We start from the raw sequence: 45,315 nt of genomic DNA on the forward strand, positions 1-45,315 counted from the left end.
TATGCGTGGGAAGGCATCAATCTGGCGACAGGCTTATTCCCCAAAAAACAAGCCTTTAACCTGATCATCTCCAATGTACCCGGCTCAACCAAGCCCTTATACTGGAATGGCGCAAAGCTACAATCGCTATACCCTGCCTCTATCGTCTTTGATGGTCAAGCGATGAACATCACGCTCGCCAGCTACCTCGATAGGATTGAGTTTGGTATCACTGCCTGTAGTAAGGCGCTACCGCATATACAAGACATGCTGATACTGATCGAAGAAGAGCTGGATTTGCTAGAGGCGACCAGCAAAGAGCTTGAGTTTCAAGGCATCACGGTCAAGGACAAGTGTGATGACCAAAACCCTAAGCACATAAAAAAGCTGGCACCATAATGGTACCAGCTTTTAAGATTTGATCGTTGACGGCGGCTTAAAACACATCACCCCAAGTCGGTACCACCACTTGCATCAATGGCTTGAGCAGCTTGACGTTACAAGCAAAGATAGAGCCTGAGGTCATCGAGTTGTGCGCGCCAGTATGATCGACGACCACGCCGCGTGCTTCGGTGACAATCAGCTCACCTGCTGCGATGTCCCACGGTTTGATAGACATCTCAAAATAACCATCAAAACGACCTGCCGCCACATAGCACAGATCCAGCGCGGCTGAGCCTAAACGGCGAACTTGTCCGCCCGCCTCAGAGATTTTTTGTAGGCTTTCAAAGTGCTGCTTGGCATAAGAGATGACTTCGCCATTGCGTTTGCGCTCAAGCGGATGACCGGTGGTAAATAGCCCACCGTCGATAACTTTACGCTCACTGACATTGATACGGCGTTGGTTGAGACGCGCGCCTTTGCCGCGGCTGGCAGAAAACATCTCGTCACGCACAGGATCATAAATCACGCCGTGCTCGGTCACACCTTTATACTGTACGGCAATAGAGACACAAAACTGCGGCACGCCATGGACGAAGTTTTTGGTGCCGTCTAGTGGATCGATAATCCAGCACCAGTCGGCATCTTCGCCGCGGCCTTCTTGCATACCAAACTCTTCACCCAAAAACGAATGGTTTGGGTAGCTGGCTTTTAGTGTCTCAATCGTCAGCTCTTCGCTAAAACGATCAATACGGGTGACCAGTCCATCAAGCCCTTTTGACTCGATGTCTAGCTCGATTTTGTGACGGTTTTGATGCGCGTATAAAATCTCTTTACCAACTTTTTCAGCAGCACGTGCTGCGATGACGACCATGGGTTCCATAGATAACCTATTTGCTTGATGAATGAATATACTTAAGAGATAACACTGATAAAATGTACAAAAAATAAAGCCGACTTAAAACTAAATCCTATCAACCTAACAAAAACCCTAGCCGCCAAGCAAACCAAATAGATGATTGCTAGTCGTTGCACCGCCCAAGTTGTCAAATAATTCACACCTACGGCAAGTAGGCGAGGTTTAAGCAAAAAACCTATAAGCTTTATTTTTTACTCTGCTATTTTAGCAATTTTTTATGAATGATAGGGTTTTATTTTAGCAGTTGCTTGAGCTGACTGACCACACCTGCAACATCCAGACCACAGTCGGCCATTTGCTCTGCGGGTGCGCCGTGCGCGATAAAACGATCAGGAATACCGATATTGCAAATGGCTGGGCGATGATGCTTAAAGGCCGCCGACTCATTGAGCAAGTATTCATTGACTGCACTGCCCGCGCCGCCCATCAGCATGTGCTCCTCTAGGGTGGCGATATGGGTTATGCCATTTGCCAGTATCTCTTCTAACAATACGGTATCTAGTGGCTTCACCCAGCGCATATTGACCACATGTACCTGACAGTGCAACTGCTGAGCGATATCTTGAGCAGCCGAATCAGCGGCGGCGACCATGCTACCAAACGCCAGTAGCGCCAGTTTGAGAGGGGCCTCATCTTGTCCTACTACCGACTCAATCACCGCCTTGCCGATGTCATAGGTCTGCGCGGGGCGCTCGATGGCAGCACCTGTACCGACGCCGCGCGGATAACGAACAGCCGTACAGCCTTGATACTCATAGCAAGTATTTAATAAATGATAACACTCGTTTTCATCTTTTGGCGCCGCGATTAGCATGTTGGGTACGCAGCGCAAAAAAGCAAAATCAAACACTCCTGCATGGGTCGCGCCGTCCTCGCCCACCAATCCTGCGCGGTCAATGGCAAACGTGACATCAAGATCTTGCAAAGCCACATCATGAATCAGCTGATCGTAGCCGCGCTGCAAAAATGTCGAATAAATCGCCACGATGGGTTTGACGCCTTGCGTTGCCATACCAGCAGCCAGTGTGACGGCATGCTGCTCAGCAATCGCCACATCAAAAAACCGCTCTGGGAACTGACGGGCAAAGTCGGTCATGCCTGAGCCTTCTTCCATCGCTGGCGTAATAGCGAGCAATTTGTCATCTTCATGCGCTTTGTCACACAAAAACTGGCCAAATACTTGCGAGTACTTTAGCGCAGGCTGCGATTTTTTAGCAGCAGGCGGCGTATCATGCGGCTGCTCATCTGGTAGCTTACTAATGGCATGATAGCCAACTGGGTCTAGCTCTGCAGGCGCAAAGCCTTTGCCTTTCGTAGTATAGACATGTACCAGCACGGGGCCTTTGACTTGTTTTGCTAATGACAAGACGCGCAGTAGCTCAGGTATATTGTGGCCATCAAAGGGGCCAAAGTAGGTAAAGCCAATGGCTTTGAATAAATTGTCCTCGAGCTGCGGCACATCGCGCATCTCTTTGTGGCGTTTGCGCCGATCAAACCCCTGCATATCAGGGCGCTGGCAAACGATAGGCTGGCCGCTATCAGAGATATCTACTTGATACCCCGACTCCCATAGCATGGCCAAATGCCGCGAAAACCCGCCAATCGAGCAAGATATCGACATGTCATTATCATTTAAAATCACCAACAAATCAGCATCTTGCTGCACCGCGTCGTTCATGGCTTCAAACGCCATGCCGCCTGTCATCGCCCCATCGCCGATGATACAAGCGACCGTCTGCGGCAGCCCCTGATACCGCAGTGCCAGACTCATGCCGAGACCCGCTGAGATGGAGGTCGATGAATGACCAACACCAAAGGTGTCGTACACAGACTCGGCGCGCTCAGGAAACGCCGTCAACCCGTCTTTTGCACGGATACTGCCCAGCTGATCGCGGCGACCCGTCAGCACTTTATGAGCGTAGGCTTGGTGCCCCACATCCCAAACGATCTGATCGTGCGGCGCATCTAGCAAGTAATGCAGGACAATGGTCAGCTCGACCACGCCTAGATTGGCACCAAAGTGTCCGCCACTTTGACCGGCCGAATACAACAAAAAAAGGCGCAGCTCATCGGCTAACGCAATCAGCTGAGCGCTACTAAAGGCATTTAAATCAGCAGGCGTATCGATACTATCGAGCAGCGGCGTCTGCGGGCGCACACGTGGGATTGCCGTATAAATCTGCTGCAAACTGGGCAGCTGAACCGCAGACGTAGTGGCTGACGCAGATACGGACTGAGACTGTGGGGAATAAGGTGACTGCTGCATAAACCGTACGATACCTACCAATCTGCTGACAAAACGTGCTTTAGGGTATAAAAAAAAGATAGCCAAGCGACGTCAATAATATCTACATCATTATTGATGTAACAAGCCATATAGTTATTTATGTAACACCGGCATAAAGTCTATCATGCGGCGTCTCACAGCAAGCACGCGAGCATAATATATAGCGCGGCGCGGCTTGGGATGAGTATTATGCCTTATTATCAGACATCAATACCGAATGTTCGTGACGACATAGTAATGTAAGGGTAAAGACTTGTCACTGTATCCGTCAAAATAGTATGGCATAATAGCATTTTTTTTTAATTGTCGCTTTAATCATCGTGCGCCGTCTGTGAACTTTGTGTGTTTTTACCATAAAGCGCAAAACCATGCTATCGTCATGAGCAGGTGATCGCGTTTTTACAGACTCTACTGCCACCACCACCGGCTTATGTAGGACAGTAATGTCATATCAATTTATTACCAGTGCCAAACTACCGACTCGTCATGGCGAGTTTGATATTCATGTTTTTGAAAACGACGACGGCCAAGAGCATGTGATGCTGACCGTTGGGCTGTCTGCGTGTGAGCAAGTAGCGGCCGATGAGACGGCAGACAACACCCGCGTGCCGAGCACAGCGCATGTAGCATCAGAGCCGCCGGTGCCCTTGGTACGTATTCATTCTGAATGCCTTACTGGCGATGCCTTTAGCTCACTAAAATGTGACTGTGGCCCGCAGCTCAATACCGCCATGCAAGCCATCCAAGAAGCAGGCTGCGGCGCTATTTTGTACTTGCGCCAAGAAGGCCGCGGTATTGGCTTGACCAACAAAATCCGCGCCTATGCCCTACAAGATCAGGGCCATGATACGCTAGATGCCAATTTAATGTTAGGCTTACCTGCTGATGCGCGCATTTATGACATGTGCGGCCCCATGCTCGCCCATGTCGGCGTTGATGCGGTACGGCTCATCACCAACAACCCAGATAAAGTTGCCTACTTAACCGAACACGGTATCAACGTGGTGGAGCGCGTGCCTCTGCTGGTGGGTGTCAATGATATGAATGCGGATTACCTCGCCACCAAACGCGACCGCATGGGACATTTGCTCGACAAAGACTTTAATACTGCCATACACCTAAACAAATAGATATGTTATGAGTACTCCAGATACAGCTAATACCAATATAGACCAAAACGTCGCTCAGTCACAAGCAGATGCGGCAAACCCTGCCATACCAAACGATAACGATATCGCTCGCGTCCGCGCGTTTTTGGTCGATTTGCAAGCACGTATTTGCCAAGCGCTCGAAGCACAAGAGCGTGACGGCGGCGGTAATGCCACCTTTGTCCCTGATGATTGGCAGCGCCCAGAAGGCGGCGGCGGCCGCTCTTGTGTCTTAGCAGACGGTGAGGTGATCGAAAAAGCCGGCGTGATGTTTAGCCACATTCACGTGCACAACCTGCCCGCGTCGGCGACCGCGCGCCACCCCAATATCGCAGGGCGCAAAGCACAAGCCATGGGCGTGTCCCTCGTCGTCCATCCCAAAAACCCAAACGTCCCGACCAGCCATGCCAACGTGCGCTTATTCGTCGCCGAAGCAGAAGGCGAAGCGCCGATTTGGTGGTTTGGCGGCGGATTTGATTTGACACCGTTTTATCCTGTGCTAGCGGACTGCGTCCACTGGCATCAGGTCTGTCATGATTTGTGCGCGCCGTTTGGCGACAGCGTTTATCCTGATTTCAAACAGTGGTGCGATGAGTATTTTCATCTGCGTCATCGCAATGAGCAGCGCGGCATTGGCGGGTTGTTTTATGACGATGTCAATACCGAGAGCCGCGGCTGGGACTTTGAGAGGTGTTTTGACTTTATGAAAGCAGTAGGCAACGGCTATCTTGATGGTATTTTGCCTATTTTTGAGCAGCGCAAAGCCGCCCCTTATACCGACGAGCAGCGTCAGTTTCAGCTGTATCGGCGCGGCCGCTATGTCGAGTACAACCTCGTCTATGATCGCGGCACTCTCTTTGGGCTACAAAGTAATGGCCGCATCGAGTCTATCTTAGTCAGTATGCCGCCGCTTGCCAGCTGGCATTACCGCTTTGAGCCAGAGCCTGGCTCGCCTGAGTTTGAGCTGACAGATTTTTACTTAAAACCGCGCGACTGGTTGACTCTATAGCAGGTCTGCCTATAATAAAGACCAAGGTGTTTTTTCTATTGTTTTTATTGCTTAAGTTTTTGTCTCATTTACCAAGTGCACATAAGGTCAGCTGTCATGGCTGACCTTATTTATATAAGGCAGATATCAAACAGCAAAACCATCCGCCAAGACACGTCGACGATACCTGATAAGCCACGTGACAAACGCGCTTACGATGGATATTACGATGAGATAACAACTATTTTAACTGAGCTTACTTAGTTCGCCGTTATAATAGAATGTATTTTTAGCAAAAGTCATTTAGAAGCACTGATGTTTCTAAACATTATGCGTTCATTTTTATAATAAAACGTTATTTGTGGCGCGTTTTTCTCAGCACGCCGACGATTAGCCAAATTTAAAGGAGTAATTTATATGGCCCAAGTTATCAAATCCTCACTTACCTCGGTCTTTGGTATCACATTGATGGCGGCCGCTTTAGGCCTTAGCGCTTGTAGCACCTCTGTGGACCCTGATGTCAAAGCGCGTCAAGACAGCATGAAAAGCTGGGGCGATGCGATGGGCGTCATGGGCGATATGGCCGAAGCCCCTGACACTTTTGATGCAGAAGTATTTAAAGAGCAGGCTGCGTTTTTGGCAGAAGATGCCGCCACGCCTTGGAGCCATTTTGAAAACCAAGAAGCCGCGGGTAACGCGACTGAAGCGGTATGGTCAAATGCCGACGGCTTTCGCGCAGAAGCAGAAAACTTCCAACAAGCGACAGCTGAGCTAAATGCTGCCGCCCAAACCGCCACTAGCATGGATGATGTCATGCCAGCGTTTGGTCAAGTGGGCCAAAGCTGCAAATCTTGCCACACTGACTTTAAAGTCAAAAACGACTAAGTCCAGAGCAACATCTGTCAAAACCACCTGACACAAAAAACCGCCTTATCTGCTGATTTGGCGGTTTTTTTTGCTATAGGTTTTTTGGTTGCTATAAAAGTATCTATCGGCTTACTTTGCCGCTTGCGGATCGGTAGCAGGAGATTGCTGCGTCTGCATTTTATCCACAATAGCACTGACAGACGGATCGCTTAAATCTATGGTACGTATTGGGAACGGGATATTGACCCCTGCCGCATCCAGCGCTTTTTTGATCTCGACGATGACTTGATGAATGGAAGCGACTTTATTGGCCTGCGTGCCATCTTCGATAAACCAGCGTACCGTCAGATCGATAGACGAGCCGCCAAATCCAGTCGCAATCACGCTAGGCTGAGCTTTCGTCGAGACGCTATCGGCCTTATCTAACGCACGTAAAATCTCCGCTCTTGCCGCTTCGATATTATCTTCGTAGCCGATACCGACTGCCACCTGCAAACGGCGCTGCTTATAGGCCGTATTGACCGTCAACGCCGAGGTGTAAAGGTCTGAGTTGGGAATGACCACTTGCCGACCGTCATAAGTCTTGATGGTGGTGGCGCGGATTTTGATGTCCTCCACCGTCCCTTCATAGTCGCCTGAGACAATCTGATCACCGATACGAAACGGCTCTGAGAGCAGCAGCAAAATACCTGATAGCAGGTTTTGGAAAATATCTTTAAACGCAAAACCAATCGCCACCGAACCAATACCAAGGGCACCAATCAGCTTGGCAGGCGTAAACCCTGGCACCGCAATCACCATCGCAATCATAAAGCCGATAAAGATAATCAGTGCCCCGCCTACCCGCTGAAACACTTTGACCAAGTTTTGATGGCGACTACGGCTACCTAAGAGTTTATGAACGATTTTTTTGAAAAGTATCGACAAAAACCAAAAAATCAGGATAACAATGAGCGATGCGACAAAATAAGGAATTCGCTCCAAAAACCCCACCATGATATCATTGGCCGAATCAAAGATGCTGTGATACGTCAGCGTATCAGTCGTCGACTCAGGGGCACGGTCAGCGTTTACTGTGGTTCCTGCCTCAGGGGTAGGCATGGGCGGTTCACTCCTTTGATTGATTGGGTAACGCAGCGGCTCATTATGTTTTGTGGCGCATCATGCGCCTTAGCACTCTACGCCATCAAGTCTGCTTGCACAATCTCGATCCAGTAGCCATCGACGTCTTTGATAAAGGCGATGTGTTTCATGCTGCCATCTTCTGGACGTTTTTTAAATTCGACATTATTTTTGTCAAACCAAGCCACCGCGTCTGTTAAATTGGGCACACTAAAGCAAATATGACCAAAGCCTTGCGGCCCACTATTGCCATCATGGTAGCTAAAATCGGCCTGACTCTCTGTGCCATAGTTATGGGTTAGCTCCAAGATACCGCGCTGACGAAAGGCAAAGATCTCTAGATCGGCACCTGACGGCAGATTCTCACGCTCACTATCGGTCAGCTTGGCCAAAAAGTACAAATCAAACTCCATCTCAGGGAATTTTTTGACCGCCAATAGGGTCATACCCAGCACCCCAGTATAAAACTCAAGCGACTTGGCAGGGTCTTTTACGCGTAGCATGGTGTGGTTAAAGGTAAAGCCTGAGGTTTGCGCTGAGATCGGCTGAATACCTGCACGCGCGACGCTGCTGGCAGGCTGCGCGATAGTCGCTGCATCATCAAGAGAGGTTGAGCTAGACGCTGAATGAGACATAACAATCCTAATATACCTAATATAAAATTAATATAAAAAACAAATGAATCAGCAAGCGAATCACAGCATGGCAATGCGCTTGCTACTTTTATGATAATCAAAAATGCACCAATCAATGATAGGGTTTTGTAAGCAAAAAGCGCACCGCTCTGGTGTGAGGGCCGCTTTCGTCAAGTGAGTACAAAACCCCAAGCACAGATCAGTCTTCTAAAAACCGTACCTTACCGGTTTCTAAGTCGTACTCTGCCCCAACGATGAGCAACTTACCACTCGTCGTCAAGTCCTCTAGAGCTCGGGAGCCATGTTTGAGCTGACTGACAGACATACGCACGTTGGCACTGATAGAGCGATCTAACAGCTCATCGGCATCGACGTCTTGACCATTGGCAGTCGCCAGCTCGTGCAAATTGTAAACACTTGGACGAATACGATCGACGATAGACTGTAGGTTTGGCGTGTAGTTTTGTTCAGGGTTGATGAGTGCTTCTACGCAAGCGGTCACCGCACCGCAGTGTGAGTGACCGAGCACCACCACCAGCTTGGTGCCGAATTTTTCGGCAGCAAACTCAACCGAGCCAATCTGTGACGGTGCGACGACATTTCCTGCCACCCGAATCACAAACAAATCCCCTAACCCTTGGTCAAAGACAATCTCAACCGGTACGCGTGCATCTGAGCAGCCCAAGATAATCGCCAACGGGTCTTGATCACTGATAAGCTCTGGACGCCTCTGCATCGCAGGATCTGGGTTGGTAAGGCTGTCGACGTAACGGGCGTTACCTTGTTTTAAAAGCTCAAGCGCTTCTTGACCAGTTTTGGGGCGTGTGTCGTTAGGCATGAGAAATCCTTTTTTTTCGAATGTTAAATGATAGATGGCTGCTCATATATCGCGGATGAAGAAGATGCTGGATATATAGACCAAAAGACGGCAAATGACGATGAGATCATGCCGCACACTTTGGTGTCAGCCATGACATGATTGTATAGGAACACCGACAAAAAAATGCTAAAAACTTTTGTTTTAATGTCGTTAACATCGCTATAAACGCCTCTGCCACTATCCCCAAGACCCTCATGCTCATGATGAAATGCAACCCATTCGACATAAAATTGGCACACTGTATGTCAACACACTTTATGCCAATAGGACGGCACCTATTTTAAGTAGATTAACCATACAAAAGCCGCGCTTAGGATAATACAGTCTGCCCAAAAGAAAAATGCCCAAGCACATAAACGCCTGACTATTATACTACCGTAAAAACCATATAACGAGCGCTATCGCCATCCGCGCCATCCGCTTTGGCTTGCGGGTATGACTCGCGTAACTGATAACGAAGTTGCACTGATTTATAGTAAGGGTTTGTTATAATACGCAATAACCAGACCATGCTCATGCCAGCCCTTGTCGTGCCCTACGCTAAAAAAGTACGGACAGGCAAGAGGCTTAGGAACCAGATTTATGACCCAATCTTTAGCAAACACGCATACCAACCCTGCGTCATCAGACACTGTACTGCTACAACTGACTGGCCTACAAAAAACCTACGATCAAACTGAGGTATTAAAAGACATCAATCTTGATATCCAGCATGGTGAGTTTTTGACCCTGCTTGGCCCTTCAGGCTGCGGCAAGACCACGCTGCTACGTTTAATCGCGGGGTTTGAGCAGCCGACGGCAGGGGCGATTTATCTAGACGGCGTGCAGATGGCAGGGCTGCCCGCGGATAAGCGTCCGGTCAACACCGTGTTTCAGCAGTATGCGCTGTTTCCGCATATGAGCGTCGCGCAAAACGTCGCCTATGGCCTCAAGCTCAAAAAAGTCCCCAAAGACGAGATTCGGTCGCGGGTACGTGAGATGCTGGCAATGGTGCAGCTAGAGCACCTTGCCAATCGCAAACCACAAGATTTATCCGGCGGTCAGCAGCAGCGCGTGGCCATTGCGCGCGCGGTCATCAATCGCCCCAAACTACTGTTGCTCGATGAGCCTTTATCGGCGCTCGATCACAAGCTGCGTCTGCAGATGCAGTCAGAGCTCAAACGCTTGCAGCGCGAGCTTGGCATCACCTTTGTCTTTGTCACTCATGATCAAGAAGAAGCACTGTCGATGTCCGACCGTATCGCGGTGATGAAAGACGGCAAGTTTCAGCAAATCGGTACGCCAATCGAGATTTATGAAACCCCTGCCAATCTATTTACCGCCAAATTTATCGGTGAGACCAATCTGTTTAAGGCAGAGGTCAAAGGCGTGTACCCCGATCAGCCAGATCGTGATGGGCGCGTGACCAATGGCCGCATCGAGGTGGAAGTCTGTGAAGCGCAGGTGCAAGAAGGTAAAGCCACATTGCGTAATCTACGCCGTCCTGCTTTTGCCAACGATGTACAAGTAGGCGACATCGTCAACCTACTGCTGCGCCCTGAAGACTTACGCATTTATGATCCCAAAGACGACAGTCATGCAGGCTTGCTGGGCCGTGTCATCGAGAGTAACTATAAAGGCAGTACCTTAGACTCGATTATCGAGCTGGCCAATGGTCATATTATCAAAGCCTCTGAGTTTTTTGATGAAGACGATCCTAGCTTTGATTATAAGCTTAATGAAGCGGTCAAGGTGGCGTGGGTCGATGGCTGGGAGTGGGTATTGCCCGAAGACCATTTAACAGAACCACAAGCACCTGAGCAAAGCGTGGCTATACAAAAAACAGCCATACAAAAGGATGTCAGCTAATGGCGCGTACTAGCCGTTTTAACTTGGGCAATAAAAGCCCGTTTCGTACAGCAACGCTATGGCTCATCTGGGGTTGGCTGCTGATATTTGCTTTGTTGCCAAATATCTTGGTCATCGCGGTCAGTTTTTTGACCCGTGATAGCAGCGCCTTTATCAGTCTGCCTGTCAATATCGACAGCTATATACGTATGGTGGATCCGCTGTATTTTGAGGTGTTTGTCCACTCCCTCTGGATGGCTGGTATCACCACGGTGATTTGTTTATTACTCGGCTATCCGTTTGCTTGGCTAGTCTCCAAAGCCCAGACGCGCTGGCAGCCACTGCTGATGATGCTTTTAATTTTGCCATTTTGGACCAACTCTTTGGTGCGAACTTATGCGCTCAAATTATTGTTTGCCAATAATGGTTTGATCAATAAATCCCTACTGACGCTGGGTATCATCGACGCGCCTATCGATATTTTGTACACGCAAGGCGCGGTGATAGCAGGCCTGACGTATTTGCTGTTTCCGTTTATGGTGCTGCCGCTCTATGCGGTCTTTACCGATCTGCGCAATGACATGCTGCTGGCTTCGCAAGATTTGGGTGCGTCGAAAACCCAGACCTTTTGGCACGTGGTGCTGCCACTGACCACGCCTGGGATTATCTCAGGGGTGCTCTTGGTACTGCTGCCTGCGATGGGGATGTTTTATGTGGCAGACGTACTGGGCGGCTCGCGTAACCTGCTCGTTGGCAATATCATCAAAAACCAGTTTTTGGACGCGCGTGATTGGCCCTTTGGGGCAGCGGCAAGCGTGCTGTTGACACTGGCGATGGCCGTGCTATTGCTGGCTTATCGTGCCAGTAGCCGCCGCATTGGTAAGACTGATTTTAATGAGGTGGCCTAATGTCTGATAACCAACGCCACATCAAACCGCCGAGCATTGGCAGTATCGCGGCCAAAGGCTATCTTGGCCTGATTTATGCTTTGCTATATCTGCCCATTATCGTCTTGGTGGTGATGTCATTTAATAAATCAAAAATCGGCTACAACTGGGGCGGCTTTAGCCTCAAATGGTACGAGTCGCTATTCAACAACCAAGCGATGCTCGATGCATTTTGGCATTCTATCGTCTTGGGTTTGGTTGCCGCCACCGTCTCAACCCTAATCGGCACGCTCACCGCCCTTGCCCTACATCGTTACGACTTTCGCGGCAAAGGCTTATTGAACGGGCTGCTATTTGTGCTGATGATGTCGCCTGAGATTGTCCTTGCGATTTCACTGTTGGCTTTATTTTTATTAATTGGTCTGCAGTTAGGCTTTGTTTCGCTACTGCTTGCCCATATTACCTTTTGCTTGCCCTTTGTGGTCATCACCGTGTTTGCGCGCCTAAGCAGCTTGGATGAGCGCTTGATGGAAGCGGCGCGCGACTTGGGCGCTAGTGAATCGACCATGGTACGCACCGTCCTGGTTCCTGTCATCTTGCCAGCGGTGATGGCAGGTTGGTTGCTCGCCTTTACCTTATCACTCGATGATGTGGTGGTATCGACCTTTGTCACAGGGCCTAGCTATGAGATTTTGCCGCTGCGGATTTATTCGATGGTACGCGTCGGCCTCAAACCTGAGGTCAACGCCATCGGTACATTACTACTGGTAGCCTCTTTGGTACTGGTCGTCATCTCACAGCTATTATTACGGCGACGCTAGACGTTGAAGGCTGGCTAATAGCAAGCACTTGATAGAAATATTTGAGTGGAATTCACTGATAGATTGTTTATAATGAATTTTTCTCACCCAAGTGCTTAGGTTATCTTATGTTAGAGCTTCGTCATCTCAATACATTGACGGCACTGCGCGCGCATGGCTCGCTGGCTGCGGCCGCCGATGAGCTGCATGTCACCGCCTCTGCCGTCTCGCATCAGCTAAAAGAGCTGGAAAACTATTATGATGTCAGCCTCGTCAATCGCCGCACGCGCCCGCTGAGCTTTACCCCAGCAGGCAAGATAGTGCTGGCATTGGCCGACAGCATCCTACCGCAAGTCACCCGCACCAAATCCAACCTAAAACGCCTCGCCCATGGGCAAGCAGGTCGTTTGCGTCTGGCCTCTGAGTGCCATAGCTGCTTTGATTGGCTGATGCCGATACTCAACCAGTATCGCCGTGAGTGGTCGGATGTAGAGCTGGACTTTGCCACAGGGTTTGAGCCGGAGCCGCATCATCTATTGATGGAGGGCGATATTGATCTGCTAATCACCACCAGTGATTTGCCGATAGAGGGTATCAGCTATCAGCCGCTATTTGAGTATGAGAGCCGTTTGGTACTGTCGCCCACGCATGACTTGGCGGCGCAAGACTTTATCGCGCCCCATGACTTAATCGATGAAACCTTGATCGCTTATCCCGTCGAAGCCAAACGCCTCGATATCATCGCAGGCTTTATGACGCCAAGCGATGTGAGTTTCAAAAATGTCCGTACCACAGAGCTGACGGCGATGCTGATACAGCTAGTCGCCAGTGAGCGCGGAGTTGCAGCTCTCCCTGATTGGGTGGTGGCGGAATACGAGAAAAAAGGCTGGGTGGTATCGCGTCCATTGGGGGACGGCGTGCATTGTCAGCTATATGCCGCAACGCGTACAGCGAGTCAAGATATGGCTTATATGCAGGGATTTGCAGGTTTGCTTGATGGGATTGTAAAGCCGGTTTAAAGTTTTATTTACCATAATCACTCTTTATGGGTAAAGGTTCGGTACCCTAGTGAGGACTTGAATATTTGGCTATAAGTTGTTTTTATCAAGGATTTAAGTTATTCATAAAATTACGATGTACATAGCTGTGTACTTTTAAAAATGAAATGGGTACGCTAATCCAACTAACTAATGAAACGATATATTTATTTAAGGACATAGAATGCAACTCGAAATAAACATCGTTGACGCTTTCACCGATACTGTTTTTAAGGGAAATTCAGCAGCAGTTATTATCACGGACAGTTGGCTGAGCGAAGAATTAATGCAATCTATTGCAATGGAAAACAATTTATCCGAAACTGCTTTTTTAGTACCAGATGAGTCAAATAAAAAAACAAACTATCATATTCGCTGGTTCTCCCCAATGACTGAAATTGCTTTTTGTGGTCATGCAACCTTAGCATCCGCCTTTGTACTATTTAGTAAAAACCCTACTTTAGAAACTATTAAGCTTTCAGCAAAAGCAGTTGGATTCTTAACAATCGTACAAACACGCACTGGCAAAATACAAATGGACTTCCCTAATACTAAGCCCCAGAAAGTAGACAATATTCCCAATAGCTTATTAGCGGGTCTATCTATTACTCCTGTTGAAGTCTATCGCAATTCACAAGCGTATTTTGTTATTTACAATACTAAGTCCGATGTTCTAAACGTAATACGAGATAATGAGGTTTTGAAGCAACTTGCACCTTTAGATGTAGTCGTTACTTGTCAGTCTCAATCAGAAGATCTTAAATCATATGACTTTATTTCCCGATACTTTTGGCCTGCTAATGGTGGTGATGAAGACCCAGTAACCGGATCGATCCATACTGGGCTTGCACCGTTTTGGGCAGAGCGTTTGGGTAAAGATGAATTGGTAGCCTATCAGGCATCAAGTCGAGGCGGAATACTTGGATGTGTAGTAGCAAATGATAGAGTGCTTATTTCTGGCAATGCAGTTCAGTATTTGACAGGATTTATCAATGTTTAGTGTATACCCTAGAGGAACCAATTAAAAACGCCTTATAAAGTATTATCAGCTCACTTAAAACAGCCTGATATAAAGAAAGGGACCACTTATATCAGACCATCAAGCAAGTAATATCTACCAAAGCTCACAAAACCAGCTTAAAAAAATAAAACCCAAGCGCGGTCGCCAGCAGTGTCAGCCCAACGTGCAGACCGATCAATGCCAGTCCTGCCAGCAGCCGCCCATCATAGATAAAGCCAAACACCTCAGCGCTAAAGGTGCTAAAGGTCGTCAGCCCGCCCAAAAACCCAGTTATCACAAATACCCGCACATGATCAGGCAAACTACTTCCCATACGCTCAAACCATACTAGCGCCAGACCGATCAGCAGACCGCCCAACACATTCGCGCCAAGCGTACCAAGCGGTATCCAGCTATGTACGGGATTAAAACGCGACAGCCACGCCCGCAGGCAAGCGCCAAGTGCTGCTCCCAAACCGATGGCAAGCCACTGCATAGATTATCCTTCCTTTGTATGGCTTTTAAACTGTATATGGCTGCTAAACATTACACCGCAGGCAGTTCCGTCATCGGCCAACGCGGTACGCAGCTGACGGCTAGATCATCGGCCTGCCCTGCTTGCAGGCGCTCAAAGCCAGCATAAGCAATCATTGCGCCATTGTCAGTACATAACGCCGGCGGCGCATAATGCACGGTAGCATTGATCTTGGCCAGCTCACGCTCCAAGGTCTCCCGCAAGTGCTTATTGGCACTGACCCCGCCCGCGATCACTAGGCGACTCATCTCTACTTGTTTTAACGCCTTCACGCATTTTTTTACTAGCGTATCGACCATGGCATGTTGGAAGCTGGCGGCAATATCGGCGCGCACTTGTGGGTCGCTGTCAGAGCCAGCAGTGTCTTTGATAAGATTATGCACCGCTGTTTTCATACCGCTAAAAGAAAAGTCTAAACCACGATGCAGCATCGGACGCGGCAGCTCATAAGCACTGGGGTCGCCATTTTCGGCTAATTTAGCGATATTAGGGCCACCAGGATACGGCAGGCCGAGCATTTTGGCCGCTTTATCAAAGCACTCACCCGCGGCATCGTCGATCGACTCACCTAGGATTTCATATTGTCCAATACCCTGTGCGGCGATCAGCTGCGTGTGCCCGCCAGATACCAGTAGCGAGACAAACGGAAACGCTGGTGGATTGGCACCCATCAGCGGCGCCAGCAGATGCCCTTCCATATGATGGACCCCTATCGCAGGGATATCCAAGCCATATGCCAAGCTGCGCCCAAATAGCGCGCCCGTCATCAGCGCGCCGATTAGGCCTGGGCCTTTGGTATACGCGACGGCATCGAGCTCGCTTTTTTTGACATCGCACTGCTCGAGCAGCTCATTGAGCAATGGCACCAGTTTGCGAATATGATCGCGGCTGGCAAGCTCGGGTACCACGCCGCCATAAAGAGCGTGCAGCTCTATTTGTGAATACAGCACCTGCCCGACCAAACCTTGATTGTCGCTATCCATTTGCTCACTGTCAAAGATCGCCAGCCCCGTCTCATCACAAGACGTCTCTAAACCCAATACCTTCATATTTTTGCCTTTATCATACCTTGGTCTGCGTGTTGGTTTTGACCACGCCTTTATCTGCGACTCTCTATCTAAGCACTTGCACAAAAAAACCGCCATTGTCTATCACAATGACGGCCAGTTTAGCAAATTTCAATGGCTCATATCGCCTAAATCAGCTCACGGCAGCTATCATATAATCAACCGCTGCATAGACCTCCGCTTCGCTTACTTTGTCAGTCGCCTGCGCGGGCATCTTGTTAAAGCCCTGCGCTGAGTGCATATGTAGCGTATCTATACCCTTAGCAAGGCGAGGCGTCCATGCTGCTTTATCACCGTATTTTGGTGCATCGAGCAGACCTGCTTCGTGGCAGACTTTACAGTTGGACTCGTATAGCTTCGCCCCTGCATCAGCTGCCAACACTTCAGGCTCATCTGGGGCTGGTGGCTCGACTGCTTCGGCCGGTTCAGCTGTCGTCGTTGCTGGCGCTTCTGCCGGCACGGCTGGCTCAGACGTCTGCGGTTTAGGCGCTTCAGGCGCGGCGGCAGGTGCCTCCTCTACTGCCCTGCTCGTTTCGGCAGGCGCATCAGCGGGCGGCTCGGCAGTGTTATTATCACTACAAGCGCTTAGCATCAACAATGCACCGATACTGATGGCCGATACGGTCAATGTATTTATACGCTGTGGTTTGTTCATCATGATCACACCTCTATTTGCTATTGTATGTCGATGGCTGCCGACGACAGCGCATACACTGATAGATCGCCAAAAGAGCGTTATTCGTCGGTCGCAGGCTCAGCATCGGCGTCTGCTTCCGCATCACTAGCTGCCATGTCAGCTGCGCTATCGGTAGCAGCAGCCTCAGCGGTGCCAGCATCTGTCGCCTCATCTTGGGCGTCTGTGCTTTCGGCATCGGTACTTTCAGCATCAGTGCTTTCTGTCGCCATCGGCGCTGTCTCGGGGAAATCCATCTGTTCAGCGGCAGGAGCGTTGCTACGCGCAAGCTCAGAGGCCTCATCGACACGGTCTTTGGCCAACACTTGATGCGACTCGCCTTCTTTGTCGCCACTACACGCGCTGATACCAAAGCCTAAAGCGACGACAAATGCGGTGCTTAGCGCCGTATTTAGTACTGATTTTTTCATTGCAACATCCTCAATAAAGTGCACATAAAACGATTGATATGATGCAAATAATCATAGCATAAACTCTACCCAAACCGTTATAGACAGTAGGGTTTTTTCTTGATGGCCACACCTGCCAAAAGCAGCTCTACTGATGCATATAGTCCATCTCACCTTATCACGACATGAGTCGCCTTTGTTTGGCATTCATGACGCCGCTGCACTGTACCAGTGGACAAAAAGGGCGCAACATAATGATAATTATGGATTAATCAGCAAAAACCATTGACTTTACTACTATTTTTTATTAAAATACTCGCCCTTGTGCTCTAGCACAAAATTGTCCTAGTTTGAGCTGATGCCGGTAATCTTGAGATATTACGGCTAAATACTACTATACAGCCAAACTAATGCCCTTATATCTCATCCTAATCAAGGAGTCTTCATGCCTGCAGTTAAGGTTAAAGAAAACGAACCAGTTGACATCGCTATCCGTCGTTTCAAACGTGCTTGTGAAAAAGCCGGCGTACTATCAGACGTACGTAAGCGTGAGTTTTATGAAAAACCAACGCAAGTACGCAAGCGCAAAAAAGCCGCTGCTGTAAAGCGTTATAAGAAAAAATTGCAACGCGAAACCATTCGTACCACTCGTATGTACTAATCACTTATTTGATTAGCTAAATACCAGCGCTACAGGAACGCCACTGCTATCGATTGATATCAGTGGCGTTTTTTGTGCTACAATTTTTGTTATTGTTACTGATATAGTCGATCCGATATAAAAACGATACAGTGAGATGAAAAGTTGTTTTTCGCAGCATCTGTCTGCGTAGGCACAGCAAGCAAGAAAAACAACTTTTCATTGAGCGGCTTGATAGCCATGTATCTGATTTATTTGGATTCAAACATATATTGTTATCAGCTCATACGGTATTCATAAAACTATACTCATAAACCATACCCATAAAAAACACCAACGCAGGCTGTTTTTATGGCACGCCTCCCTAGTCTCTAACTCATAAGGATAATAACAATGAGCCAACTCAAACAAACACTATCAGACAGCATCAAAACTTCTATGAAAGCGCGTGAGCTTGAGCGCGTCAAGGTGCTACGCAACGTGCAGTCAGTCGTCAAACAAATCGAGATCGACCGCCAGATCGAGCTAGACGATGCCGCCGTCTTAGAGGTACTACAAAAGCAGCTAAAACAGCGCCAAGAGTCACTCGGTATCTTTACCGAAAATGGCCGTGATGATTTGGCAGCCAAAGAGCAGTTTGAAATCGATGTCATTAATGAGTTTATGCCTGCCCAGATGGACGATGACGAGCTTGCCGCTTTGGTCAATGCAGAGATTCAAGCGCAAGGCGCAACATCGATGCGCGATATGGGCAGTGTCATGGGCGCGCTAAAGAGCAAAACGGCAGGCCGCGCCGACCCTGCCACCATCTCAAAGCTGGTCAAAAACGCGCTACAAGGCTAAGCGCTGCAAAGCTAAACACTGCAAAGCTAGGCATTACAAATCTAAGTATAACGGTTTCGCGCGAGCAGCTGTATCTCAGTGAGTATTTACATCAGTAACCGCCCAAATCAATAATCGCCTAAGGCTCAAAGTCTTGGGCGGTTTTTACGTTTTTGATCTCAGCATTGATATTGGCCAATAGTGGGCGCGCGCTACCAGCTTGCGCAGTGTTTTGGAGATTGTCTGCCAGCTGCTTGGCTTGTGTCAATGAGGTAAGCGCGGCATCATAACGCCCACTCCACAGCTGGTCATGACTGCGATAGCGCAGCGCATTGATGGTGGCGATATTGGCCAGCTTTGGTGTGGTGGTGGTTTTGGCCAGTTTTTCGTTGGCCAATTGCAGGCTTTGCCACGCATAGCGGTCACTTGGCTGCTGCTGGGTCAAAGGCTTGAGTAATGCTTGCGCTTGGAGCGGCTGATTACTATTGGTCAGCGCCTCTGCCAAATAGAGTCGCAAATCACGGCGCTCAGGATATAGACGCTGCTGACTGGCCAAAATGTCCGCCGCTTTTGCCCAATTGCCTTGCTCAGCTAACAACTGGCTATGAGTAATCGATAAAAGTGGCTCAAGCCCTTGACGCTGAGCTGCGGGCAGTTTGCTTAGCGCTGTAAGTATCTCATCGGCATCATCAAAGCGCTGCTGTTCACCATACCACTGCATCAATGCCAGCTTGGCCCCAGCGCTGTTTTTGGCCGCTGTCGTTAGCACCGTTTCTGACGCATGCTTACCTGTACTCTGTACGCGCCAATAGAGCAGATCAAACAGTGCTTGGTGGCGCTGCTGCTCAGCCAATGATAAAGGTGGATAGTGCTGGGCTCGGCTTTGCGATTCGCTCAAACGCTCGTTGCTTAGTGGATGCGAGCGCACAAAGCTTGGTAAAAATCGATTTTCAACTTGATTGAGCTGGCTTTGCTGGTTCATGGTGGCAAAAAACCTTGGCATCGCCCTTGGATCATAACCCGCTTGGGTCATAATTTGCATGCCCACACGGTCGGCCTCGCGCTCGTTATTGCGGCTAAACGCCATGCTACTGTTCATCGTCGCAGTCTGGCTCCCCATCATAACGGCCGCGGCAGCATCTCCATCGACCGCCGACGCCGCAATGGCTGCCAGCATACCGCCTATCTGCATCAGTAGCGCTTTTTTGCGCTCGTCTGCCCCGCTCTCATAGTGGCGCTGACTAATATGAGCAACTTCGTGAGCAACGACGCTTGCCAGCTCATCCATACTACTGGCGGCGAGTATCGTCCCTGTATTAATACCGATGACGCCCCCTGGCGCAGCAAAAGCGTTGATACTTGGATTATCAATAATGACCAAGCCCATCGGTGCCTGCTGTCTTGCTTGCGCATTGAGCCGCCATGTCATGTCTTTGACGGTCTCGTGTATCCACGGGTCATGCTCCATCTTGATGCTTTTATTGATATTGCGTAGTGACCACTCACCGAGCAGCTTATTTTGATACTGCTCAGCAAAGCTCAGTCCTTGCCCGCGCAAGCTTGGCAAACTTAGCTCTTGGGTATCGGTGGACTGCCACGAATCATAAGGCGCTAACGACGCTTGACGCAGATCATTGCCGGCGGCGTGACTACTCTTAGGGGTCACAGCGGTCATCGCCGATATGGTCAATATCGCCGCTGATAGGATAGATAAGGACAGCCTGTGAGCCACGCTGCGCCTGCGCCTATGGATAGAGACAGTATCAGGCGTCAGCAAAGTCGGCGACGATGCTACTTCAGGGGCGACTGTACGGCCTGTGAGCGATTGATAAAAATAAAACAAATGCGCATCCTATACAAATAAATCCTAACGTCGTTTTGACTATACGAGCTTGTTTGGGCAAAATCAATTGTCCCGCGCCTGTGACTACCAATCACCACGCAGACCGTCACGATTGTGCAACATGACTGTGCAATCGTTATATCATTATCGTTATCATTCTAACGAACCGAACATGACGTTGACTATATTCAACTGCAATCGCCCTTGCGCTATTTGTTATAATGACAAGCCATCACCCCTCTCTTAAGTTAAAACCCTCGCATATGATAAGGTTTGTTTATGTCTGCCGATAGTCAGCCCATCACCCGCCCCGCCTCTGACGTTATTTACTTCGCGGCGGATTTGTCTGCAACTGAGCAACAGCAAAGCTGCGAGCTCCTACGCTTGCTGGGTGACGCAGTACTCATCAGCGATACGCCGCTGGATATGACACCGCCGCGCCTGACAATAAAAAAACTGGTCGACGGCCGCGGACTGGCCTGCCCGATGCCTTTATTAAAGACCAAAGTGGCTCTGCGTGAGGTGGCGGCAGGTGAGTCGCTATACGTGGTGGCGACTGATCCCAACTCACAGGCAGATATTGCCGCGTTTTGTCGCCAAAGCCAGCAAACGGGCAGCACAGCACCCTTGTCTTTAAGCGTCCATGAAGTGACCCATCAACCTGCCAATGATGATAAATCTGTCGCGCATTTCGATACAATATATCACTTCATCATTACCAAAACCGATAGCAACTAACGATGGCTATCCTTTACAATTACAACTATAAAGATTTTTATCTGACTATTTGCTTAACTATTTAACCAAGGTCAAAAATATGGCTAATCCTTCTAATAATGCTGCAAAAACGAGTAAAAAAGACGAGGCAGCGCCGATAAAAAATGAAGCACGCGATGCGGCGCTAAAAGCCGCTGCCGAGCGGCCACCCTATGACGCCAGTACCCTTGGCGACACCAGCACCCGTGACTTGGTGCCTGCGATGCCGACCCACTTGTCCGCGCCAGGCGTCAACCTAGGTGCCTATATCAATACCGTTCATCAAATCCCCATCTTGACACCGACCCAAGAGCAGGAGCTGGCTCATCGCTACTATGACGAAGGCGATGTAGAAGCGGCGCGCTTATTGGTCATGTCACATCTGCGTTTTGTCATTCATATTGCTCGTAGCTACTCAGGCTACGGATTGCCGCAGGCGGACTTGATTCAAGAAGGCAACTTAGGGCTGATGAAGGCGGTCAAACGCTTTGATCCCAATAAAGGCGTACGTCTGGTATCCTTTGCCGTTCATTGGATCAAGGCAGAGATTCATGAGTTTGTGATTCGTAACTGGCGTATCGTCAAAGTCGCCACCACCAAGGCGCACCGTAAGCTGTTTTTTAATTTACGCAGCTTAAAAAAAACCAATAACCAGCTGACGCTAGAAGAAGCGGATGCTATTGCCAAGGACTTAAACGTCACGCGTAAGCAAGTACTAGAGATGGAATCGCGTCTGACCTCTTACGACGCCTCATTTGAAGCACAATCTAGTGATGATGACGACGGCCGCTATGCGCCGCAGTTGTTTTTAGAAGATGGCATCGACCCCGCCGAGCAGCTCGAAGAAGAAGACTGGGAAGAAAACAACTCCTCAGCACTGCTTGCTGCGATGGGCACATTGGATGATCGCTCACGTGACATCGTCGAGCAGCGCTGGCTTTCTGAGCAAAAATCCACCTTGCATGAGCTGGCAGCAGTCTACTCTATCTCAGCGGAGCGCGTACGCCAGATCGAAAAAAACGCCATGGACAAGATTCGCGATGCCATGACCATCGATAGCGTTATCTTACCCGATGACATTCAATAGACAGTACAAAGTACATGGCAGCAAATGGTACAGAGAAATAGATAGTGCAGAGCATGATGCAGTACATAACACGAGTTTTGCTATGGTAAATTGGATAGGAATTGCGGCGATTAATATGGCCATTGCCGTGGCTCTAGGGGCATTTGGCGCGCATGGTCTAAAAAACCTCGTCAGCCTGCAGCAGTTAGAGTGGTGGCATACCGCAACGCTGTATTTATTTGTCCATGCGCTCGGTCTGCTGATCGTCGGCGTGTTGATACGTCTAAGGTACGCCGCGCAACCCCCTGCATGGCTGCTACAAGTCGGTATAATCATATTTGCTGGTAGCCTATATGCGATGACGCTGGGCGCGCCGCGCTGGTTTGGCGCTATCACGCCTATCGGCGGCGTACTGATGATAGCAGGCTGGCTATGGCTGGCGATATCCGCGTTTACCATCAAGCCGGCAGCCGAAAAATAGCTTATCAGGGCTGATAGCCATGATAAAAAACGATAAAGAGTAAGGCGGCTGATAGTATGACCCATATGTCAGTGCCGATAAAAGGAACAAGACTGCATTAGGGAGCATCTGTTATGAGTACTATTAGTGTCAATGGTAAACATCTACAAACCACACACCAGACGGTGCAGCTGGTCATCAATGAGCTTGGCCTGAGTAAAGGTCGCTATGCGGTAGAAGTCGACGGCGAGCTGATACCAAAAAGTGAGCTTGCTGGCATGCGTGTCAAAGAAGGCATGAGCATCGAAGTGGTACAAGCCGTCGGCGGTGGCTAGGTCTTAGCGACCGTATAGCTATTTACCCTGCCGTTACGTATCGTCAGTTCGACATAAAATCGCTATGCTGATAATAAGCGGCTCTGATTAAATAGCTCTGATATAGTAAATGGCACAAAAGAAAAAGACCTTAGCACTTATGAGCTAAGGTCTTTTCTTTTATGCCGTTTATTTTTTTATAAGAAATTAAGGCCTAATAAGGTAATGACATTATAATAGTAGTTGTATTGTCCTACACCCTATTAGACCTTAATAGGATCATACCGCTGGCGCTATCTCGGCTGGCGTCACATCTTGATAACGTCCATCACGCCCTGCCCCTTGTGTTTTCTTACGCTCTTGACGAGTTTTGTACTTACGGACTTGTCTATCGAGCTTGTCTGCCATGTCGTTGATGGCTTTGTACATATCATCTTCAGACGCTTGGACAAACATCTCTTGACCCGCCACTCGCATAATGGCTTCTGCCTTATGGCTCTTCATGCCGCCGTCACTGGCGCCGCTATTATCGAGCGATAGTATCACTTTAATACTCTGTATCTGATCAAAATGTCGCTCTACTTTTTCTAGCTTTTCGCGAACTGCCTTGTCCATGGCTTCGGTAACACTGATATGATGACCACTGATAGAAACATTCATATTATTGTCCTTTTGTTTATAACTCACAATCAACAGATGACATAGCCGTCCTGCCTGTATCACCCTGCCTTACCAACAACTCATTAATCAAATCTAAGACCCTTGTTAGCTATGTCTCTGATAGATAGACCGTTAGCCACCAGTATCTTTAGCAAAAATCAACGTATCCTTATATCGTCTCTTTGGTTGCTAATGAAGATAAATACCGTCAAGGTAAATACATTCTATAAATACGTACTGAGGTTAAACACTTAGATTTGTACTTGGGTTTCGTTGTTGGTATGACTCTAATTTGTCATGAAAGCGGCGTAGTAGCAAGCCATTAAATTGTAATTAAATGTAATAAATACTGTTGTTTCTATCAAGTTTCTATATAATCAAAAAATTTTATTTTTTATATCTATAGGTAGGGTGCAGCAACACAGTAGCATGGTCTATGGCTGATATCGACGCAAAAAAATAACGCCGCTCATATCGTGTTACTAGCGGCGCTATTTTAGGGCGTGTTGAACACGAGTGCTTGATGATAAAAAGATGCGTTAATATTTTTGTTTACGCTGGGTGGACGAGCCGATATTCATCGCTTCACGGTACTTGGCCACCGTACGCCGAGCGATATCGATACCATCAGCCAATAGCGTCTCTTTGATACGGCTGTCTGATAAGGGCTTTTTGGGGTCTTCATCGGCGATCAGCTGTTTTATCATGGCGCTGATAGCGGTTGATGAGATATCACCATCTGCGCTGCTGACATGCGAAGAAAAAAAGTGCTTAAGCGAAAATAAGCCCTGCGGTGTCAAGATGGTTTTGCTGGTGGTCAAACGTGAGACCGTCGATTCGTGCAGCCCGACCTCATCGGCAATGACTTTGAGAACCAATGGCTGCATGGCGGTGGCACCCTGCTGCAAAAACGCTTGTTGATGATGCACGATGCTGGTCGCGACTTTTAGTAGGTTTTGGTTGCGCTCTTCGATACTTCTGATAAACAATCTGGCATCGGTGAGGTTGTCACGCAGGTACTGATTATCAGGGCTATCATCACCGCGCTTGACCAAGCTGGCGTACTCTTGATTGACCCGTAGCTTGGGTAGTGTCTCAGGATTTAGGCGTACTTGCCAGCCGGCTTCCTGCGCGTCAGGCAAACCAGTAGGACGACGAATGGGTGTGACCAGCACATCGGGTATGTCGTAGCTGTCTGGCGACTGAGCATGGTCAGGCTGGTTTTTTTGAAAGACGACGCCTGGTAACGGGGTCAATGTGCGCAGTAACGTCAAGGCGGGCATGATGTCCTCAGAAGTCAGCCCTGTGTGCTCGGTCAATGCCTTGATATTATTGCTGACCAGATACTCACTGGCAGATAAAAGCGCGTGAGCTTCTTTTAGATATGCGGTACTGGGATCGAGCTTTGCGAGCTGCAGGGCAAGGCATTCGCTTAAATCACGAGCGCCAACGCCCAGTGGATCGCAAGACTGGACAATACGAAGCACGGCCAGTATCTCATCTCGCTCGACCCGCTCCTCCCACTGATAAAAGCTGGCCATGGTATCCAAGCTCTGTAACAGCTCATCGATATCGAGCCGAACAAACCCCATCTCATCCATCGAGTCGATCAAATACTCAGCGATCAAGGTATCGGTGTCTGATAAACGCTTAAAGTTTAATTGCCAGCGCACATGGTCTTGAATAGTGGCAGAGGTGCCCCCTTGATAGCTATCAAAGTCCTCATTCGCGTGCTGCGCGCTGCTGGTCGTCTGACTGCTCGCGGCGGATGCATAGTTATCGGTACGATAGTCAGTAACATTGTCATCATCATTGTAAGCCGCTGCGTCGAAGTCCGTTATATTATCATCACCTGCAGGAGCGCCGTTTGTCTCCAGACCAACTGTCTCCAAACGGTCTATGTCTACGCCACTATCTGCCCCATACTCATCCGTCTTTTTTGCGGTGCTACTAAACGCATCGGTGGCTGTCGTCTGATTCCAGTCATCAAGCGTTAAGCTATGCTCAGCTGTCTCCATACTGTCGTTCGCGCCGCTGTCAGAGCCCTCACTGTCGCCATATTCTTCATCGTCCTCGATGCGTTCGAGCAGAGGATTGCTATCGAGCTTGGCCTGAACCTCTTGCGCCAGCTCAAGACTAGAGAGCTGCAGCAATTTAATGGCTTGCTGCATCTGCGGGGTCAGCTTTTGTGAGGTGCTCAGCGTGGTTGCCAATCCGAACGACATACTCATGGGTGGCTTATTACACTCCGACGATGGTGATAGTCAATAAACAACTGGCTAAGATCATGATTTAGCCCTAACAGGACACGACGATAGCATTTTCTGTTGCAATTTTGCTACGATAATTTATACCCAGCCCAGATACGCTTATTTTACTATTACTATAAAACCTTCTAAAATCAATGTTTTCGCTATCATTGCTGGCATGCCGACACAGCCGACTGGCAAAGCCTGCAAAAGCTCAATATTAAAATAAACACCAAAACAAACGACAACTAAAACACAATTGAGAATATTATGAACCACAACCAAGCGAACGACCAATCATTTGCCGTCGCTGCCATTCAAATGAATAGCCAGCAGGACATCGAGCAAAACCTAGCAGACATCGAGACGGCCATTAGCGCCGCTTCCCAACAAGGCGCTCACATGGTGGTGTTACCAGAAAACTGCTGTAGCATGGGGCAACAGTCTGCCACAGCCGAGCGCTTCGATGAGCTATCATCGACGATAGCAGGCTATGCCAGTACTCATGGTATCTATGTGCTGGCAGGCTCATTGCCTTGTCCTTATCGCCCTGATGGTATTGTCGTCCCTGATGGTAGGCTGCGTCAAGTCAGCCAAGTGTTTGCCCCTGACGGTACGCGCGTGGCCCGCTATGACAAGATTCATCTGTTTACCGCGACAGTCGCTGACAAAACAGGCAGCTATAATGAAGCGGCGACCTTTGAGCCTGGCACCCAAACCGTCGTAGCGCCGCTAGAGACTGAGGATACGGTCTACCAGCTGGGTATGATGGTCTGCTTTGATTTGCGTTTTCCAGCGTTGGCTCAGCGCCTGCGTCAAGCTGGGGCAGATATGCTGAGTGCTCCTTCAGCCTTTACCTATTTGACTGGGCAAGCGCATTGGTCACTGCTGCTACGGGCACGGGCACTAGACAGTCAATGCATGGTGATTGGGGCGGCGCAAGGGGGAGACCACACCTATCAGGACGGTCACACACGGCAGACATGGGGACATGCTGCCATCACCGCCTATGATGGCACGGTGCTCAGCAGCTACGATGACAGCGAGCTACAAAAAATGAGCACCACAGAAAACCAGCGCTATGCCATGGTGATGGCGTCTTTAGACAAATCGCAACAGCAGCAAGGACGACAGAAATTGCCGATTTTTGACTGTCATCGTTTGGCATAAAGCTGTCTGAAAAAAGCTGTCTGACAAATAATTTGATGATTAAATTGTTAATAGGGCAATGCCGTCACAAGGCACAAGACGATAGAACCTTATAGGTAAGGCCAAACTTACTCGGTATCACCATCAATTTGTGTGTGAGTGGCACGCGGATGAGCGCGGTCATAAACCTGCGTGAGCTTGGCAAAATCAACATGGGTATAGATCTGTGTGGTGCTGATATCACTGTGCCCGAGCATTTCTTGTACCGCACGCAGGTCACCACTGCCTGAGAGCATGTGTGAGGCAAAACAGTGACGCAGCAAGTGTGGATACATGTTTTGGGCGATACCAGCGCGGGCAGCGGCTACTTTTAGACGCTGCTGCACCGCTCTGGTCGATAGGCGGGTGCCCAGCTTTTCGCTGATAAACAGCGCGGTGTCCATCTGCTCAACCCACAACTCACGGTGCGGCAGATAGCGGCGTATGGCTTCAGCGGCTTTGCGCCCTAGCGGTAGCAAACGCGTTTTGTTGCCTTTTCCTGTGACGCGCACGCGTAAGTCAGACAAATCGATATCGCTCACATCAAGTGCCACCAGCTCGCCGACACGAAGACCACTGCTATAGAGCAGCTCAAACATCGCCTTATCACGTAACCAAAGGCGCGCCTGCTCTGGAGTATCGGGCACTTCTTGCTCAAGCAATTGGGTGAGTAAATCAACATCCGCGATAGATGGTAGAGGTCTGGCACTGCGTTTGAGCTGATAACCAGTGGTTGGGTTGATACGAGCTAGGCCCTCCTCTATCAGCCAACCATAAAAATGGCGAATGGCGGACAGCTCCTGTTGGACACTGGCCAGGGCAAGCTTGTCTTCATCGAGGCGCTGGCTGATATGCTGAGCCAACTGGCGCTTGTCACAGCGCGTCCATGTCAGACGCTTGCCCCGCAAAAACAGCGCCAACTGATTTAACCCAGCAAAATAAGCCGTCAAGGTGTGCTCAGAATGATTGCGTACCGACAAGGTGTTGAGCCAGCGATGCACTGGGGACAGCAGCTCACGCAGTGCCGCATCGGCCTCTCTGCTTGTCGCCAGCGAGCCTGAGCGCCGCGCTTGTGAGGCGTCGTCTGCTGCTAATGCCGCCGCTCGCCCTAAGTCTGTATCTACCTCTTTATCTAAGTCTTGTTTTTGACTGGTGCGTCGCTGCGTCTTGTTATGAGACGTCCTTTTGCTGGACATGACCATTGCTGTTACCTACTCGCCAAACGTACATGCTGGGCAGTTTTTATTAACCCTCAGAGCTTGGTTTGATACCCGCTTGCGCCATCAGCCCATCCGGACTAAACACTCCTTCGTAGACAAAGGCCGTCGGGCCGGTCATCATCACCGAATAACCAGGCTGCCACTTGATAATCATACTACCGCCATATAGCTGCGCGCGTATCTCTTCGCCCTCGTCGAGCCAGCCTTCACGAATACCGACGGCCACCGCCGCACAGGCACCTGTACCACACGCTTGGGTCTCGCCCACGCCGCGCTCATAGACACGCAAGCGAATGTGCCGCTGATTCATGATTTGCATAAAGCCGACATTGACCCGCTCTGGAAAAGCAGGGTGCGACTCGATGGCTTTGCCTAATGCCTCGACATCGGCGCTTAGGACGTCATCGACCTTGATCACCGCATGGGGATTGCCCATATTGGCCACATAAAGCTGCACAGGCGTGCCATCGACATCGAGATGATAGGCGTTTTGAATTTTGGTAGTGGCTTTTGGGGTAAAGGGAATCTCGTCTGGCTCAAACTTGGGCTTGCCCATATCGACCTCGACCCAGCCGTAACGGTCGGTGGTCAACGAGATGATGCCGCTGGCCGTCTCGACACGCAGACGCTGCTTAAATGATAGCTTTCGTGCCTGCACAAAACGGGCAAAGCAGCGCGCGCCATTGCCGCACTGCTCTACTTCTGTACCATCGGTATTAAAAATACGATAGCTAAAATCCACGTCAGGACGCATAGGTGGCTCGACGACCAACAACTGATCAAAGCCGATACCCAGATGACGATCGCCCAACAATTGCACCAACTCTCTGGTGAGATCTAAGCGCTGGGTCACCAAATCGATGACCATAAAATCATTGCCCAGACCATGCATTTTTGTAAATTCTATTAGCATACCCTTGATATCCTATCCTAATTTTTATGTATGCGTTATATTAGCACGCTGTCAGATACAATGATAATTATCACCGTTAAATACCCAATTATCGTCATCAGTTCGGCCATACGGGCTAGGGCGCGTCCTGCCACAGCTGCTCATCTGCATAGAGCGCCTCGACTGTCTCGCGCGGGCGAATCAGTTGATGACGCTCGCCCGCTACCATGACTTCACTGGCGCGCGGGCGTGAGTTGTAGTTACTACTCATGGTAAAGCCATAAGCCCCCGCTCCTGTGATGGCCAGCGTATCGCCTGTCTGTAAGGATAGCAGACGATCTTTTGCCAAAAAGTCGCCCGTCTCACAGATAGCGCCGACGATATCCCACGTTTGGGTATCAGGCGTCTCGATACCAGCGCTTGGCAGCACAGTCGGTATCACTGCCATTTCAGCCTGATAGAGCGCTGGACGGATCAAATCATTCATTGCCGCATCGACGATGGCAAAGTTTTTGTGCGCCGTCGGCTTGAGGACATCGACGCGAGTCAACAGCACGCCTGCATTGGCCACGATACTACGGCCCGGCTCAAAAAACACTGTCAATCCCAGCTCACTCAGCTTAGGCAGTAACGCTTGCGCAAAGTCCTCGATAGATACTGGCATCTCATCGATATAGCGGACGCCGAGGCCGCCGCCCAAATCGATATGACGCAGCTCAATACCGTTATCACGTAAGCCCTGTATCAGCTCAATGACTTTATCTAATGCCGCCACAAAAGGCGCCACTTCTGTCAGCTGCGAGCCAATATGACAATCAATACCGACAATCTCGATATGTGACAAAGTCGCGGCTTGCTGATAGAGCGCTAGCGCTTCTTGGTGCGCGACACCAAACTTATTGTCTTTTAAGCCCGTTGAGATATACGGATGGGTCTTGGCATCGACGTCTGGATTGACACGTAGCGAGATCGGTGCAGGCTTATCCAGCGTCTTTGCTACCTCGTTGATCAACGCAAGCTCGCTGATAGACTCGATGTTAAAGCAGCCGATACCTTGGGTGAGGGCATACTCAATATCGCCATAGGTTTTGCCGACGCCTGAGAATACCACGCGATCAGCCCTACCCCCTGCTGCCAGTACGCGCATCAGCTCGCCGCGTGAGACGATATCAAACCCAGCGCCTGCCTGTGCCAGCACCCCTAGCACCGCAAGGTTTGAGTTGGCTTTTACGGCGTAGCATATCTGATGCTCTACGCTGGCAAAGCTTTTGCTATAGGCGTGATAAACGTCCAATATTGCTTGTTTGGAGTATACATAGCATGGCGTGCCGTAATGATTGACCACCTCATCGATATTGACCTGCTCCATATGCAGTGCGCCATCGCGATAATCCAGCGCAGGCAGATGAGCGGTTAGCGCCTGCGGGTCGATATACAGCCCTTGTGCGGTATGGGTAGTGACGGATTCGCCGATTTTTTGCTCAGAATGACTCATATAAATATCTCTACATTGATCAAGGTATTAAGAAGATGGCAAGGACAAAAATGCACGACTAGCACGGCAACAGCCCTATCAAAGATTGTATGGCTAGCATATAAACGACTCCCAAACACTGCCATAACAGTGTGGACACCGAGACAATCAAGTTCACAAGCTGGCTCACCCTAAGAGCGGCTACCCTGCGATGCTTAATTGCTAGTTGCTAGTTGCTAGTTGCTTAGTGAATTAGTAAATTAGTGAATTCATAACTTACTAGGTTGGTCACTTGCCTTAGTAGTCGTTGGGATCGGTACTGGGCGCTGGTAGCTGCCAATCATCGCGCGGCTGATGCTTATCATCATCAATACCAGCAAAGGCGGCATCTTGCGGATGGCTGGTACTGCCGAGCGTCTCTGTGCTTTGCTGCACTGTTTGGTGACTATCATCTACCAGATACAGGCCGCCCTTTTGCCCGCAGCCTGACAAAGCCAGCAGTGATACGGCACTCACGATAAATACTGGCTTCATAGAAGTAAGACTGGCGCGGCGATGGGCGACTGTGCTGGTCGCGTTCTGGAGATGGGTCGAGCGGCGAGTAAAAAGCATAGCGTGGATGACCTATGTGAATGACCGATAACGATGTATATAACAGTATGGTGTATATAACAACATATAGTGAGCTCAGTATAAAAACTGATACAGTGCGACTGGGATGAATTTTGCGCCGCATCTGTCTGTGCAGGCACAGCACGCCAAAAAAATTTATACCAGTTCCGCGTCGAAATATAGTGTATCTGTTTTATTTAGAATCGACTATAAATAAGCGAATGAGTCCGCCAAAAAAGCGTCCATGGGCGGATTGGGTAATCGCATTATGACATAAAGCGCCCCTTATACTGAATATGATAGGGTAATAAATTCCTCATCGTTTTACTGGCGGACAAACGGACAGTTTTTGAGCACAAAAAAGCGCATTATCCTGATTTAGACAAACTTTCTTACAATTTTTATTGGCTGCTATTTTTTGTGTTAACGCTCGATAGACATTGACTACACTCGGTGTACAGTTGTATTTGCCAAGCAACGATTTATGGCTTTAACCCTGATAGTTATCATGGTATAGCCACAAAAATGTGTTACATTATAGACGGACCTTGCGACTGTGTTTGGGTGCTAGCGGGCAACTCAACACACACTGATCGACCGTGACAGCCAAGGATACCTCAAATCAGCCATATGCTTGCTTGACCTATGTCAGCTTGGATATCGCTGGTTTTTGTGTATTACCCCGCGACTCATTTACTGAGTCACCATTTAACAAAAATCATCTAAGGATAGAGAGAGTATGAGCGACAGCCTAAATCCCAATTTTTACGACCAAAACGCAGAAACATCCACCCTAACCAACCCTACCTTAGTCCTCAACTGCGGTTCTTCTTCTATCAAATACGCCCTCATCAGCGAAGACAACTCTATTCGTATCACTGGACTGGCCGAAAACTTAGGCCTTGACACCGCCCGTATCAAACACACCACCATCAATGGCGATAAGCTAGAAATCTCTATCCCAGGCGGCCGGCACAAACTGGCCTTACAAAAAATCCTTGAGTTATTAGAGCAATATCACTTTATCGCTGTCGGACACCGCGTGGTCCATGGTGGCCGCGAGTACTCAGAAGCGGTACGTGTCGATGAGCATGTCTTAGACGAAGTCAAACGCCTAAAAATATTGGCCCCGCTACACAACCCAGCTCACGCTTTGGGCATCGAAGCGGTACAAGCCATCTACCCCGAGATTCCGCAGGTGGTGGTTTTTGATACCGCCTTTCACCAAACCATGCCGCCGGTGGCATTTCGCTACCCAGTACCAAAAGCCCTCTACGAAGAGCATAAAATCCGCCGCTATGGCTTTCATGGTACCTCTCATGCCTATGTCTCAGAGCGCGCCAGTGAAATCACTCAAACAAAAGGCCCGCATGGCTGGCTGACCGCGCATCTGGGCAACGGCTGCTCGGCGACCGCCGTCTATGATGGTAAGAGTCTGGATACCAGCATGGGGCTGACCCCGCTTGAGGGCTTGATGATGGGTACCCGTAGTGGCGATGTCGACCCAAGTTTGCACATGCACCTAAAGCGCCAGCTCGATATGAGCTTAGAAGACATCGATGCGATGCTCAATAACGAAAGTGGCCTACTGGGTATCTCAGGGCTATCGAACGACCTGCGTACAGTCGAAGAAGCGGCCAACGAAGGCCACCAAGATGCCAAACTGGCTATCGAGATGTTCTGCTACCGCGTGGGTAAGTATCTGGCCAGCTTAAGCTGTGCGCTGCCTGAGCTGACGGGTATCGTCTTTACCGGTGGTATCGGTGAAAACTCGGTCACCGCCCGTACTCGTATCTTAGAGGTGATGCGTCATTTTGGTATCAAGGTCGATGCCAACAAAAACGCAGGGCTGTTTGGCGGTAGCGAAGGCAGTTTCCACGCAGAGGACAGCCATCTGGAGCTTTGGGTCGTCCCAACGGACGAAGAATGCCGCATCGCTCAAGAAACCCGTGAAGCCTTGAGCCTCACCTAGGTTCTGTCTGCTGACAGATCCATCGTGAGGATGGGTTTGTCAGCGTTTTTGTCCGTGCCTTTGATGATCGCTATCAAAAAGCGCGGCATCTATCTGACTCATTCTGGCAAGGATGAACACGCTTTAAAAATACAATAAACCGTAGGATACACTATGCAAACCATTTTACTTGTTCCCATTAGTCGCGGTATCGGTGTGACATCAGCGGCGCTCGGCCTGATTCGCGCTTTTGATTATAACGGTATCAAAGCCGGCTTTATGAAGCCGTTTTTGCAAGATGATACCTTTGATAAGCAGCATAGCTTGGACAGTACCAGCGCTTTGACCATGCATGCTTTTGGTCTCAATCCACCAAAATCGATCAGCCGTCAGCGCGTTGAGCGTATGCTGGGCGATGACAACCTAGACGACTTGATGGAAGAAGTGGTGGTCAATTATCATACGATTGGCGACAATTATGACGTGGTCATCTGTGAAGGTCTGGTGCCAACCACAGAAACCTCTTATGCCTCACAAATCAACCGCGCCATCGCCCACGCACTCGATGCCAAAATCATCTTTGTCAGCACTGCCGACACCAAAAATCCGGCGCATTTGGCAGATAAAATCGATGTGCACGCGCGCGAGTTCGGCGGTATCGTCAGCGCCCGCACTCTTGGGGTGATTTTGATGCGCGTACACGACGTGCCAAATACCTTTGAGACGCAGCCCGTCGCACCAGGCGAGGCTATCGTCAACTTAGATGACACCTTTATGCAAGAGGTGCAGCGCCTCTCCCCTACTTTTAATACCGATGCATTTCGCCTGATCGGGGTGGTGCCGTTTAGTGACTCGCTGTCTGTGCCTCGCACGTGGGATATCGCCACCGAGCTCGATGCCAAGTGGCTCAACGTCGGCGAAGCCAAATCGCGCCGCATTACCCGCATTAGCCTCACCGCGCGCTCGGTGTCACGTGTCGACGAGGTGTTTAAACGCGGCACCCTGATCGTCGTACCAGGCGATCGCGATGATTTGCTATTGGCCGCAGGCTTGGCCTGTATCAATGGTATCCCGCTGGCAGGGCTGGTATTGACAGGCGGCGTCGAGCCAAGTGCCACCGTCGCTGAGCTATGGCAGTCGGCGCTCAAAACGGGCATTCCGGTCATGAGTGTCGAGTCCGACAGCTACGAGACGGTACAGAGCCTTGTGCATATGAGCTCTGAGATTCCAAGTGACGACACCGAGCGCGCTGATGAAGTGGCGCGTTATGTGGCCGCGCACCTAGATTTGAGCTGGATTAAGACTTACTTTAGCCAAAACCATGAGCCGCGCCTGTCGCCTTCTGCGTTTCGTCATCAAGTGGTCAAAAAAGCCCAACATGCCAAAAAACGCATCGTCCTACCAGAAGGCGCGGAACCACGTACAGTCGAAGCGGCCTGCATCTGTCAAAGCCGCGGTATCGCCAACTGTGTGCTGCTCGCCAAGCGCGCCGATGTCGAGCAAGTGGCCAAAAACCGCGATCTGACCATTCCTGATGACCTTGAAATCATCGATCCCGATAGCCTTGATATGAGCAAGTATATCGCTGCTGTCGTCGAGCGCCGCAAAGGTAAGACCAGTGCAGAAGTGGCCGCCGAATACCTAAAAGACACGGTCTATTTAGGGACGGTCATGTTACAGCTAGACGAAGTCGATGGCTTGGTATCTGGTGCTATTCATACCACGGCAAACACCGTGCGTCCTGCCTTTCAGCTCATCAAAACCGCACCGCAATACTCCTTAGTATCGTCGGTGTTCTTTATGCTGCTGCCTGAGCAAGTGGTGGTCTATGGTGACTGCGCCATCAACCCAGATCCAAATGCCGAAGAGCTCGCCGAGATTGCCATTCAGTCAGCGCAGTCGGCCGCCGCCTTTGGTATCGACCCAAAAGTTGCCATGATCAGCTACTCTACTGGCTCATCAGGGAGCGGCGCGGATGTGGAAAAAGTCACGCGTGCCACCCAAATCGTCCGCGAGCGAGCACCTGAGCTAAAAGTCGATGGCCCGCTACAGTATGATGCTGCCTCTGTGATGAGTGTCGGCAAACAAAAAGCGCCCGACTCACCGGTCGCAGGCCAAGCCAATGTCTTTATCTTCCCGGACCTAAACACGGGCAACACCACTTATAAGGCCGTACAGCGTAGTGCCAATGTGGTCAGCGTCGGCCCCATGCTACAAGGTCTCAACAAGCCGGTAAATGACTTATCTCGCGGCGCACTGGTCGATGATATCATCTATACCATCGCCCTGACCGCCATCCAAGCCTATAGCGACTTGATTTAATCACCACTTGCCTCGCGTCGCACTGTCTTTTATCTTTCTGTTATTTAACCGACTGTCATACTGATGGTCGGTTTTTTATTAGTGAGATTTAAGCAAATATAACGCGCTTTTCATGACATCTACTGCCACACGCTTACAATGATGCTATAGTTCATCTCACGTCTTTGAGCCACTATATTTTTATCCGCTTTTTATTCGTTTATCTATGTCAAACACCACCCTGCAACCTGCGCAACCTGCACCTGCCATTCGCGCCTATCTTGGCGGCTCATTTGACCCTGTCCATCGCGGGCATGTACAGATGGCGATGGCAGTCTATCAAAGCCTGCTACCACTCGCCCAAGCGCAGCAGCGCGCGCTTTATGTGTCGTTGTTGCCCAATTCGCGCTCACCCTTCAAGCGCCAAAGCAGCGACCCTAAGCATCGTTTGGCCATGCTAAAGCTGGCGATACAAGACACACCACTATACATAGATGAGCTTGAGATTTGGCAGCCGCCGCCTGTCTATACCATCGATAGCGTGCGCACCCTGCGCCAGCGTTATCCTGTCGACAGCTTGATATTTATCATGGGTATGGACAGCGCCCGCAGTTTGGATAAATGGCAAGATGGTCTACAGCTGACCGATTATGTACATCTGTGGGTCTTTTATCGCGATACTATGCCAGTCCCTGATACGGATAACGCCAGACAAGCGCTGCAAGATTGGCTGCCCACACCTTTGCAGACGGCAGTCACCGACTCGCCAGCGGCATTGACCCAGCCTATCTCTCCGCCTTCTTTTATTCAAACGCCTACAGACCCTACGATAGAGCAGGCGGTCTTGAAAAACTCAGCGTCTGGCCGCATTTATATAGATATGCGGCAAGTAGCAGCCATCTCCAGCACGCAGATACGGCAAACGCTACAGCAGCAGCCCCGTGGTGATAGCGAAGCGGCACCTGATAGCGCGGCTGGCAACCATACCAAGCCAGTTATAGACGAGCAAATGACCGCAGCATCCGCTATCAATGCTATTATGAACCCGCCCGATCCACTCGCTAAATGGCTAAATCCTGCTGTTTATCATTATATTATCGTCCATCAGCTATATTCTGCGGCGCAATTCCGTTAAAATCGCCTTATCTTTGTTATTTTGCCATGCTTGCCCCTCTAGGACTTGACCGCTGATACGCTGACTGATGTTTTGGCTAATGATTGGACTACTGGCTTGATAGCCACTTTGACATAATGGTCACTGGGATAATATCGTCCTAGGCAGACGGACGCTTTAACATTTTATTTTATATATTTACGATTTAAGAGATGAAAATTTATGACCAATACCATGACTGACGACCGTTTAAAAGAATGCTTAGCCGTTGTAGAAAGCGCCCTCGATGACATGAAAGCAAAAAACATTACCGTGATGAATGTAGAGAGCCTAACCGATGTCATGGAGCGTATCGTCATCGCAAACGGTACCTCAAAGCGCCATGTCCGCGCGATGGCTGACAGCGTCGGAGCCGAAGTCAAGCAAGCAGGCTTTATGCCACTTGGCCGTGAAGGCGGTAACGACTCGGATTGGACCTTGATCGACTTAGGGGCTGTCGTCGTGCATATGATGACCCCGCAAGCCCGCGAGTTTTATGACCTAGAGGGTCTGTGGTCATCGCCTGAGAGCCTAGCTGAGCTGGTCGCTACCCCGCGCGAAAAGAAAGCCGGTCGCCGCAATTAATCTACGGCCACCAGCTGTCTTTTCTACAGACGCATATACAAGTGATACAAAAAAGATCAGCGAACCCGTCTGGTCTTTTTTTTGGGTTTTGGTCAACAAGACTGCAACTGCGCCGCGTTTGCGCTACTATAATGTCATGATAAAACCATTTTATCTCTAGATAATCATCTACTAGGACACGCCATGAGTACTGCCATTGCCAACGCCGCTACCCCAAACGTTCATACAGATTTTGATCACCCGTTACCGCTGCATATCGCGACCTTGATAGAGGTGCGCGCAGGCAAAGCCATGCCATTCGCCCGCGAAGCCATGAGCGCGATTGACAAAGCACCGATTAGCGCCCCTGTCGCCGTTGACTTTATGGGCTTGACCACAGACGAACAAGCCGATCGTAAGCATCATGGCGGCCCGCTAAAAGCGGTGCACCAGCTGCCGTGCGCTACTTATACCAAGATCAATGCAGCGTTTGACCTTAACGTACGGGTCGGCACACTCGGCGAAAACCTCATCACTGAAGCAGTAAATGACCTGCCTGAGATGGAAGAGTCTAGCGTCTGTATCGGTGATGTTTTTCAGTATGGTGAAATAGAAAATGCTGCCAGCCTCCAGCTGCGTATCGTCCAGCCGCGACGGCCTTGCTACAAAATAAACGACCAAATCGGCCAGTTTACCAAAGTGCCCAACATCGCGGCATGGGTAAGCAAACAAGGCATCGCTGGCTGGTACTTTCAGGTGGTGCGCGATGGGATGGTCGATGCAGGTTTGCCTGTCTATCTGGTCGAGCGTCCTTACCCCTTTGCGACGCTCCAGACGCTATGGCAGTTGTCTAACTCAAAAGAAAAGTATGATGCCAAGGTGATCGAGCCGTGGTTGGCGATTGAGTGCTTGGAGGACAGCTGGAAGACCGTTTTGGCCAAAAAAATACGACAAGATACCATCAAGACTCACAACACTGATCGCCCATCGACCTAAAAAACAGATAGCAATACCAATCATAATGGTTGAAAAAATAAATACGCAAAAGCCTTATACTAGGGCGTGCCCTCATTTGAAAAATAGGGATAAAAATGAGACAAATTGCGGTTTGACAGCACTTGGCCAGATTTAGCCATTTTTAAGCCGTTTAGCTGACTGTGTTAAATGACAGTCGATTGGATTGAGGCCACGCCTTAGAGTACATTCTTAAGAGTACATCCTTATTGTAAAAGCAAAAACTTTCAAATAGGCCAAACATGGTAAAACCTTTCGCATGGGCTCTGTGCATGATCCTGCCAATCAGCGGCTGCGTGGCAACATCGACGCCGCGTTATGTCATCGATAGCACCAGTTATCAAGCCACTGGCAAAAGCCAGCGTATCAAAACCATCGTCCTGCACTACACCGTCTCAGACAATGAGCGCTCGATAAAAACCCTGACCACCGGTCAAGTCAGCGCCCACTATCTGATTTTGGATAGGGATGACGACAAGGTTTATAGCTTGGTAGATGAGAGCGAGCGCGCTTGGCATGCAGGCGACAGCGGGTTTGCTGGTAGGACGATACTTAACGATACCTCCATCGGCATCGAGATTGTCAATGCAGGCATCAAGCCTGAATATCGCAATGCTCTAAACAATGGCGTGCTCGACTATCATCCGTACGAGCACTATGTCGCATTTGATGAATTACAGATTAAAAAAGTCGCCGAGCTGGTGCAAGATATCGCCAAGCGCTATGACATCTCTCCAAAAAATATCGTCGGCCATACTGATATAGCGCCATCACGTAAAATCGACCCCGGAGCCAAGTTCCCTTGGCAGCGACTATATAAAGAGTACGGCGTTGGCGCTTGGTATGATGAATTTGATAAGCAGTACTTTATGCATCCAGACGCCTTTGCCGCAGCGACGATACCTGAGATTAAGCAAGCGTTTCGTGATTACGGTTATCAAATCAATGACACAGACGCGTGGGACAAAGCCAGCCGAGATGTAGTCTATGCCTTTCAGCTACATTTTCGCCCGCAGCGACCAACGGGCGAGATGGATTTGGAAACTTATGCTATCTTAAAGGCATTAAATAAAAAGTATGCTGGTCGTGATGACTTTTATTAAGTGATAAAAATGCTAGGAGACATAAACCATGACTAACTCACAATACAATGAGAAAAATGAACAAGACGAGCTACAGAAATACCTAGAAGAAAAAGCCAAACAAGAGCAGGAGCAAGAAAAGCAAAAAGAACAAGAGCCTGAGCAGCTGTCGGCTTATGAGGCTTGCGTGCTAAGAGAAAGCGCTAGAATTCATGAATTGATCGCTGAGGCTCAGAAGAATACTAATGAACATTCAGAGGATGAGTAATCGATTGAAAAACCTTCTATACGGTAATTTTTCTCTCATATAGAACCAAATCATAAACCCAAAACAAAAAAAGGTGAGCTTTACGCTCACCTTTTTTTATTACCTCAAACAATATTCTAAGCTGACTCAGTCGATCTTAACGCAACCAAGCCCTTGCATTACGGAACATACGCATCCACGCGCCATCCTCGTCCCACGCTTCTGGTTTCCAGCTGTGGTTGTAGGCTTTTAGATTACGCTCAGGGTGCGGCATCATGATAGTGACGCGGCCGTCAGTGCTACATAGACCCGTGACACCGCCAAGCGAACCGTTTGGATTGAGCGGATAGGTCTCGGTTGGATGACCTTGGCTATCGACATAACGCATGGCGAGCTGACCGTGTTTTGCCATACCGTCAATCTCGGTGTTGTCCAGCGTGGCATAGCCTTCACCGTGCGCCACAGCGATTGGTAAGATACTGTCTTGCATGCCTTTGAACAGGATGGACTTGGTACGCTCGACTTTGACGTTGACGGTACGCGCTTCAAAACGAGCCGACTGGTTGGCGATGAAGCGTGGGAAGTTCTCTGCGCCTGGAATCAGGTCTTTGAGCTGCGCCATCATCTGACAGCCGTTACAAACACCCAAGCTAAAGGTGTTCGGACGGGCAAAGAAGCGCACAAACTGCATGCGCAATTCGTCATGGAACAAGATAGAGTTTGCCCAGCCTGAGCCTGCGCCAAGTACATCACCATAACTAAAGCCGCCACAAGCAACCAAACCGTCGAAGTCACGTAGATTGATACGGCCTTCTAGTAAGTCGCTCATGTGCACATCGACCGCTTCAAAGCCAGCTTGGGTAAAGCCAGCTGCCATCTCGGTCTGACCATTAACGCCTTGCTCGCGCAGGATAGCGACTCTTGGTTTAGTGTCGCGACTATTTAAGTATGGCTCTTCAACCTTTTGATTCAGATTAAAGTTTGGTGCAGCGATCAGGCCTTGATGGCTGGCATCAGAGATTAAGTCATACTCTTGCTGCACGCACGCTGGGTTGTCACGGCGACGGGCGATTTGGTAGCTGACTTGGCTCCACTCTTGTTGCAGCTCAGCACGGCTAAAGCGTAGGGTATCGTCACCCATGAGTGTTGGCGTTTGAATGATAAGGCTATCTTCTTCAGTGCTTTGACCGACAAGGCTAAGCATATCACCGACGTTATATTGCTCCGCTAGCTCCATCAAAGCTGCGACGTTTTCTGGTAAAACTTGAACCACCGCACCCAGCTCTTCACTGAACAGTTGACCGAGTAGACTGTCATCAGCCAATGACAACTTGATACCTTGACGGCTGGTGAACTGCATCTCTGCAATCGTCGCCAGCAAGCCACCATCACCGATATCATGATAAGCACTGATAACGCCTTGCGCGTTACCCGCTTGGATAAAGTTAAAAAAGTCGATCAAGTCGCTTGGCTTTTCAAGGTCAGGACATTCGTTGCCCAATTGGCTTGCCGTTTGCGCAAGGATCGAGCCGCCCAGACGCAATTTGCCTTTAGATAAGTCAATACGGTAAAACGCACTGTCGCCGTTGATCAGCTCAGGGGTGAGGGTTTTTGCCACGTCAGCGACTGGTGCAAAGGCCGTCACGACCAAACTCATAGGCGAGACGACTGATTTTTCTTGTTTTTCACCTTCATCGTTATCCGTCCAGTTGGCACGCATCGATAGCGAGTCTTTACCGACTGGAATAGCGATACCGAGTGCTGGGCACAGCTCTTCGCCAACGGTATAGACAGCGTCAAACAATGCCGCGTCTTCTGCGTCGTCGCCACATGCCGCCATCCAGTTCGCCGACATGGTGATATCGGATAGCTGAGCGATACGGGCACCGGCGATATTGGTAATGGCTTCACCAACCGCCAGACGCGCCGAGGCTTTTGGATTGATAAGGGCGACAGGCGTACGCTCACCGACACTCATCGCTTCACCAGTCATCGGCTGACCATCTAGCGCCACCAGACCTGATGCTGTCACCGCGCAGTCAGCGACGGGCACTTGATAGCGGCCCACATACTGATCGCGTACAACCATACCGGTGATCGAGCGGTCACCGATGCTGATAAGGAAAGACTTGCTAGCGACAGTTGGATGACGTAGCACGTCTTTGATGGATTCGGTTAGATTGATATCAGCCAAGTTCAGCGCGGACAACTCAGTCTCTTGACGCTCAAAGCTGCGCTGCATCTTTGGCGTGCCACCGAGCAATACTTGCATCGGCATATCAACCGGCTGCTCAGGTAGTAATTCGTCATTAACGACAAGCTGACGTATTTCAGTCGCTTCACCTAAGATAGCATACGGGCAGCGCTCACGAGCACAGATCGCATCAAATTGCTCTTTACTCTCTGGGCGAATCGCGAGGACATAACGCTCTTGCGCCTCATTTGACCAGATGGCCATTGGCGACATGCCCGCTTCTAGCGACGGGATTTTACGTAGGTTTAAATGCGCGCCCATATCATGGTCATCGACCAGCTCTGGCATGGCATTTGACAGGCCGCCTGCCCCAACATCATGGATAGAGACGATTGGGTTGCCGTCTTTACTGGCATTACTAGCGTCAGCATCGTTACCCGCTAAGGCCCAGCAGCGATCGATGACTTCTTGACAACGGCGCTCCATCTCGGCGTTATCACGCTGCACTGAAGCAAAGTCTAGACCTTCATCCAACTCACCGCTATCGACTGACGATGCTGCTCCGCCGCCCAGACCGATTTGCATCGCAGGGCCACCAAGGACGATAAGCAGGTCGCCTTCACGAATGGCGTTTTTTTCAATGAGGTTGCGTTTGATATTGCCATAACCGCCCGCCAGCATAATTGGCTTATGATAGCCGCGCATCTCGCTGCCGTCTTTTGCCGCCGAGGTATCAAGCTGAAAACTGCGGAAATAGCCGCATAGGTTGGGACGACCAAACTCATTGGAGAAGTTGGCGCTACCAAGTGGTGCTTCGGTCATAATCTCAAGGCTGGTGGCCATACGATCTGGCGTACCGTAGTCTTGCGTGCTTAATTGACCAGACTGCTCCCACTTCTCAGGCATCTCAGGGATATGCAAGTGCGATACGTGGAAACCTGTCAGACCGGCTTTTGGCTTACCGCCGCGGCCCGTTGCGCCTTCATCACGAATCTCACCGCCTGCGCCCGTTGCCGCGCCAGCATAAGGAGCAATCGCCGTTGGGTGGTTGTGGGTTTCGACTTTCATTAAGATGTCGATGGCTTCTTGATGGAAGGCATACGGATGGCTTGAGTTGGCGTCCATCGCATCGGTCGGCACCGGATAATAACGCAGCCCCTCCGCCCCTGTTCTAACCGCTGCATTGTCCTTATAAGCAGACAAGATGCCTTGCGGGTTTGATTGATAGGTGTTTTTGATCATCTGAAACAATGACTTTGGCTGCACTTCGCCATCGATCGTCCACTCGGCATTAAAGATCTTGTGACGGCAATGCTCAGAGTTGGCCTGCGCAAACATCATCAGTTCAACGTCGGTCGGATTACGCTGCAGCTCATTGACATAGGCATTCATCAGATAATCAATGTCTTCGCTCGATAGCGCAAAACCAAACTGAGTATTGGCCGACTCAAGGGCACTGCGTCCTTCACCCATCACATCGATACGATTGAGCGCCGCTGGTGGTTCGTCATCAAACAACTTGCTCACGTCGTTTAAGTCATAAACCAAGCTCTGGGTCATACGGTCAAATAACAACTGCTCAGCATTTACTGGCAGTTTTTCGTCTGCTTCACCATCGACCGTGAGGGTATAAACAATGACACGTTCGACGCGATTGATTTTAATTTCACAGTTATTAAAGATATCAGTCGCTTTACTTGCCCATGGCGAGATCGTCCCAAAACGCGGCCCGACGATCACTTGTATCTGATTGTCCTCTGGAGCGACAAGCTCAGTGCCCGCTGTGACGCCCAGCAAGTCCCGCGCTTTTTGCGCGTCTTCATCAACAAGCTTTCGTGATAGCACATACACTTGCTGAGTATGGATCTGGCTGACATTTAGTTCGGTCTTTTGCTGAAACTGACTGATGAGTTGCTGCGTCTGAAAATCGGTAAGAAACGGTTGTCCGGCGATGGTCATCATAAAGGCATAATCCGTAAGAAAGGCATCTCTGCCATGCAAAGTAAATGGTCTGCGTATTATAACAAGAAGCCCCATAATAAGCAGGCCAAAACCACGATAAATTGCCAAAGTGACGGCTTCTTTACTTGATGCAGCAGCAATCTGCTGCGCTAATGGCTGCCCTTTTGCCCGTTATGGCCGCATGGCGCATTGCCGCTCACTGGTGCTTTATGCATAGATAGTCTTATTCATATAGTCTTGCTTGGCTTGTCTTTTTAGCATTGAGAGGTTGCAAAGCAGCAAGCTTTGATGGATGCCGTCACAATTTTTACCTAATACTTATAGTCCTTACAAACCGTCACATCGCATTACTGGCAGCCTATATAAATGCTTTGCCAGTAGTCGTTATGCTAGATGGCAGTTACTGGATAGCAGAAGGTTTTTATATTTTTATCCAAAGTCTTTGCTCAAAGCCAATCACCATCAAATAACACACTATCAAATATCAACAATCTATAACCCTAACAAACTATAAAGAAAAGGAAATCCCTATGAGTAGACAAGACCATATCGATAAAGTGCAAGAATTGGTAAAAGACGTCAAATTTGCCATGATGACCACCCGTACGCATGAAGACCACCTGCATGCCTGCCCGATGACCACCAGCGAAACCAGTATCGGCGCCAAAGAGATTTGGTTTATCGGTGATAAAACCACCGAAACCGTCAAAGACATCGAAAGAAACCCACAAGTAAACTTGGCTTATGTCAGCCAAGACGCCAAAAATTATGTCTCGATCAATGGTAAAGCCGAGCTGGTTGAAGACCAAGAAAAGCTCGATGAGCTATGGTCGCCGATTTATAATGCATTCTACGAGCAAGGCAAAGAAGACCCAAATGTCCAGCTCATCAAAGTCGTGCCACATGGCGCTGAATATTGGCTCAGTGGTAGCTCAGTGGTCAATATGTTTAAGATGACCACCGCTGCGGTCATGGATGGCAAAAAAGCGACCAATCTGGGGGAAAACAATTCCGTAACGCTATAGAGTCAATCGCGCTATAAGAAGTATTAAATAATAAGAAGTATAAATATAAGCGATAACCATAGCAAAAAAACGCCAGTGGCTGATGCGACTGGCGTTTTTTTGCTTGGTGTCCCGTCCTAAAATAAGTTTACGAAAAAGGGACTTATTTATGGACAAGTTAGCAATAGCAAAGGTTAAGCGCACT

42 protein-coding genes (1 of these 42 running past the window's edge) are annotated in these 45,315 nt (G+C 49.5%); 24 read left to right on the plus strand and 18 right to left on the minus strand.

Annotated features, from left to right (window positions below):
• Nucleotides 1-378, plus strand: the 3' portion of a protein-coding gene (locus BTV99_RS07825) for a wax ester/triacylglycerol synthase family O-acyltransferase (protein ID WP_075101810.1). It extends 1,062 nt beyond the left edge of the window; only the last 378 of its 1,440 coding nucleotides appear in the window; its start codon lies off the left edge, out of view; the stop codon is at nucleotides 376-378.
• Nucleotides 379-415: 37 nt separating this feature from the next.
• Here BTV99_RS07825 and BTV99_RS07830 read toward each other — a convergent pair whose 3' ends face one another.
• Entirely contained in the window at nucleotides 416-1,243 is an 828-nt protein-coding gene (locus BTV99_RS07830) for an inositol monophosphatase family protein (RefSeq protein ID WP_075101811.1), read from the minus strand.
• Between the two features lie 268 nt (nucleotides 1,244-1,511).
• The gene (gene dxs, locus BTV99_RS07835; RefSeq protein ID WP_083608582.1) at nucleotides 1,512-3,545 is read right to left on the minus strand and encodes a 1-deoxy-D-xylulose-5-phosphate synthase; all 2,034 of its coding nucleotides are present in this window, start codon (nucleotides 3,543-3,545) and stop codon (nucleotides 1,512-1,514) included.
• A gap of 464 nt (nucleotides 3,546-4,009) precedes the next feature.
• Here dxs and ribA point away from each other — a divergent pair, with 464 nt between their 5' ends.
• The 3 genes from ribA (at nucleotide 4,010) to BTV99_RS07850 (ending at nucleotide 6,587) form a co-directional block, all read left to right on the plus strand.
• On the plus strand, nucleotides 4,010-4,696 hold the full coding sequence (gene ribA / locus BTV99_RS07840; protein WP_075101812.1) for a GTP cyclohydrolase II: 687 nt from the start codon (nucleotides 4,010-4,012) through the stop codon (nucleotides 4,694-4,696).
• A 7-nt stretch (nucleotides 4,697-4,703) separates the two neighbouring features.
• Complete coding sequence (gene hemF, locus BTV99_RS07845; protein WP_075101813.1) at nucleotides 4,704-5,723, plus strand: oxygen-dependent coproporphyrinogen oxidase; 1,020 nt, start codon at nucleotides 4,704-4,706, stop codon at nucleotides 5,721-5,723.
• 396 nt (nucleotides 5,724-6,119) lie between these two features.
• Nucleotides 6,120-6,587, plus strand: coding sequence for a cytochrome c (locus BTV99_RS07850; RefSeq protein WP_075101814.1), 468 nt, complete (start codon nucleotides 6,120-6,122; stop codon nucleotides 6,585-6,587).
• A 111-nt stretch (nucleotides 6,588-6,698) separates the two neighbouring features.
• Here BTV99_RS07850 and BTV99_RS07855 read toward each other — a convergent pair whose 3' ends face one another.
• From BTV99_RS07855 to BTV99_RS07865, 3 genes are all read right to left on the minus strand, one after another.
• Nucleotides 6,699-7,670, minus strand: a complete 972-nt coding sequence (locus BTV99_RS07855; protein ID WP_075101815.1) for a mechanosensitive ion channel family protein — start codon at nucleotides 7,668-7,670, stop codon at nucleotides 6,699-6,701.
• Nucleotides 7,671-7,747: 77 nt separating this feature from the next.
• Nucleotides 7,748-8,326, minus strand: coding sequence for a lactoylglutathione lyase (gloA, locus tag BTV99_RS07860; protein ID WP_075101816.1), 579 nt, complete (start codon nucleotides 8,324-8,326; stop codon nucleotides 7,748-7,750).
• A gap of 199 nt (nucleotides 8,327-8,525) precedes the next feature.
• Nucleotides 8,526-9,164 (minus strand): carbonic anhydrase, encoded by a 639-nt coding sequence (locus BTV99_RS07865; protein ID WP_075101817.1) that lies wholly within the window; start codon nucleotides 9,162-9,164, stop codon nucleotides 8,526-8,528.
• Between the two features lie 624 nt (nucleotides 9,165-9,788).
• On the opposite strand from BTV99_RS07865, the gene potA reads away from it, so the two are divergent.
• From potA to BTV99_RS07890, 5 genes are all read left to right on the plus strand, one after another.
• Complete coding sequence (gene potA / locus BTV99_RS07870) at nucleotides 9,789-11,054, plus strand: spermidine/putrescine ABC transporter ATP-binding protein PotA (RefSeq protein ID WP_075101818.1); 1,266 nt, start codon at nucleotides 9,789-9,791, stop codon at nucleotides 11,052-11,054.
• On the plus strand, nucleotides 11,054-11,941 hold the full coding sequence (gene potB / locus BTV99_RS07875; RefSeq protein ID WP_075101819.1) for a spermidine/putrescine ABC transporter permease PotB: 888 nt from the start codon (nucleotides 11,054-11,056) through the stop codon (nucleotides 11,939-11,941). The genes potA and potB overlap by 1 nt, the downstream gene beginning before the upstream one ends.
• Complete coding sequence (potC, locus tag BTV99_RS07880) at nucleotides 11,941-12,741, plus strand: spermidine/putrescine ABC transporter permease PotC (protein WP_075101820.1); 801 nt, start codon at nucleotides 11,941-11,943, stop codon at nucleotides 12,739-12,741. Before potB ends, potC begins: the two co-directional genes overlap by 1 nt.
• 107 nt (nucleotides 12,742-12,848) lie before the next feature.
• Entirely contained in the window at nucleotides 12,849-13,739 is an 891-nt protein-coding gene (locus BTV99_RS07885; protein ID WP_075101821.1) for a LysR family transcriptional regulator, read from the plus strand.
• Between the two features lie 202 nt (nucleotides 13,740-13,941).
• Nucleotides 13,942-14,757 carry a PhzF family phenazine biosynthesis protein gene (locus tag BTV99_RS07890; protein WP_075101822.1) on the plus strand — a complete coding sequence of 272 codons (816 nt, stop codon included), beginning with the start codon at nucleotides 13,942-13,944 and terminating at the stop codon, nucleotides 14,755-14,757.
• A gap of 124 nt (nucleotides 14,758-14,881) precedes the next feature.
• On the opposite strand, the gene crcB is transcribed toward BTV99_RS07890, so the two are convergent.
• The 4 genes from crcB to BTV99_RS07910 form a co-directional block, all read right to left on the minus strand.
• Entirely contained in the window at nucleotides 14,882-15,253 is a 372-nt protein-coding gene (gene crcB, locus BTV99_RS07895; RefSeq protein WP_075101823.1) for a fluoride efflux transporter CrcB, read from the minus strand.
• A gap of 50 nt (nucleotides 15,254-15,303) precedes the next feature.
• Nucleotides 15,304-16,341, minus strand: a complete 1,038-nt coding sequence (gene tsaD / locus BTV99_RS07900; protein WP_075101824.1) for a tRNA (adenosine(37)-N6)-threonylcarbamoyltransferase complex transferase subunit TsaD — start codon at nucleotides 16,339-16,341, stop codon at nucleotides 15,304-15,306.
• Nucleotides 16,342-16,492: 151 nt separating this feature from the next.
• Entirely contained in the window at nucleotides 16,493-17,017 is a 525-nt protein-coding gene (locus BTV99_RS07905; RefSeq protein WP_075101825.1) for a cytochrome c5 family protein, read from the minus strand.
• A gap of 77 nt (nucleotides 17,018-17,094) precedes the next feature.
• Nucleotides 17,095-17,463: a hypothetical protein gene (locus BTV99_RS07910; protein WP_075101826.1), complete on the minus strand. Its 369-nt coding sequence runs from the start codon at nucleotides 17,461-17,463 to the stop codon at nucleotides 17,095-17,097.
• Nucleotides 17,464-17,887: 424 nt separating this feature from the next.
• On the opposite strand from BTV99_RS07910, the gene rpsU reads away from it, so the two are divergent.
• Both rpsU and BTV99_RS07920 read left to right on the plus strand, forming a co-directional pair.
• Nucleotides 17,888-18,103 carry a 30S ribosomal protein S21 gene (gene rpsU / locus BTV99_RS07915; RefSeq protein ID WP_010195908.1) on the plus strand — a complete coding sequence of 72 codons (216 nt, stop codon included), beginning with the start codon at nucleotides 17,888-17,890 and terminating at the stop codon, nucleotides 18,101-18,103.
• A gap of 372 nt (nucleotides 18,104-18,475) precedes the next feature.
• Nucleotides 18,476-18,925 (plus strand): GatB/YqeY domain-containing protein, encoded by a 450-nt coding sequence (locus tag BTV99_RS07920; RefSeq protein ID WP_075101827.1) that lies wholly within the window; start codon nucleotides 18,476-18,478, stop codon nucleotides 18,923-18,925.
• A gap of 118 nt (nucleotides 18,926-19,043) precedes the next feature.
• On the opposite strand, the gene BTV99_RS07925 is transcribed toward BTV99_RS07920, so the two are convergent.
• A complete protein-coding gene (locus tag BTV99_RS07925; protein WP_256713756.1) occupies nucleotides 19,044-20,747 on the minus strand; it encodes a M48 family metalloprotease in 1,704 nt (567 codons plus the stop codon).
• 279 nt (nucleotides 20,748-21,026) lie between these two features.
• Here BTV99_RS07925 and BTV99_RS07930 point away from each other — a divergent pair, with 279 nt between their 5' ends.
• The 4 genes from BTV99_RS07930 (at nucleotide 21,027) to thiS (ending at nucleotide 23,364) form a co-directional block, all read left to right on the plus strand.
• Entirely contained in the window at nucleotides 21,027-21,485 is a 459-nt protein-coding gene (locus BTV99_RS07930) for a sulfurtransferase TusA family protein (RefSeq protein ID WP_075101828.1), read from the plus strand.
• A gap of 241 nt (nucleotides 21,486-21,726) precedes the next feature.
• Entirely contained in the window at nucleotides 21,727-22,590 is an 864-nt protein-coding gene (rpoH, locus tag BTV99_RS07935) for an RNA polymerase sigma factor RpoH (protein ID WP_198335748.1), read from the plus strand.
• Nucleotides 22,591-22,672: 82 nt separating this feature from the next.
• The gene (locus BTV99_RS07940) at nucleotides 22,673-23,050 is read left to right on the plus strand and encodes a DUF423 domain-containing protein (RefSeq protein ID WP_075101830.1); all 378 of its coding nucleotides are present in this window, start codon (nucleotides 22,673-22,675) and stop codon (nucleotides 23,048-23,050) included.
• A gap of 113 nt (nucleotides 23,051-23,163) precedes the next feature.
• Nucleotides 23,164-23,364, plus strand: coding sequence for a sulfur carrier protein ThiS (gene thiS / locus BTV99_RS07945; RefSeq protein WP_075101831.1), 201 nt, complete (start codon nucleotides 23,164-23,166; stop codon nucleotides 23,362-23,364).
• Between the two features lie 258 nt (nucleotides 23,365-23,622).
• On the opposite strand, the gene hpf is transcribed toward thiS, so the two are convergent.
• Both hpf and rpoN read right to left on the minus strand, forming a co-directional pair.
• Nucleotides 23,623-24,003: a ribosome hibernation-promoting factor, HPF/YfiA family gene (gene hpf / locus BTV99_RS07950; protein WP_075101832.1), complete on the minus strand. Its 381-nt coding sequence runs from the start codon at nucleotides 24,001-24,003 to the stop codon at nucleotides 23,623-23,625.
• A 539-nt stretch (nucleotides 24,004-24,542) separates the two neighbouring features.
• Nucleotides 24,543-26,234 (minus strand): RNA polymerase factor sigma-54, encoded by a 1,692-nt coding sequence (gene rpoN / locus BTV99_RS07955; RefSeq protein ID WP_075101833.1) that lies wholly within the window; start codon nucleotides 26,232-26,234, stop codon nucleotides 24,543-24,545.
• A 288-nt stretch (nucleotides 26,235-26,522) separates the two neighbouring features.
• On the opposite strand from rpoN, the gene BTV99_RS07960 reads away from it, so the two are divergent.
• A complete protein-coding gene (locus tag BTV99_RS07960; RefSeq protein ID WP_075101834.1) occupies nucleotides 26,523-27,422 on the plus strand; it encodes a carbon-nitrogen hydrolase family protein in 900 nt (299 codons plus the stop codon).
• Nucleotides 27,423-27,529: 107 nt separating this feature from the next.
• Here BTV99_RS07960 and BTV99_RS07965 read toward each other — a convergent pair whose 3' ends face one another.
• The 4 genes from BTV99_RS07965 to BTV99_RS07980 all read right to left on the minus strand — a co-directional run bounded on the left by BTV99_RS07965 (nucleotide 27,530) and on the right by BTV99_RS07980 (nucleotide 31,638).
• Complete coding sequence (locus BTV99_RS07965) at nucleotides 27,530-28,636, minus strand: tyrosine recombinase XerC (RefSeq protein WP_256713757.1); 1,107 nt, start codon at nucleotides 28,634-28,636, stop codon at nucleotides 27,530-27,532.
• Between the two features lie 49 nt (nucleotides 28,637-28,685).
• Nucleotides 28,686-29,573, minus strand: coding sequence for a diaminopimelate epimerase (dapF, locus tag BTV99_RS07970; RefSeq protein ID WP_075101835.1), 888 nt, complete (start codon nucleotides 29,571-29,573; stop codon nucleotides 28,686-28,688).
• 115 nt (nucleotides 29,574-29,688) lie between these two features.
• Nucleotides 29,689-31,047 carry a diaminopimelate decarboxylase gene (gene lysA / locus BTV99_RS07975; RefSeq protein WP_178377942.1) on the minus strand — a complete coding sequence of 453 codons (1,359 nt, stop codon included), beginning with the start codon at nucleotides 31,045-31,047 and terminating at the stop codon, nucleotides 29,689-29,691.
• Between the two features lie 276 nt (nucleotides 31,048-31,323).
• On the minus strand, nucleotides 31,324-31,638 hold the full coding sequence (locus BTV99_RS07980) for a lipoprotein (protein WP_075101836.1): 315 nt from the start codon (nucleotides 31,636-31,638) through the stop codon (nucleotides 31,324-31,326).
• A gap of 739 nt (nucleotides 31,639-32,377) precedes the next feature.
• On the opposite strand from BTV99_RS07980, the gene BTV99_RS07985 reads away from it, so the two are divergent.
• The 7 genes from BTV99_RS07985 (at nucleotide 32,378) to BTV99_RS08015 (ending at nucleotide 39,971) form a co-directional block, all read left to right on the plus strand.
• Entirely contained in the window at nucleotides 32,378-33,610 is a 1,233-nt protein-coding gene (locus BTV99_RS07985; RefSeq protein ID WP_075101837.1) for an acetate/propionate family kinase, read from the plus strand.
• A 153-nt stretch (nucleotides 33,611-33,763) separates the two neighbouring features.
• A complete protein-coding gene (gene pta, locus BTV99_RS07990) occupies nucleotides 33,764-35,911 on the plus strand; it encodes a phosphate acetyltransferase (protein WP_075101838.1) in 2,148 nt (715 codons plus the stop codon).
• Between the two features lie 205 nt (nucleotides 35,912-36,116).
• Nucleotides 36,117-37,025 carry a nicotinate-nicotinamide nucleotide adenylyltransferase gene (locus BTV99_RS07995; RefSeq protein ID WP_075101839.1) on the plus strand — a complete coding sequence of 303 codons (909 nt, stop codon included), beginning with the start codon at nucleotides 36,117-36,119 and terminating at the stop codon, nucleotides 37,023-37,025.
• Nucleotides 37,026-37,226: 201 nt separating this feature from the next.
• Nucleotides 37,227-37,628, plus strand: coding sequence for a ribosome silencing factor (rsfS, locus tag BTV99_RS08000; RefSeq protein WP_075101840.1), 402 nt, complete (start codon nucleotides 37,227-37,229; stop codon nucleotides 37,626-37,628).
• Between the two features lie 183 nt (nucleotides 37,629-37,811).
• On the plus strand, nucleotides 37,812-38,603 hold the full coding sequence (locus tag BTV99_RS08005) for an MOSC domain-containing protein (protein WP_075101841.1): 792 nt from the start codon (nucleotides 37,812-37,814) through the stop codon (nucleotides 38,601-38,603).
• Nucleotides 38,604-38,893: 290 nt separating this feature from the next.
• The gene (locus BTV99_RS08010) at nucleotides 38,894-39,724 is read left to right on the plus strand and encodes an N-acetylmuramoyl-L-alanine amidase (protein WP_256713758.1); all 831 of its coding nucleotides are present in this window, start codon (nucleotides 38,894-38,896) and stop codon (nucleotides 39,722-39,724) included.
• Nucleotides 39,725-39,752: 28 nt separating this feature from the next.
• Complete coding sequence (locus BTV99_RS08015; RefSeq protein ID WP_075101843.1) at nucleotides 39,753-39,971, plus strand: hypothetical protein; 219 nt, start codon at nucleotides 39,753-39,755, stop codon at nucleotides 39,969-39,971.
• Between the two features lie 136 nt (nucleotides 39,972-40,107).
• Here the strand turns inward: BTV99_RS08015 and purL are convergent, their stop codons facing one another.
• Nucleotides 40,108-44,106, minus strand: a complete 3,999-nt coding sequence (gene purL, locus BTV99_RS08020; protein WP_075101844.1) for a phosphoribosylformylglycinamidine synthase — start codon at nucleotides 44,104-44,106, stop codon at nucleotides 40,108-40,110.
• A 530-nt stretch (nucleotides 44,107-44,636) separates the two neighbouring features.
• Here purL and BTV99_RS08025 point away from each other — a divergent pair.
• Nucleotides 44,637-45,131: a pyridoxamine 5'-phosphate oxidase family protein gene (locus BTV99_RS08025; protein WP_075101845.1), complete on the plus strand. Its 495-nt coding sequence runs from the start codon at nucleotides 44,637-44,639 to the stop codon at nucleotides 45,129-45,131.
• Here BTV99_RS08025 and BTV99_RS13695 read toward each other — a convergent pair.
• A partial coding sequence (locus BTV99_RS13695) for a hypothetical protein (RefSeq protein WP_218607473.1) occupies nucleotides 45,126-45,315 on the minus strand: 190 nt, incomplete at its 5' end. The two genes, BTV99_RS08025 and BTV99_RS13695, sit on opposite strands and share 6 nt — an antisense overlap.

The organism is Psychrobacter sp. Rd 27.2, assembly GCF_001921755.1.
GTDB lineage: Bacteria > Pseudomonadota > Gammaproteobacteria > Pseudomonadales > Moraxellaceae > Psychrobacter > Psychrobacter celer.

Coding starts and splice junctions, on each gene's coding strand:
- BTV99_RS07830 (WP_075101811.1), bottom strand. CDS start 1,243: ATGGAACCCATGGTCGTCATCGCAGCACGTGCTGCTGAAAAAGTTGGT.
- dxs (WP_083608582.1), bottom strand. CDS start 3,545: ATGCAGCAGTCACCTTATTCCCCACAGTCTCAGTCCGTATCTGCGTCA.
- ribA (WP_075101812.1), top strand. CDS start 4,010: ATGTCATATCAATTTATTACCAGTGCCAAACTACCGACTCGTCATGGC.
- hemF (WP_075101813.1), top strand. CDS start 4,704: ATGAGTACTCCAGATACAGCTAATACCAATATAGACCAAAACGTCGCT.
- BTV99_RS07850 (WP_075101814.1), top strand. CDS start 6,120: ATGGCCCAAGTTATCAAATCCTCACTTACCTCGGTCTTTGGTATCACA.
- BTV99_RS07855 (WP_075101815.1), bottom strand. CDS start 7,670: ATGCCTACCCCTGAGGCAGGAACCACAGTAAACGCTGACCGTGCCCCT.
- gloA (WP_075101816.1), bottom strand. CDS start 8,326: ATGTCTCATTCAGCGTCTAGCTCAACCTCTCTTGATGATGCAGCGACT.
- BTV99_RS07865 (WP_075101817.1), bottom strand. CDS start 9,164: ATGCCTAACGACACACGCCCCAAAACTGGTCAAGAAGCGCTTGAGCTT.
- potA (WP_075101818.1), top strand. CDS start 9,789: ATGACCCAATCTTTAGCAAACACGCATACCAACCCTGCGTCATCAGAC.
- potB (WP_075101819.1), top strand. CDS start 11,054: ATGGCGCGTACTAGCCGTTTTAACTTGGGCAATAAAAGCCCGTTTCGT.
- potC (WP_075101820.1), top strand. CDS start 11,941: ATGTCTGATAACCAACGCCACATCAAACCGCCGAGCATTGGCAGTATC.
- BTV99_RS07885 (WP_075101821.1), top strand. CDS start 12,849: ATGTTAGAGCTTCGTCATCTCAATACATTGACGGCACTGCGCGCGCAT.
- BTV99_RS07890 (WP_075101822.1), top strand. CDS start 13,942: ATGCAACTCGAAATAAACATCGTTGACGCTTTCACCGATACTGTTTTT.
- crcB (WP_075101823.1), bottom strand. CDS start 15,253: ATGCAGTGGCTTGCCATCGGTTTGGGAGCAGCACTTGGCGCTTGCCTG.
- tsaD (WP_075101824.1), bottom strand. CDS start 16,341: ATGAAGGTATTGGGTTTAGAGACGTCTTGTGATGAGACGGGGCTGGCG.
- BTV99_RS07905 (WP_075101825.1), bottom strand. CDS start 17,017: ATGATGAACAAACCACAGCGTATAAATACATTGACCGTATCGGCCATC.
- BTV99_RS07910 (WP_075101826.1), bottom strand. CDS start 17,463: ATGAAAAAATCAGTACTAAATACGGCGCTAAGCACCGCATTTGTCGTC.
- rpsU (WP_010195908.1), top strand. CDS start 17,888: ATGCCTGCAGTTAAGGTTAAAGAAAACGAACCAGTTGACATCGCTATC.
- BTV99_RS07920 (WP_075101827.1), top strand. CDS start 18,476: ATGAGCCAACTCAAACAAACACTATCAGACAGCATCAAAACTTCTATG.
- BTV99_RS07930 (WP_075101828.1), top strand. CDS start 21,027: ATGTCTGCCGATAGTCAGCCCATCACCCGCCCCGCCTCTGACGTTATT.
- rpoH (WP_198335748.1), top strand. CDS start 21,727: ATGCCGACCCACTTGTCCGCGCCAGGCGTCAACCTAGGTGCCTATATC.
- BTV99_RS07940 (WP_075101830.1), top strand. CDS start 22,673: ATGGTAAATTGGATAGGAATTGCGGCGATTAATATGGCCATTGCCGTG.
- thiS (WP_075101831.1), top strand. CDS start 23,164: ATGAGTACTATTAGTGTCAATGGTAAACATCTACAAACCACACACCAG.
- hpf (WP_075101832.1), bottom strand. CDS start 24,003: ATGAATGTTTCTATCAGTGGTCATCATATCAGTGTTACCGAAGCCATG.
- rpoN (WP_075101833.1), bottom strand. CDS start 26,234: ATGAGTATGTCGTTCGGATTGGCAACCACGCTGAGCACCTCACAAAAG.
- BTV99_RS07960 (WP_075101834.1), top strand. CDS start 26,523: ATGAACCACAACCAAGCGAACGACCAATCATTTGCCGTCGCTGCCATT.
- BTV99_RS07965 (WP_256713757.1), bottom strand. CDS start 28,636: ATGTCCAGCAAAAGGACGTCTCATAACAAGACGCAGCGACGCACCAGT.
- dapF (WP_075101835.1), bottom strand. CDS start 29,573: ATGCTAATAGAATTTACAAAAATGCATGGTCTGGGCAATGATTTTATG.
- lysA (WP_178377942.1), bottom strand. CDS start 31,047: ATGAGTCATTCTGAGCAAAAAATCGGCGAATCCGTCACTACCCATACC.
- BTV99_RS07980 (WP_075101836.1), bottom strand. CDS start 31,638: ATGCTTTTTACTCGCCGCTCGACCCATCTCCAGAACGCGACCAGCACA.
- BTV99_RS07985 (WP_075101837.1), top strand. CDS start 32,378: ATGAGCGACAGCCTAAATCCCAATTTTTACGACCAAAACGCAGAAACA.
- pta (WP_075101838.1), top strand. CDS start 33,764: ATGCAAACCATTTTACTTGTTCCCATTAGTCGCGGTATCGGTGTGACA.
- BTV99_RS07995 (WP_075101839.1), top strand. CDS start 36,117: ATGTCAAACACCACCCTGCAACCTGCGCAACCTGCACCTGCCATTCGC.
- rsfS (WP_075101840.1), top strand. CDS start 37,227: ATGACCAATACCATGACTGACGACCGTTTAAAAGAATGCTTAGCCGTT.
- BTV99_RS08005 (WP_075101841.1), top strand. CDS start 37,812: ATGAGTACTGCCATTGCCAACGCCGCTACCCCAAACGTTCATACAGAT.
- BTV99_RS08010 (WP_256713758.1), top strand. CDS start 38,894: ATGATCCTGCCAATCAGCGGCTGCGTGGCAACATCGACGCCGCGTTAT.
- BTV99_RS08015 (WP_075101843.1), top strand. CDS start 39,753: ATGACTAACTCACAATACAATGAGAAAAATGAACAAGACGAGCTACAG.
- purL (WP_075101844.1), bottom strand. CDS start 44,106: ATGATGACCATCGCCGGACAACCGTTTCTTACCGATTTTCAGACGCAG.
- BTV99_RS08025 (WP_075101845.1), top strand. CDS start 44,637: ATGAGTAGACAAGACCATATCGATAAAGTGCAAGAATTGGTAAAAGAC.